At 61.6% G+C, this 56,151-nt stretch carries 53 protein-coding genes and 3 tRNA genes (1 of these 56 only partly in view); 26 read left to right on the forward strand and 30 right to left on the reverse strand.

Annotation, left to right across the window (positions count from 1 at the left end; genetic code table 11):
- Window positions 1–97 precede the first annotated feature (97 nt).
- The 3 genes from grxD to AAC077_RS02230 are packed head-to-tail and all read right to left on the reverse strand — an operon-like array spanning window position 98 to window position 952.
- Complete coding sequence (grxD, locus tag AAC077_RS02220; RefSeq protein WP_339766313.1) at window positions 98–460, reverse strand: Grx4 family monothiol glutaredoxin; 363 nt, start codon at window positions 458–460, stop codon at window positions 98–100.
- Window positions 457–702, reverse strand: a complete 246-nt coding sequence (locus AAC077_RS02225) for a hypothetical protein (protein WP_339766314.1) — start codon at window positions 700–702, stop codon at window positions 457–459. The genes grxD and AAC077_RS02225 overlap by 4 nt, the downstream gene beginning before the upstream one ends.
- A 7-nt stretch (window positions 703–709) precedes the next feature.
- On the reverse strand, window positions 710–952 hold the full coding sequence (locus tag AAC077_RS02230) for a BolA family transcriptional regulator (protein WP_028956242.1): 243 nt from the start codon (window positions 950–952) through the stop codon (window positions 710–712).
- Window positions 953–1,113: 161 nt separating this feature from the next.
- Here AAC077_RS02230 and AAC077_RS02235 point away from each other — a divergent pair, with 161 nt between their 5' ends.
- From AAC077_RS02235 to AAC077_RS02260, 6 genes are all read left to right on the forward strand, one after another.
- On the forward strand, window positions 1,114–2,082 hold the full coding sequence (locus AAC077_RS02235) for an XdhC family protein (RefSeq protein WP_339766315.1): 969 nt from the start codon (window positions 1,114–1,116) through the stop codon (window positions 2,080–2,082).
- Window positions 2,079–3,092 (forward strand): molybdopterin-binding protein, encoded by a 1,014-nt coding sequence (locus AAC077_RS02240; RefSeq protein WP_339766316.1) that lies wholly within the window; start codon window positions 2,079–2,081, stop codon window positions 3,090–3,092. The genes AAC077_RS02235 and AAC077_RS02240 overlap by 4 nt, the downstream gene beginning before the upstream one ends.
- A gap of 105 nt (window positions 3,093–3,197) precedes the next feature.
- The gene (locus AAC077_RS02245) at window positions 3,198–3,683 is read left to right on the forward strand and encodes a (2Fe-2S)-binding protein (protein WP_339766317.1); all 486 of its coding nucleotides are present in this window, start codon (window positions 3,198–3,200) and stop codon (window positions 3,681–3,683) included.
- A 110-nt stretch (window positions 3,684–3,793) separates the two neighbouring features.
- Window positions 3,794–6,154, forward strand: coding sequence for a xanthine dehydrogenase family protein molybdopterin-binding subunit (locus AAC077_RS02250; protein WP_339766318.1), 2,361 nt, complete (start codon window positions 3,794–3,796; stop codon window positions 6,152–6,154).
- Window positions 6,155–6,256: 102 nt separating this feature from the next.
- Window positions 6,257–7,045, forward strand: a complete 789-nt coding sequence (locus AAC077_RS02255; RefSeq protein WP_339766319.1) for a xanthine dehydrogenase family protein subunit M — start codon at window positions 6,257–6,259, stop codon at window positions 7,043–7,045.
- A 193-nt stretch (window positions 7,046–7,238) separates the two neighbouring features.
- Complete coding sequence (locus tag AAC077_RS02260) at window positions 7,239–9,206, forward strand: OmpA family protein (RefSeq protein ID WP_339766320.1); 1,968 nt, start codon at window positions 7,239–7,241, stop codon at window positions 9,204–9,206.
- Window positions 9,207–9,456: 250 nt separating this feature from the next.
- On the opposite strand, the gene infC is transcribed toward AAC077_RS02260, so the two are convergent.
- Entirely contained in the window at window positions 9,457–10,011 is a 555-nt protein-coding gene (infC, locus tag AAC077_RS02265) for a translation initiation factor IF-3 (RefSeq protein ID WP_339767919.1), read from the reverse strand.
- Between the two features lie 200 nt (window positions 10,012–10,211).
- Here infC and AAC077_RS02270 point away from each other — a divergent pair, with 200 nt between their 5' ends.
- Complete coding sequence (locus tag AAC077_RS02270; RefSeq protein ID WP_339766321.1) at window positions 10,212–11,159, forward strand: hypothetical protein; 948 nt, start codon at window positions 10,212–10,214, stop codon at window positions 11,157–11,159.
- 84 nt (window positions 11,160–11,243) lie between these two features.
- Here AAC077_RS02270 and AAC077_RS02275 read toward each other — a convergent pair whose 3' ends face one another.
- From AAC077_RS02275 to cysG, 6 genes are all read right to left on the reverse strand, one after another.
- Window positions 11,244–12,101: a ferredoxin--NADP reductase gene (locus AAC077_RS02275; RefSeq protein WP_339766322.1), complete on the reverse strand. Its 858-nt coding sequence runs from the start codon at window positions 12,099–12,101 to the stop codon at window positions 11,244–11,246.
- Window positions 12,102–12,169: 68 nt separating this feature from the next.
- Window positions 12,170–12,592, reverse strand: a complete 423-nt coding sequence (locus AAC077_RS02280; RefSeq protein ID WP_339766323.1) for a DUF934 domain-containing protein — start codon at window positions 12,590–12,592, stop codon at window positions 12,170–12,172.
- Window positions 12,589–13,359, reverse strand: a complete 771-nt coding sequence (locus tag AAC077_RS02285) for a phosphoadenylyl-sulfate reductase (protein ID WP_339766324.1) — start codon at window positions 13,357–13,359, stop codon at window positions 12,589–12,591. The genes AAC077_RS02280 and AAC077_RS02285 overlap by 4 nt, the downstream gene beginning before the upstream one ends.
- A 15-nt stretch (window positions 13,360–13,374) precedes the next feature.
- Entirely contained in the window at window positions 13,375–15,042 is a 1,668-nt protein-coding gene (locus tag AAC077_RS02290) for a nitrite/sulfite reductase (RefSeq protein WP_339766325.1), read from the reverse strand.
- Window positions 15,042–15,341, reverse strand: a complete 300-nt coding sequence (locus tag AAC077_RS02295) for a DUF2849 domain-containing protein (protein WP_339766326.1) — start codon at window positions 15,339–15,341, stop codon at window positions 15,042–15,044. The genes AAC077_RS02290 and AAC077_RS02295 overlap by 1 nt, the downstream gene beginning before the upstream one ends.
- Window positions 15,341–16,735 carry a siroheme synthase CysG gene (gene cysG, locus AAC077_RS02300; protein WP_339766327.1) on the reverse strand — a complete coding sequence of 465 codons (1,395 nt, stop codon included), beginning with the start codon at window positions 16,733–16,735 and terminating at the stop codon, window positions 15,341–15,343. Before cysG ends, AAC077_RS02295 begins: the two co-directional genes overlap by 1 nt.
- A 146-nt stretch (window positions 16,736–16,881) precedes the next feature.
- Here cysG and AAC077_RS02305 point away from each other — a divergent pair, with 146 nt between their 5' ends.
- A complete protein-coding gene (locus AAC077_RS02305; protein ID WP_028956257.1) occupies window positions 16,882–17,343 on the forward strand; it encodes an Lrp/AsnC family transcriptional regulator in 462 nt (153 codons plus the stop codon).
- Here AAC077_RS02305 and AAC077_RS02310 read toward each other — a convergent pair.
- Window positions 17,338–18,504, reverse strand: coding sequence for a cytochrome P450 (locus tag AAC077_RS02310; protein WP_339766328.1), 1,167 nt, complete (start codon window positions 18,502–18,504; stop codon window positions 17,338–17,340). The genes AAC077_RS02305 and AAC077_RS02310 overlap by 6 nt on opposite strands.
- Before the next feature lie 60 nt (window positions 18,505–18,564).
- Between AAC077_RS02310 and AAC077_RS02315 the strand changes: the two genes are divergently transcribed.
- The 5 genes from AAC077_RS02315 (at window position 18,565) to AAC077_RS02335 (ending at window position 24,930) form a co-directional block, all read left to right on the forward strand.
- A complete protein-coding gene (locus AAC077_RS02315; protein ID WP_339766329.1) occupies window positions 18,565–20,298 on the forward strand; it encodes an ATP-binding protein in 1,734 nt (577 codons plus the stop codon).
- Window positions 20,295–21,524 (forward strand): sigma-54 dependent transcriptional regulator, encoded by a 1,230-nt coding sequence (locus AAC077_RS02320; protein WP_339766330.1) that lies wholly within the window; start codon window positions 20,295–20,297, stop codon window positions 21,522–21,524. The genes AAC077_RS02315 and AAC077_RS02320 overlap by 4 nt, the downstream gene beginning before the upstream one ends.
- A 249-nt stretch (window positions 21,525–21,773) precedes the next feature.
- Window positions 21,774–22,778, forward strand: coding sequence for a DctP family TRAP transporter solute-binding subunit (locus AAC077_RS02325; protein WP_339766331.1), 1,005 nt, complete (start codon window positions 21,774–21,776; stop codon window positions 22,776–22,778).
- 79 nt (window positions 22,779–22,857) lie between these two features.
- Window positions 22,858–23,547 (forward strand): TRAP transporter small permease, encoded by a 690-nt coding sequence (locus AAC077_RS02330; RefSeq protein ID WP_339766332.1) that lies wholly within the window; start codon window positions 22,858–22,860, stop codon window positions 23,545–23,547.
- Window positions 23,548–23,550: 3 nt separating this feature from the next.
- Entirely contained in the window at window positions 23,551–24,930 is a 1,380-nt protein-coding gene (locus tag AAC077_RS02335) for a TRAP transporter large permease (protein WP_339766333.1), read from the forward strand.
- A 131-nt stretch (window positions 24,931–25,061) separates the two neighbouring features.
- Here AAC077_RS02335 and AAC077_RS02340 read toward each other — a convergent pair whose 3' ends face one another.
- On the reverse strand, window positions 25,062–25,979 hold the full coding sequence (locus AAC077_RS02340) for a 2-oxoglutarate and iron-dependent oxygenase domain-containing protein (protein WP_339766334.1): 918 nt from the start codon (window positions 25,977–25,979) through the stop codon (window positions 25,062–25,064).
- Between the two features lie 121 nt (window positions 25,980–26,100).
- Here AAC077_RS02340 and tpiA point away from each other — a divergent pair, with 121 nt between their 5' ends.
- Window positions 26,101–26,853 (forward strand): triose-phosphate isomerase, encoded by a 753-nt coding sequence (tpiA, locus tag AAC077_RS02345; protein ID WP_339766335.1) that lies wholly within the window; start codon window positions 26,101–26,103, stop codon window positions 26,851–26,853.
- A gap of 32 nt (window positions 26,854–26,885) precedes the next feature.
- On the opposite strand, the gene AAC077_RS02350 is transcribed toward tpiA, so the two are convergent.
- The 6 genes from AAC077_RS02350 to AAC077_RS02375 all read right to left on the reverse strand — a co-directional run bounded on the left by AAC077_RS02350 (window position 26,886) and on the right by AAC077_RS02375 (window position 30,866).
- Entirely contained in the window at window positions 26,886–27,209 is a 324-nt protein-coding gene (locus AAC077_RS02350; protein WP_339766336.1) for a TfoX/Sxy family protein, read from the reverse strand.
- A 6-nt stretch (window positions 27,210–27,215) separates the two neighbouring features.
- Window positions 27,216–27,596, reverse strand: coding sequence for an iron-sulfur cluster assembly accessory protein (locus AAC077_RS02355; protein WP_089419963.1), 381 nt, complete (start codon window positions 27,594–27,596; stop codon window positions 27,216–27,218).
- A gap of 54 nt (window positions 27,597–27,650) precedes the next feature.
- Window positions 27,651–28,310, reverse strand: a complete 660-nt coding sequence (locus AAC077_RS02360) for a DUF3307 domain-containing protein (RefSeq protein WP_339766337.1) — start codon at window positions 28,308–28,310, stop codon at window positions 27,651–27,653.
- 69 nt (window positions 28,311–28,379) lie between these two features.
- Entirely contained in the window at window positions 28,380–28,985 is a 606-nt protein-coding gene (locus AAC077_RS02365; protein ID WP_339766338.1) for a hypothetical protein, read from the reverse strand.
- A gap of 85 nt (window positions 28,986–29,070) precedes the next feature.
- Entirely contained in the window at window positions 29,071–29,514 is a 444-nt protein-coding gene (locus AAC077_RS02370; protein WP_339766339.1) for an RES family NAD+ phosphorylase, read from the reverse strand.
- 140 nt (window positions 29,515–29,654) lie between these two features.
- Window positions 29,655–30,866, reverse strand: coding sequence for a glycerophosphodiester phosphodiesterase family protein (locus AAC077_RS02375; protein WP_339766340.1), 1,212 nt, complete (start codon window positions 30,864–30,866; stop codon window positions 29,655–29,657).
- Window positions 30,867–31,107: 241 nt separating this feature from the next.
- Between AAC077_RS02375 and AAC077_RS02380 the strand changes: the two genes are divergently transcribed.
- A complete protein-coding gene (locus tag AAC077_RS02380) occupies window positions 31,108–32,622 on the forward strand; it encodes a catalase (protein WP_339766341.1) in 1,515 nt (504 codons plus the stop codon).
- 94 nt (window positions 32,623–32,716) lie between these two features.
- Here the strand turns inward: AAC077_RS02380 and AAC077_RS02385 are convergent, their stop codons facing one another.
- The 5 genes from AAC077_RS02385 to AAC077_RS02405 all read right to left on the reverse strand — a co-directional run bounded on the left by AAC077_RS02385 (window position 32,717) and on the right by AAC077_RS02405 (window position 38,442).
- Window positions 32,717–33,079, reverse strand: coding sequence for an SUF system Fe-S cluster assembly protein (locus AAC077_RS02385; protein ID WP_339766342.1), 363 nt, complete (start codon window positions 33,077–33,079; stop codon window positions 32,717–32,719).
- Between the two features lie 75 nt (window positions 33,080–33,154).
- Window positions 33,155–34,492 (reverse strand): calcium-binding protein, encoded by a 1,338-nt coding sequence (locus AAC077_RS02390; protein WP_339766343.1) that lies wholly within the window; start codon window positions 34,490–34,492, stop codon window positions 33,155–33,157.
- A gap of 220 nt (window positions 34,493–34,712) precedes the next feature.
- Entirely contained in the window at window positions 34,713–36,062 is a 1,350-nt protein-coding gene (locus tag AAC077_RS02395; protein ID WP_339766344.1) for a hypothetical protein, read from the reverse strand.
- Window positions 36,063–36,205: 143 nt separating this feature from the next.
- The gene (gene rimK / locus AAC077_RS02400) at window positions 36,206–37,585 is read right to left on the reverse strand and encodes a 30S ribosomal protein S6--L-glutamate ligase (RefSeq protein ID WP_339766345.1); all 1,380 of its coding nucleotides are present in this window, start codon (window positions 37,583–37,585) and stop codon (window positions 36,206–36,208) included.
- A 74-nt stretch (window positions 37,586–37,659) separates the two neighbouring features.
- The gene (locus AAC077_RS02405) at window positions 37,660–38,442 is read right to left on the reverse strand and encodes an enoyl-CoA hydratase-related protein (RefSeq protein ID WP_339766346.1); all 783 of its coding nucleotides are present in this window, start codon (window positions 38,440–38,442) and stop codon (window positions 37,660–37,662) included.
- Window positions 38,443–38,680: 238 nt separating this feature from the next.
- Here AAC077_RS02405 and AAC077_RS02410 point away from each other — a divergent pair, with 238 nt between their 5' ends.
- Window positions 38,681–39,751: an immunity 22 family protein gene (locus AAC077_RS02410; protein WP_339766347.1), complete on the forward strand. Its 1,071-nt coding sequence runs from the start codon at window positions 38,681–38,683 to the stop codon at window positions 39,749–39,751.
- A 533-nt stretch (window positions 39,752–40,284) separates the two neighbouring features.
- Here AAC077_RS02410 and AAC077_RS02415 read toward each other — a convergent pair.
- The 3 genes from AAC077_RS02415 to AAC077_RS02425 form a co-directional block, all read right to left on the reverse strand.
- Window positions 40,285–40,563 carry a hypothetical protein gene (locus tag AAC077_RS02415; protein ID WP_339766348.1) on the reverse strand — a complete coding sequence of 93 codons (279 nt, stop codon included), beginning with the start codon at window positions 40,561–40,563 and terminating at the stop codon, window positions 40,285–40,287.
- Complete coding sequence (locus AAC077_RS02420; protein ID WP_339767921.1) at window positions 40,563–41,441, reverse strand: SPFH domain-containing protein; 879 nt, start codon at window positions 41,439–41,441, stop codon at window positions 40,563–40,565. Before AAC077_RS02420 ends, AAC077_RS02415 begins: the two co-directional genes overlap by 1 nt.
- 93 nt (window positions 41,442–41,534) lie before the next feature.
- Window positions 41,535–43,241 carry a mechanosensitive ion channel domain-containing protein gene (locus tag AAC077_RS02425; RefSeq protein ID WP_339766349.1) on the reverse strand — a complete coding sequence of 569 codons (1,707 nt, stop codon included), beginning with the start codon at window positions 43,239–43,241 and terminating at the stop codon, window positions 41,535–41,537.
- 111 nt (window positions 43,242–43,352) lie between these two features.
- On the opposite strand from AAC077_RS02425, the gene tgt reads away from it, so the two are divergent.
- Entirely contained in the window at window positions 43,353–44,480 is a 1,128-nt protein-coding gene (gene tgt, locus AAC077_RS02430; RefSeq protein ID WP_339766350.1) for a tRNA guanosine(34) transglycosylase Tgt, read from the forward strand.
- On the opposite strand, the gene AAC077_RS02435 is transcribed toward tgt, so the two are convergent.
- Together AAC077_RS02435 and AAC077_RS02440 are read right to left on the reverse strand one after the other, a co-directional pair.
- A complete protein-coding gene (locus AAC077_RS02435; protein WP_339766351.1) occupies window positions 44,477–44,908 on the reverse strand; it encodes a hypothetical protein in 432 nt (143 codons plus the stop codon). The two genes, tgt and AAC077_RS02435, sit on opposite strands and share 4 nt — an antisense overlap.
- On the reverse strand, window positions 44,908–45,435 hold the full coding sequence (locus tag AAC077_RS02440; RefSeq protein ID WP_339766352.1) for a hypothetical protein: 528 nt from the start codon (window positions 45,433–45,435) through the stop codon (window positions 44,908–44,910). Before AAC077_RS02440 ends, AAC077_RS02435 begins: the two co-directional genes overlap by 1 nt.
- A gap of 475 nt (window positions 45,436–45,910) precedes the next feature.
- On the opposite strand from AAC077_RS02440, the gene lon reads away from it, so the two are divergent.
- The 3 genes from lon (at window position 45,911) to AAC077_RS02455 (ending at window position 49,133) form a co-directional block, all read left to right on the forward strand.
- Entirely contained in the window at window positions 45,911–48,319 is a 2,409-nt protein-coding gene (gene lon / locus AAC077_RS02445; RefSeq protein ID WP_339766353.1) for an endopeptidase La, read from the forward strand.
- A gap of 220 nt (window positions 48,320–48,539) precedes the next feature.
- Entirely contained in the window at window positions 48,540–48,983 is a 444-nt protein-coding gene (locus tag AAC077_RS02450; RefSeq protein WP_339766354.1) for an HU family DNA-binding protein, read from the forward strand.
- 75 nt (window positions 48,984–49,058) lie between these two features.
- Window positions 49,059–49,133 (forward strand) — tRNA-Val (locus tag AAC077_RS02455).
- Between the two features lie 373 nt (window positions 49,134–49,506).
- On the opposite strand, the gene proB is transcribed toward AAC077_RS02455, so the two are convergent.
- Entirely contained in the window at window positions 49,507–50,667 is a 1,161-nt protein-coding gene (proB, locus tag AAC077_RS02460; RefSeq protein ID WP_339766355.1) for a glutamate 5-kinase, read from the reverse strand.
- Between the two features lie 272 nt (window positions 50,668–50,939).
- Here proB and proC point away from each other — a divergent pair, with 272 nt between their 5' ends.
- The 6 genes from proC to AAC077_RS02490 all read left to right on the forward strand — a co-directional run bounded on the left by proC (window position 50,940) and on the right by AAC077_RS02490 (window position 55,505).
- The gene (gene proC, locus AAC077_RS02465; RefSeq protein WP_339766356.1) at window positions 50,940–51,719 is read left to right on the forward strand and encodes a pyrroline-5-carboxylate reductase; all 780 of its coding nucleotides are present in this window, start codon (window positions 50,940–50,942) and stop codon (window positions 51,717–51,719) included.
- 13 nt (window positions 51,720–51,732) lie between these two features.
- Entirely contained in the window at window positions 51,733–53,010 is a 1,278-nt protein-coding gene (locus tag AAC077_RS02470; protein WP_339766357.1) for a glutamate-5-semialdehyde dehydrogenase, read from the forward strand.
- An 80-nt stretch (window positions 53,011–53,090) separates the two neighbouring features.
- Window positions 53,091–53,663 carry a histidine phosphatase family protein gene (locus tag AAC077_RS02475; RefSeq protein ID WP_339766358.1) on the forward strand — a complete coding sequence of 191 codons (573 nt, stop codon included), beginning with the start codon at window positions 53,091–53,093 and terminating at the stop codon, window positions 53,661–53,663.
- A gap of 44 nt (window positions 53,664–53,707) precedes the next feature.
- A tRNA-Val gene (locus tag AAC077_RS02480) sits at window positions 53,708–53,783 on the forward strand.
- A 574-nt stretch (window positions 53,784–54,357) separates the two neighbouring features.
- The gene (locus AAC077_RS02485; protein WP_339766359.1) at window positions 54,358–55,293 is read left to right on the forward strand and encodes a pirin family protein; all 936 of its coding nucleotides are present in this window, start codon (window positions 54,358–54,360) and stop codon (window positions 55,291–55,293) included.
- Between the two features lie 135 nt (window positions 55,294–55,428).
- Window positions 55,429–55,505, forward strand: a tRNA-Asp gene (locus AAC077_RS02490).
- A gap of 189 nt (window positions 55,506–55,694) precedes the next feature.
- On the opposite strand, the gene AAC077_RS02495 is transcribed toward AAC077_RS02490, so the two are convergent.
- Window positions 55,695–56,151: the 3' portion of a hypothetical protein gene (locus AAC077_RS02495; RefSeq protein WP_339766360.1), read on the reverse strand. 260 nt of this gene lie beyond the right edge of the window; the window shows 457 of its 717 coding nt (coding positions 261–717); its start codon lies off the right edge, out of view; it ends in the stop codon at window positions 55,695–55,697.

Raw genomic sequence — 56,151 nt, forward strand, 5'->3', positions numbered from 1 at the left:
AAGTTTGATCGGATCTTCAAGACCGATCTGCGGCGCCCCCAGAAACGCAAAAGGGCCAGCCCAAGGCCAGCCCCTTCAACGTCGATCCAGAACCGTCTCAGCCGTTGGCTTCGCGGATTTTCTCGGCGGCATCCTTGTCATAGGTCACGCCGTTCTGTTCAAACAATGTGTCCAGTTCGCCCGACAGGGTCATTTCGGTGATGATGTCGCAGCCGCCGACGAATTCGCCTTTGACGTACAATTGCGGGATCGTGGGCCAGTCGGAATAATCCTTGATGCCCTGACGGATGCCCTCATCGGCCAGCACGTTCACATCCGTGAACTCGACGCCCATATAGTTCAGCACACCCGCCACACGGCTGGAAAAACCGCATTGCGGCATGGATTTCGTGCCCTTCATGAACAGCACAACGTCGTTGCTGGTCACGGTGTCTTTGATTTGTGTTGTTGCATCGGTCATTTGCGTTTGTTCCTTGGTACAAAGGTTTTTGCATATTCCTGCGGGTCGCGCGGCACCTTGAAGGTATAGGAATGTCCGCCGCCGGCCCCGCCGGAGTGATAGTTTGCCTCGATCTCGTGATAGCCCGTTCCGGGATCGCAGCCGCGTTCGCTGTCTTTGTGGTGCCGGATGGACTGGGCCGCCCTGAGCACCGCGAACAGCAGCACCACGCCGCCAAGTCCGATGATCAGGGCAAAGTCCATCGCGGGGCTACTCCGGCGCTTTGGTGGTCAGGGCCAGCGCGTGCAGTTCGCCCTGGCTGCCGTCCATCTTGCCCTTGAGCGCGGCATAGACGGCGCGTTGTTGCTGCACACGGTTCTGGCCTTTGAAAGACGCATCAATCACCTCGGCGGCATAGTGGTTGCCGTCCCCCGCAAGGTCGGTGATCGTGATCTTGGCGTCAGGAAAGGACGACCGGATCAGGTCTTCGATGTCCTTGGCTTGCATGGCCATATGCGGCTCTCCAGTCTGGTCTTGGTGTTCCCACTAGATTTAGGGGCCATAGGGGCACTGTGCAAGCGACTAAGCTTGCGGCGGGTGCGCGTGCTGCTTAGCTTGAGGTCAAATGGGACGTTCGGGCGGCAGATTTGCGGCAAACGTCAGGGAGACTGCACATGGATATCTTTGAAAACGCACCCGAGTTGGCGCTGGAGTGGCACCGCGCAGGGCGCGGGGCGGCGTTGGCCACAGTGGTCGAGACATGGGGCAGCGCGCCGCGGCGCACGGGGGCCATGCTGGTGGTGTCGGGTGACGGCGAGATGATGGGCTCGGTCTCGGGCGGCTGCGTCGAGGGCGCGGTGGTGATGGAGGCGCAGGACGCGCTGGCCGATGGCGCGCCGCGTCTGCTGGAATACGGGGTCAGCGACGGCGACGCCTTTGCCGTGGGGCTGGCCTGTGGTGGCACCATCCGCATTCTGGTGGAACCTGTGGGGGCCGCGCTGAACGTGGACACGTTGAAACAGATCGTGGATGCACGGGCGGCGCGCAGGCAAGTGGCCTATGTGGTCAACACCGCCGATTGGTCGCGGTCGGTGGTGGGCGAGGGGCACGAGAGCCGTTTTGCCATGGACCGCTCGGGGGTCGAGGAGGACGGCAGCACCTTTGTGCACATCCACAACCCGCCCTTGCGTCTGATTGTGGTGGGTGCGGTGCATATCGCGCAAGCCTTGCTGCCGATGGCACGGATTGCAGGATACGACCCGGTGGTGATCGACCCGCGCGGGGCGTTTGGATCGCAAGCGCGCTTTCCCGGCGAAACCATACTGGACGACTGGCCCGACGAGGCGCTGGACAATGTCGGGTTGGACGCGCGCACGGCGCTGGTCCTGCTGACCCATGACCCGAAACTGGACGATCCGGCGCTGCACCGTGCGCTGAACTCAAAGGCGTTCTATATCGGCGCACTGGGGTCGAAACGGACCCATGCGTCGCGTGTGGCCCGTTTGCAGGAGGCAGGCTTTGACGACACGGCCATCGCACGCATCCGTGGCCCTGTTGGTCTGGACATCGGTGCCGCCAGCCCGCCCGAGATTGCCGTGTCGATCCTGGCCCAGATGGTGCAGGCGCTGAGGAAAGGCGCGTGATCTTTGGCGATGTGCCGCTGGAGCAGGCGGAAGGTGCCATTCTTGCCCATTCGATGCCTGCCCTGAAAGACGGCCGGCCGCACCGCATTGCCAAGGGCACGGTGCTGACCGCCGCGCATTTGGCAGAACTGGCTGCCGCAGGCCGTGATCACGTGGTGGTGGCGCGGCTGGGCGACGACGACATCGAGGAAAACGCGGCCGCGCTGGAACTGGCGCAGGCGCTGGTGCCCGATGCCCAGACGCAGGGCCTGCGGATCTCGGGGGCCGGTGCGGGGCGTGTGAACCTTTATGCCACGACGCCCGGCGTCGCGGTGATGGATGTGGCTGCGATCAATGCGCTGAATGCCGTGCATCCGATGATCACGCTGGCCACGGTGCCACAATACCACCGCTGCGACGCGGGTGGCATGGTGGCCACGATCAAGATCATCGCTTACGGCGTGCCGCACGCGGCGCTGGCGCAGGCGGCCACGGCGGGCCGCGCCGCGCTGCACATCGCGCCGCCCCGCTATGCCACGGCCACGCTGATCGAAAGCCAGGTGGGCGGTGCCGCCCCGTCGGCCAAGGGGCGCGATGCGATGGCGGGGCGGTTGGAGCGGTTGGCCATGACCCTGACGCCCCGCGTGATCTGCGACCATACAACCGATGCGCTGGCGTATGAAATTGCACAAGCCCCGGGCGACGTGGTGCTGGTGTTGACAGCCTCGGCCACCTCGGACCCCGAGGATGTCGCCCCGCAGGCGCTGCGCGTGGCGGGCGGGCAGGTGGCAGCCTTTGGGATGCCTGTCGATCCCGGCAATCTGCTGTTTTTCGGGTCCATCAACGACAAACCCGTGATCGGCCTGCCGGGCTGCGCCCGGTCGCCTGCGTTGAACGGGGCCGATTGGGTGCTGGAACGGCTGGTGTGCGGGCTGGCGCTGGACCAGCGCGATATTTCCACCATGGGCGTGGGCGGTTTGCTGAAGGAAATTCCCACGCGCCCGCGCCCGCGCAGCGCACCAAAGTCCTGAGACCGTTCACGCTGTTTTGTCGCGACCCTTCCGAAGATAGCAGTTTTCAAACCGCAGGTTGCGTGCTTAACTTCGGACAATGGAGACGAAATCAGGGAGATCATCATGACACAGGTCAAAATGACCGTGAACGGCAAGGCGGCGTCGGGCGACGTCGAAGGCCGGACGCTGCTGGCGCAATTCCTGCGCGATGCCCAAGGGCTGACTGGCACGCACGTCGGCTGTGACACCAGCCAGTGCGGCGCTTGTGTCGTGCATGTGGATGGCAAGGCAGTGAAATCCTGCACCATGCTGGCGCTGGAAGCCGACGGCGCCGAGGTCAGCACCATTGAAGGTCAGGCCAATGCGGACGGATCGCTGAACGTGATCCAGCAGGCGTTTCAGGACCACCACGGCCTGCAATGCGGGTTCTGCACCCCCGGCATGGTGATGAGTGCGGCGGCGCTGTTGAAGGACAACCCCAAGCCCACCGAGACCGAAGTGCGCGACTATCTGGAGGGGAATATTTGCCGCTGCACGGGATACCACAACATCGTCAAAGCGATCCTTGCGGCATCCGGTCAGGACGTCAGCGCCATCGCTGCGGAATAGACTGTAGGATTATCTGAAATCAATTGGGGGCCAGCCCCCAAACCCCCGGGATACTTTAAGCCAAAAGAACAGGGGGCGCGGGAGACGGTCGCATCTAGGGAGGAATGACTATGCCAAAAGACGGAGGCATCGGCGCCAGCTCAAAACGGCGCGAGGACATCCGGTTTCTGACGGGTGAGGGAAATTATACCGACGATATCAACCTGCACGGACAGGCCCATGTGTTTTTCCTGCGCTCGGACATTGCGCACGGAACCATCAACAAGATCGACACGTCGGCGGCTGAGGGGATGCCGGGTGTTGTGAAAGTCTTTACCGCTGCCGATTTCGAAGGTGTGGGCAGCATTCCCTGCGGTTGGCAGGTCACCGACAAACACGGCGAAGTCATGCAGGAGCCGGCGCATCCGGTTCTGGCCAGCGGCAAGGTGCGTCACGTGGGCGAGCCGATGGCCGCCGTTGTGGCCGAGACGCTGGCGCAGGCCCGCGATGCCGCCGAGGCGATTGAGGTCGACATTTCGGAACTGCCCGCCGTGGTGGATATGAAAGACGCGCTGAAGGCGGATGCGCCCAAGGTGCACGACGATCTGAAAAACAACCTGTGCTATGACTGGGGCTTTGTCGAAGAGAACAAGGCGGCGGTCGAGGAAGCGTTCCAGAAGGCGGCGCATGTCACCACGCTGGAACTGCGCAACAACCGTCTGGTGGCCAACCCGATGGAGCCACGCGTGGCAGTGGGGGATTTTGCCCGTGGCACCGGCGACCATACGCTGTACACCACCAGCCAGAACCCCCATGTCATCCGTCTGTTGATGGGCGCATTCGTGCTGGGCATTCCCGAACACAAGCTGCGGGTCGTGGCCCCGGACGTGGGCGGCGGCTTTGGCACCAAGATCTTCCATTACCAGGAAGAGGCGTTTGTGACCTTTGCGGCCAAGGCGTGCAACCGTCCGGTCAAATGGACGTCCAGCCGGTCCGAGGCGTTCATGTCGGACGCCCATGGCCGCGATCACGTGACCACGATCCAGCTTGCACTGGACGCGGACAACAACTTTACCGCGCTGCGCACGGACACACACGCCAACATGGGCGCGTATCTTAGTACCTTTGCGCCGTCGGTGCCCACGTGGCTGCATGGCACGCTGATGGCGGGGAACTACAAGACGCCGCTGATCTATGTAAACGTCAAGGCGGTGTTCACCAACACCGTGCCGGTTGATGCCTATCGCGGCGCCGGACGGCCCGAGGCGACGTTCCAGCTGGAACGCGTCATCGACAAGGCGGCGATCGAACTGGGCGTGGATGCGATCGAACTGCGCCGCCAGAACTTTATCACCGAGTTCCCCTATGCCACCCCTGTGGCGGTGGAATATGACACCGGCGATTATTTTGCGACGATGGACAAGCTGACCGAGATTGCCGATCTCGCCGGTTTTGAAGCCCGCCGCAAGGAAAGCGAAGCGCGCGGCAAGCTGCGCGGCCTTGGCGTGAACTGCTATATCGAGGCCTGCGGCATCGCGCCCAGCAACCTTGTCGGGCAGTTGGGCGCACGGGCCGGTCTGTTCGAAAGTGCCACGGTGCGGGTCAATGCCACCGGCGGGCTGGTCGTGATGACCGGCAGCCACAGCCACGGGCAAGGCCACGAGACGGCGTTCCCGCAGGTGATCGCGGAAATGATCGGCATTGACGAAAGCATGATCGAGATCGTGCATGGCGACACCGCCAACACGCCGATGGGCATGGGCACCTATGGCTCGCGCTCGATCGCGGTGGGCGGGTCGGCCATGGTGCGCGCGACCGAAAAGATCATCGCCAAGGCCAAGAAGATCGCCAGCCACCTGCTGGAAGCCTCGGAAAGTGACATCGAGTTGAAGGACGGCGCGTTCAGCGTGGCGGGCACCGACAAATCGGTGGCCTGGGGCGACGTGACACTGGCCGCCTATGTGCCGCACAACTATCCGCTGGAGGACATCGAGCCGGGGCTGGAAGAGACGGCGTTTTACGATCCGTCGAACTTTACCTATCCATCCGGCGCCTATGCCTGCGAGGTCGAAGTGGACCGCGACACGGGACAGGTGACCATTGAGCGGTTCGCAGCAGCAGACGACTTTGGCAATATCATCAACCCGATGATCGTGTCGGGTCAGGTGCATGGCGGCATCGCCCAGGGGATCGGGCAGGCGCTGCTGGAAAACTGTGCCTATGACGAAAACGGCCAGTTGCTGAGCGCGTCCTATATGGATTACGCGATGCCGCGCGCCTATGACATGCCGTTCTTCTCGGTCGATCATTCGTGTCAGACGCCCTGCACGCACAACCCGTTGGGCGTGAAGGGCTGCGGCGAGGCGGGGGCCATCGGATCGCCGCCCGCCGTGGTCGGTGCCGTGGTGGATGCGCTGCGGTCGGCTGGTAAGGACGTGACACACGTTGATATGCCGCTGTCGCCCAGCCGTGTCTGGGCCGCGATGCAATAAGCGGTTGGGGCGTTCGGGGGCGCGGCCCCCGGACCCCCGGGATATTTTTGGCCAAAAGAAGCGGCAAGGCCGGTTCATTGGCCGCAGGGAAAGGATGCAAAGATGTACAACTTTGATTTTGTGAAGCCCGCGACGGTGGACGAGGCCGTCAAGGCGCTGGCCGATGACGAGGCGCAGGCGCTGGGGGGTGGTCAGACGCTGATCCCGACGCTGAAACAGCGTTTGGCCAGCCCGTCGAAGCTGGTCAGTCTGACCGGCATTGCCGACATGAAGGGTGTGTCGAAAAGCGGCGACAGTGTTGTGATCGGCGGCGGCACCACGCACCGCACGGTCGCGGAAGAGGCGGCGGGCGCTTATCCCGGGCTGGCCGATCTGGCGGGGCGCATTGGTGATCCTGCGGTGCGCAACCGTGGCACCATCGGCGGGTCGCTGGCCAACAATGACCCGTCCGCCTGCTATCCGGCGGCGGCACTTGGGTCTGGGGCGACGATTGTCACCAACAGCCGCGAGATCGCGGCGGACGACTATTTTCAGGGGATGTTCACGACCGCGCTGGACGAGGGTGAAATCATCACCCAGGTGCGCTTTCCGATCCCGCAAAAATCGGCTTATGCCAAGATCGCTCAGCCTGCGTCGCGGTTCCCGCTGGTCGCTGTGTTTGTGGCCAAATACGCCGATGGTGTGCGTGTGGCGGTGACGGGGGCGTCGAACAACGGCGTGTTCCGCTGGTCCGAGGCCGAGGCGGCGCTGGCGGACAACTTTGCCGCTGATGCGCTGGACGGTTTGTCCGTGCCCAGCGACGACATGATCGGCGACCTGCATGGCACGGCGGCCTATCGTGCCCATTTGGTGGGCGTCATGACAAAGCGCGCCGTGGCTGCGGCCAGCTAACAACCCTTGGGTGAACATAAGCGGGCCCTCGCCGATGGCGGGGGCCTTAGTTGTTTGAAAACCCCCGTTTTTTCCCTCTGATATTGAATAACAATGGCCGACGGCCCCAGCTTTGTCGGGAACGCACAACTGCGGTCCCGCGTTGGAACCGCAGAGCGTGGAATGTTCGAGCGCACAAAGAAAGGTCGAAACAATGAAATCTATTCTGAAACGTACGACAGCTATGGTGTTGTGTACTGCTTTGGTGGTGCCGGTGCCCAGCTATGCCCAGGTCGCTGGACAAGGTGACGCGACGGTCAAGCTGGATGAGAACGGCTTGGCAATTGATGCAGACGCCACGGCGGACGCGGCTGACGAGATTCAGGCCACGGATGACGCGGCGACCAAGGCCGAGAAGAAGGCCCGCAAAGCCGAGCGTAAGGCTGCCAAGGCCGCCGCCGCTGCGGAAGCCGCCACAGCCGAGTCCGAGGCCAAGTTGAAAGCCGAAGCGGATGCCGATGCGGCTGATGCAGAGGCAGCGGTCGCTGCGGCGGATGCCGACGCGAAGGCCAAGGAAGAGCGCGCCGCCCGCAAGGAACAGCAACGTGCCGAGAAGGCCGCGCAAGCCGAAGCAGACGCAAAGGCTGAGGCAGACGCAAAGGCTGAGGCAGATGCCAAGGCAGAAGCGGACGCCAAGGCCGATGCCGATGCCAGGGCTGCAATTCAGGCGCAGGCCGATGCCGACGCCAAGGCCGGAACGGACACTCAATCCGACACGCAAGCAACCCCTGAGCCGGTGATCGAAACCCAAGGCACCGCTGCCACCGATGCCGATCCTGACGAAGTGGCCAAGGCTGAGCGCGCAGCGCGCAAAGCCGAGCAACGCGCCGAGAAGAAAGCCGCAGCCGAAGCTGCTGCGGAGGCCGCGACTGCTGACACGGCAACCGACACAGACACGGCAACCGGCACAAACGCAGACGCCGATCTGGACGCCGAAGCCCTGGCCAAGGCCAAGGAAGAGCGCGCGGCCCGTAAAAAGGCCCAGCGTGAGGCCAAAGCAGCCGAAGAACAGCAGGCTGCGATGACCGAAGAAGAAAAGGCCAAGGAGGCGAGGATTGAAGAACGCCGCGCCGCCCGTCAGGAAGAGCGTCAGGCCGCCCGCAAAGAGGCCCGTGCCGCGCAGCGGGACGCAGAGGCCGAAGAGGTTGAAACCGAAACCGTGACCGAAAACAACAGCCGGTCCAGCGACGAGGATTTCGACACCAAGGCCAACGCGGAAGCCAATATCGAACAAGGTGAAAGCGGTCTGAGCAAGTTTGAAAAAGCTTTGCTGGTCGGACTTGGCGCCGTGGTTGTCGGCAAAGTGCTGAGCAACGGTGACGAGGTTGTGTCGAACTCGGGCGACCGTGTGGTCGTGCGCCGTGACGGTGACCTGCGCGTTCTGAAAAGCGACAACGAACTGCTGCGCCAGCCCGGCTCGGACGTGCGGACAGAACGCTTTAATGACGGCTCGACCCGCACCACGGTCACCCGTCAGGATGGCAGCGAAGTCGTGACGATCTCGTCCGCTGACGGTACGGTCGTCGAACGCTTCCTGCGTCGCACCGACGGGTCCGAGATCACGCTGATCGACGACACCCGCGATGTCGATCCGGTGGCCGTGTCGTTCCTGGAAACCCGCACTGACCGTACCACCAACGTGGCAGATGCCACCGACGTGGCGGCGCTGCGCTCGGCATTGTCGTCGGGGCAGGGCAACACGTCCGGTCGGACATTCTCGCTAAGCCAGGTGCGCGAAATTCGCGCCGTGCGTGAACTGGTGCCGACGATCGAGCTGAACAGTGTTACCTTTGACACCGGTTCAGCCGCCATTCGCGCCTCGCAGGCCGAACAGTTGGCCGATGTGGGTGGCGCCATCGTGGACGCCATCGAAACGGACCCAAGTGCCATTTTCCTGATCGAAGGTCACACGGATGCCGTGGGCAACGATGCCTATAACCTGGCGCTGTCGGACCGTCGTGCGGAAACCGTGGCGCTGGCGCTGACCGAGTATTTCGACGTGCCGCCGGAAAACCTGATCACCCAGGGCTATGGTGAAAGTGCGTTGAAGATCCGCACACAATCGGCCGAGCGGATCAACCGCCGCGCCGCCGTGCGCAATGTGACATCGTTGCTGCGCTAAGCGCGGTCCGATTGAAAACGAAAAAGGGCGCTGCGTAATTGCAGCGCCCTTTTGCATGGAAAGTTCGGGGGTATCAGCCTTTGGAAGCGACAGGGCCGATCAGCATGACCGCTTTATGTTGCAGAGGCTGGTTGGCCTTAGCCCTTGGAGGCAACAGGGCCAGTCAGCATGACCATCTGGCGGCCTTCTCAGAGTCCGGCGCAGCCGGGCGCGTCAGAAGGCCGCTTTATGTTGCAGAGGCTGGTTGGCCTTAGCCCTTGGAAGCGACAGGGCCAATCAGCATGACCATCTGGCGGCCTTCCATCTTCGGAAAGTTTTCGATCTTGCCCACGTCTTTGGTATCTTCGGCAACACGTTCCAGCAGCTCGCGGCCCAGGTTCTGGTGGGCCATCTCGCGGCCACGGAAGCGCAGGGTGATCTTCACCTTGTCGCCATTTTCCAGAAACTTGAACACATTGCGCATCTTGACTTCATAGTCATTGGTATCCGTGTTGGGACGGAACTTGACCTCTTTGATCTCGATGATCTTTTGTTTCTTGCGCGCTTCGCTCTCGCGTTTTTGCTGTTCGTATTTGAACTTGCCGAAATCCATGATCTTGCACACGGGCGGCACAGCATTGGGCGAAATCTCGACCAGATCCAATCCGGCCTCTTCGGCCATGGCCATCGCGCGGGCCGGTGTCACGACACCGACATTCTCGCCCTCGGCGCCGATCAGGCGGATTTCGTTAGAGCGGATTTTTTCGTTGATGCGCGGGCCGGTGTCACGTTGCGGCGGCGCGTTATGTGGTCTGCGAGCGATGATGAACGTCCTTTGATCATTGCAATGTTTTCAAGGTGTCAAACTAGACCCAGCCCTGCCTGCATTCAAGGCGCAAAACGGTCATGAGGGCGGGAAATGACCGAATTTCCCCTTGCGCGGCTGTCAAACAGTGCGCATCTGAGGGTCGAGGGAACCGTGCGGTGAAAGATCGCCGTCGGCAACACTGTTAAGGGGACTGAGTTATGAAAAATCTATTGTGGATCCTTGTGGCCGCTGCCGTGGCACTTGGCGCGTATTTGCTGTGGTCGGGCCGCAGCATTCAAGAGGTGGCAACAGAAGCCGCCGATTCCGTGAATGCACCCGCCGCGCTGGACAGCGCATCCGATGCTGCGGGCACCGCAGCCGAGGTGACCGAAGGTGCCGTTGCTGATGCCGTCGAAGCCGCAAGCGAAGCAGGCGCCGCCGCTGCCGATGCCGCCAAGGACGCGTCCGAAGCCATTGCCGACACCGCATCCGCAGCGGGCGAGGCCGTGGCAGATGCCGTTGAGACCGTATCCGAGGGTGCCAAGGCGACCGCTGACGAGGCCGCACAAGCGACAAGCGACGCCGCCGAGGCGACCGAAGACATGGCATCGGAAACCGCGACCGCAGCCGAGGAAGTTGTGACAGAAACACCTGCGGCCACCGCAGAGACGTCGACCGAAGCAACTGCTGACACCTCGACCGAGGCAGCCGCAACTGCTGACACCTCGACCGAAGCAGCCGCGACTGCTGACACCTCGACCGAGGCAGCCGCGACGGAGGAAACCTCGACCGAGGCAACTGCGGAAACCTCGACCGAAACAACTGCTGACACCTCGACCACAACCGAGGCACCTGCCGACACAACTGCAACCGATGCCAATGACACCACAGCAGCGGTTGCCGCAGGAACAGAAGGCGCGTCTGCATCGGTTGACATGAGCACCGAAGCCGAAACAACAGCCGACGTTCCCGCCGACCCCGCGTCGATGGCCGAACTGCTGACCGTCGATGGTTTCGACTATGATAAGGTCACCGCGATGGTGGAACAGTCCGACCTGGGCGCCGTGCAGAAAAAACTGCTGACCAGCGGTCTGGAAAAGGCCCGCGACAACCCCGAAGCGTTGAAGCTGATGCTGACGCAAATCCGCGAGGCGATGGGCCTGTAAGCTCTGCCTTCAACGGGTGAAACAAGAAAACCGCGCCCTGTTCGGGGCGCGGTTTTTTCATTTCCGGCAATGGGTTAGGGTGGCTTATACGCCGTCGCCCACGAACGCTTTTTCGATCACGTAGTGACCCGGTTCGCTGTTGGCGCCTTCTTTCAGGCCATAGCCTTCCATCAGCGCCTGGATGTCCTTGTTGAACGCCAGCGACCCGCAGACCATCGCGCGGTCTGTCTCGGGCGAGATTGCGGGCACGCCCAGATCGGCAAATACGGTGCGGTCTTCCAGCAGCGTGGTGATGCGGCCCATCTTGGGGCTTTGTTCACGCGTGGTGGTGGGGTAATAGCGGATCTTGGCCAGGTTCTCGGGGCCGATCAGTTCCTGCATCAGCTCATCCGCTTTCAGGTCTTCGATCAGCTTGGCACCATAGGTCAGCTCGGCCACATCACGGCAGGTGTGGGTGATGATGACCTCGTCGTAATCCTCATAGGTTTGCGGTTCGCGCAGCAGCGACGCAAAGGGCGCAAAGCCGGTGCCGGTCGAGAAGAACCACAGCCGTTTGCCGGGAAGCAGCGCGTCATGCACCAGCGTGCCGACCGGTTTGGGGCGCAGGATGATCTCGTCACCGACCTTGATGTGTTGCAGCTTGGATGTCAGCGGGCCGTCCTGCACTTTGATCGAATAAAACTCCAGCTCGTCATCCCAGGCGGGGGACGCGATGGAATAGGCGCGCAACAGCGGTTTTTGCTTGCCGGTTTCGGGGTGCGGGTCGCCCATCAGGCCGATCATCACGAATTCACCCGACCGGAACCGCAGCGACGCGGGCCGCGTCACGCGGAACGAAAACAGACGGTCGGTCCAGTGGGTCACCGATGTGACGGTCTGGGCGTCGGGCAGAGTGGGGGCCTTGACGGCGGCGGCTTGGTTCACGGGTGTTTGCTCGGTCATTTGTTCACATTCACGCACGGATACGCGCGCGCCTTCGTATAACGGGAGGGAGGATCGGGCGAAAGGCGTCAGATGGCCGCGTTGGTCTGGCCGCGCAGACGGGCCTGATAGTCGTGGGCCTGCCAGTCGGCGCGGAACTGCCATTGGTCTTCGGGTTGGCGCGCGGCCAGCGTCTGGCTGATCTCGATCTCGTCGAAACCACAGCGGCGCGCCATCGCGTATTGGTCCGCGATCACATGGCCCCGCGCCCGCAACCGGCCCGTATAGCCGCGCAGACGCAGCAGCCGCGCAATGGTGAACCCGCGCCCGTCATGCGACGACGGAAAATCGACGCGCACCATTTTCAGGCTGGATGACAGCGGGATGTCGGCGGGATTGATGTCGCTGGGCACATCCAGCGCGGTCACGTCATTGGTGGCCTCGCCAAAGGCGGTATAGCCTTGTTCCCATGTGTCGGGGCCAAAGCCTGCGTCGGTCACGATAATGCTCATTGTTGTGCTCCTGTGCGAACCATTTTGCCGTCGACAAAGTGAATGCCGCATTCGTCCTTTTGTGAATTCCGCCACCGTCCGGCGCGGGGGTCTTCGCCTTCGGCCACGGGCGATGTGCACGGCGCACAGCCAATGGACGGATAACCTTGGGCCACCAGCGGGTGACGGGGCAGGCGGTTTTCGGTCATGTATTCGCGCACGTCTTCCGGCGTCCAGCGGGCCAGCGGATTGACCTTGATGCGCGGCCCTGTCGCGGCCTCTTCGACCTCGAAGAAATCCAGTTGGGCGCGCTGGCCCGACTGATAGCGTTTGCGCCCGGTGATCCAGCCGCCGTGTCCGGCCAATGCCTTTTGCAGGGGTCGCGTTTTGCGCAGCGCACAGCAGGCGTCGGTGTCGAACTGGTGCAGGGTGCCATCGGGGTCTTCGATGTGCAGTTCGTGGTCGTCGGCGCGGATGATGCGCAGGTCTTTCAGGCGCAGCCGCTCGGCGACCTCTTGCTGGTAGACCAGCGTTTCGGTGAACAGCATTTCGGTGTCGATGAACAGCACCGGCACCGACGGGTCCACCATCGCCAGCAGGTGCAGCAGCACCACCGATTCCGCGCCAAAGGACGATACAAGGGCCAGGCCCTCGATCTCGTTCACTGCCGCGCGCAGAACATCGGTTGCGCCGTGGTGGCGCAGCCGGTCGTTCAGCTCTGCCGCCTGAAGGTGCAGGTCAGCAGAGACCGGCCCTTCGGGGAGAGTTTCCTTGGCAAGATGAAGCATGGGTTTCACTTTTGCTTACTCGGCCGCGACGGCTTTGGCTTCGGGATAGAGGGCGGCCTTGAAAGGGGCCATGCCAAGGCGGCGATAGGTTTGCAGGAAGGTCTCGGATTTCTCGGTGCGGTGTTCCAGATAGGCATCGACCAGCCGTTCGATGGCGGGCACGATGGCATCGGCAGAGAAGCCGGGGCCAGCGCGTTCGCCAATGGCGGCGGTCTGCGTGTGGTCGCCGCCCAGCGTGATCTGATAGTTTTCCACGCCCGCACGGTCCAGACCCAGAATGCCGATGTGACCGACATGGTGGTGGCCACAGGCGTTGATGCAGCCCGAGATCTTGATCTTCAGCTCGCCGATGTCGTGTTCCAGCTTGATGTCGTCAAAGCGGGTGGCGATTTCCTGTGCGATCGGGATCGAACGGGCGGTGGCCAGCGCGCAATAGTCCATGCCGGGGCAGGCGATGATGTCCGAGATCAGGTTGATGTTGGCCGTGGCCAGCCCGTGCTCTTTCAGCTTGGCGTGGATCGCAGGCAGGTCGGCGCGGTGCACATGCGGCAGGATCACGTTCTGCTCGTGGCTGATGCGCAGCTCGTCATGGCCATACTGGCGGGCCAGATCGGCCATCACGCGCATCTGCTCGGCTGTGGCGTCGCCGGGGGTCGCTCCGTGCGCTTTGAGCGAGATCGACACGATGGAATACCCTTCGGCGCGGTGCGCGGTCAGGTTGGTGTCGGCCCAGGCGCGGAACACCGGATCGTCGTTATAGGCCTGATTGAACGGACCCACGGATTTTTCCACGAAATCAGGGGCTTCGAACTGGGCCTTGATGCGGGCAAAGTGGTCCTGATCGACGCCGGTGAACAGCGGTTTGACCAGCGCGAAACGCTCTTCCACCAGACGGCGGATTTCGTCCAGGCCGACCTCGTGCACGGTGATCTTGATGCGGGCCTTGTATTTGTTGTCGCGGCGGCCGATCTGGTTCCAGACGCTGACGACGCTTTCCAGATAGGGCAGCAGGTCTTCTTCGGGCAGGAAGTCGTGGATGACCTTGCCGATCATCGGCGTGCGGCCCAGACCGCCACCGACCAGAACCTCGTAGCCGATCACACCGTCGCGTTCGACGATGCGCAGGCCGATGTCATGGGCGCGGATCACGGCGCGGTCGTTTTCGGCGCCGGTCACGGCCACCTTGAACTTGCGCGGCATCGACTGGAATTCTGGGTGATCGGTGGACCACTGGCGCACCAGTTCGGCCACGGGGCGCGGGTCGGCAACCTCGTCGGCGGCGGCACCGGCGAAATGGTCTGCGGTCACGTTGCGGATGGTGTTGCCCGAGGTCTGAATCGCGTGCATCTGCACTTCGCCCAGGGCGTCCAGCATATCCGGCACATCCCGCAGTTCGGGCCAGTTGTACTGAATATTCTGGCGTGTGGTGAAGTGGCCGTAACCCTTGTCCCATTTCTCGGCCAGATAGGCCAATTGATCCATCTGGCGGCTGGAGAGCGTGCCATAGGGGATCGCCACGCGCAGCATGTAGGCGTGCAATTGCAGGTACAGCCCGTTCATCAGGCGCAGCGGCTTGAATTCGTCCTCGGTCAGGCTGCCGTCGATACGGCGTTCAACCTGCGCGCGGAACTGGCGGTTGCGCTCGGCGACGAAGGCGGCGTCGAAATCGGTATAGGTATACATCAGTTCAGCTCCGTTTGTTTGCCGTGGGCATAGTTCGAGGGGCCTTTGGCGCGGAAGGCTTCGCGGAAGTGGGCCGGTGCCGGCGCATCGCCCGAGGTGTCCACATCGGCCAGATAGGCCCCGACCACTTCGCCGGTTTGCTGCGCCGCTTCGATCAGGCGCAGGTCGGCGTGCGCCTCGTCGGTCAGCACTTCGGCGTCAACCAACTGGCGGGACCAGCCGTCACGGGTTTGGTAGATCACGTCGCCCGCCAGAAGGTGGTTGGCGGTCACGACTTTGGGGGTGTACGGTTTGGGCATCACAGGGCCTCTTGCAGAATTTGAGCAATGGGTTGGGCGGCAGCCGCGCGCGGGGCGAGGCCATAGAACATCAGGGCGGGGCCGGTCATGTCGGCATCGGTCAGGGTTTGCGGCAGATCGGCCAGCGTGGTGCCGATGATCCGCTGTTCGGGGCGCGATGCGTTTTCGATCACGGTCACGGGCGTGGCGCGGTCGGCGCCGTGCATCATCAGGCGGCCCTGAATGAAGCGCGCGGATTTCTTGCCCATATAGATCGCGGCAACCTCGCCGGGGCGCGCCAGTGCGGCCCAGTCGTGATCGGCAAAGCCTTTCATGTCGTGGCCGGTCAGGAACCGCACCGACGAATTGCGGTTGCGCTTGGTCAGGCTTTGACCGATGGCGGCCACGGCGGCAGAGGCGGATGTGATCCCCGGCACGATGTGCCAGCCGATCTGCGCCTCGGTCACCGCGTCAATCTCTTCGTCCAGACGGCCAAAGACAGTCGCGTCGCCCGATTTCAAACGCACGACCTGCGCACCGGTGCGGGCATGTTCGACGATCAGTGCGTTGATGTCCTCTTGGGTCATCGAGGGGCCAAAGCCCTCTTTGCCGGCGTCCACCATCACCGCCTCGCGGCGGGCCAGTTCCAGAATTTCGGGGCTGATCAGCCGGTCGTGAATCACCACGTCAGCCTCGTCCAGCGCGCGGCGGGCTTTCAGCGTCAGCAGTTCCGGGTCACCGGGGCCTGCGCCGACGAAAGCCACATGGCCTTCGCGGGCATTGCGGGCCAGATGGCTGTGCAGCAGATCATCCAGCGCAGGGCGCACGGCATCCTCACCCGCAGCAATCGCGCGCGGGCCGGAGGTAAAGTAATAGTCACGCCAGAAATCACGACGCGGGCGGCCAAAGGGCAGGGCGTCGGCAGCACCGCGAAACGCCTTGCCGATGCGCGCCAATGTGCCCAGCGTGGTGGGCAGGCGTTCCTCAAGATCGGCCTTGATCGCGCGGGCCAGCACGGGCGCAGCCCCTTCGGTGCCGATGGCCACGGTGACGGGATCGCGGTCGACGATTGCGGGGGTGATGAATTCGCTGTCGTGCAGGTTGTCGACGATGTTGACCAGCGCGCCGTCCGCCTTGGCGATGGCGGCGGTGCGGGCATCCTCGGCCTCGTCCTCGTCGGCTGCGTAAAACAGCGCGGCACCGGCGGTGTCACCGGCGCGCAGGGCGCGGTCGACCAATGTCAGCTTGCCTTGGGTGGCCCATGTCTTGATCTGCGCATCTGCGTCCGCCGCAAAGACAGTGATCGCAGCCTGGGATTTCATCAGCAGGCGCAGCTTGGCCAATGCGGCCTCGCCACCGCCCGAAAGGACGATGCTGCGGCCTGCGGTGGCCAGAAAGATCGGAAAATGGTTCATGGCGCTGCGATCCCGTGCTTCGTTGACTTGACCTTGTATATAGGAAATATTCCCCCTATTGCGCCATATGCCCGCGCAGATAAGGACATACGTTCTATGCCGCAGTGCAGATAGAACGCTCGTACCAAGATGAGAGGAATGCGCGAATGACTGTTCGCATCGACGACACAGACCGGAAGATTTTGGCGGAACTGCAACGCGATGCCAGCCAGTCGCTGGACGATATCGCCAAAGCGGTGGGCAGTTCCAAAACCCCTGTCTGGAACCGGATTCGCAAGCTGCGCGACGGCGGGGTGATCGGCCAGCACACGGTGTTTCTGGACGCCGACGCGCTGGGGTTCGAGGCCTGTTTCTTCGTGCTGATCCGCACGTCAGAGCATGACGCCGACTGGCAGGCCAAGTTTCTCAAGGCGCTGAAGGATCGCGCCGAGGTGCAGGAAGCGCACCGGCTGGCGGGCGACATCGACTATATCCTGAAGGTGCGGGTGAAGAACGCGCGCGCCTATGACGTCTTCTATCAGGCGCTGATTTCCGAGGTGAAGGTGCACAACGTCACCGCGCTGCTGTCGATGGAAGAGATCAAATCGACCACCATGCTGCCGCTATAGGCGCACCATCAGCCGCTCAAGCTTGTGAAAATGAAAGCTGTCGGCATAGCGCGGCGCCTGTGCCTCGTGCAGGTCGGGGCAGGCGTCGAACAGCGCGCTCAGCGCCACCTGCATTTCCAGCCGCGCCAGCGGGGCGCCCACGCAAAAATGCATCCCGCCGCCAAAGGCCAGATGCGGCGTGGTCTTGCGGTCGGGGTCGAACCGTTCGGGGGTCGCATAGACCGCCGGATCGCGTCCCGCAGCACCCAGCATCAACGCCACCTGATCGCCGGGGTACAGCGTCTGGTCGCCCACCTGCACCTGCGCGTAGGCATAGCGCGTGAACATATGCAGCGGCGGGTCATAGCGCAGGACTTCCTCGACCACTTGCGGGGTGATCGCGGGCACGGTGTTTTGCAGCAGGCAGTGCACGGCGTTGCCCAGCGAATGCACCGTCGCCTCGTGGCCCGCGTTCAGCAGCAGCACACAGGTGCCGATCAGGCTGTCGGTGCTCAGCTTCTGGCCGTCTTCCTCGGCGGCGATCAGTTGGGTGATCAGATCGTCGCGCGGATCGTTGCGGCGGGCGTCGATATAGCCGCGCAGGAAATCCGAAAATTCGCGGGCGGCGGTGTTGGCCGCATCCTCGATCGCACGGTCGCGGCCCGCCTGATACATCGCCACCATCGCACCGGACCAGCGCAGCAGGTCGGGGCCCATGTCCTCGGGGACACCCAGCAGGCGGGCGATGACGCGCACCGGCACCTCGGTGCAATAGGCGGGGATCAGGTCAAATTCGGCATCGCGGGGGAATTGGGCGATCAGGTCGGCGCAAATTTCTTCGATGTCGCCTTGCAGCCCCGCAATCCGGCGCGAGGTGAACGCGCGCAGCACCAGCCCGCGCAATTCGGTGTGGCGGGGCGGTTCGTGTTCCAGCATCGAATGCTGCTCGACCGCGTAGAAATCCGTCAGATGGTCGGGCACCGGCATCCGCAAATCGTCCGGTATCTCGCGCCCCAGCCGCTTGTCGCGCAGCAGGCTGTGCACCGTGGCATGGTCAAAGGCGGCCAGCATACCGTAGTCGGACCAGTACAGCACCGGACCCGTGGCACGGGCCGTGTCGTAAAAGCTGTAGGGGTCTTGCACAAAGGCGGGATCAAGCGGGGATTGGTCAAGTGTTATCATAGCGCCAAATGATAGCGTGGCTCTGGTCTTTGCAAGGCTGACGTTGGTAAACTTCGGCGCATGAACACTGATATCCGCAAACGCAACCTGATCGTGCTGGGGTTTGTCGCCGTGGTGGCGCTGGCCGCACTGGGGCTGTGGCGGTCTGGTTATGTGCAGGCGCTGGACCGGTTGCAGCGTCAGGGCGAATCCGATCTGGCGCTGGCGTCGGACCGGTTGACGGCGCAATTGCAGCGCTACCGCGAGCTGGCGGTGTTCATGGCCGAGCATCCTGCCACGCGTGCGGTGCTGGAAGGCGGCGGTGCCGATCCGGCGATGGCGTTGTTTCAGGACGTGGCCGACAAGACCTCGGCACTGGATGTGATGCTGGTGGATTATTCAGGCCGCGTGCGAGCGTCGGCGCACGGGGCCGAGGGGATGGACCTGGGCAACTGGCCCTATGTGCGTCGCGCGATGCAGGGGGCATTGGGCACGGGGCACGGCGTGGGCACCCCGCTTGCGGGGCGGGCCTATTACCACGCGGCGCCGATTTTTGGCAAAACCACGGGGCGGGTGATCGGGGCGGTGATCGTCGCCGCCGACGTCAACGCATTGGAAGCCGACTGGCGCGGCTCGAACCCGGCGGTGTTTCTGACGGATCCGCAGGGCGTGGTCTTTGTCTCCAACCGCTCGGAACTGCTGTTCTGGCAACACGGCGGGCAGCCGACACCGGGCGGACCTGTGTTCACGTACAAGCGCGCCGCAGGCTATGACATCTGGCGCCAGACATGGGACCCGTACTTGCCGCGCATCGGGCTGCACATCCAGCGCCCCCTGCCGGTGATCGGCTTCCAGGGCAATGCGCTGATCGACGTGGCCCCGGCGCAGCGCATCGCGGTGTTGCAGGCGGCGGCTTTTGCCGCGCTGTGTCTGGCTTTTGGTGCGCTGCTGCTGGTGGCGACGGAACGGCGACGCACGCTGTCGCAGGCCAATGCGCTGCTTGAGGCGCGGGTGGCGGAACGCACCGCGGCCCTTGTCGGCACCAACGCGCAACTGCTGCGCGAGGCCGCCGAGCGCGAAGAGGCACAGGCCGCATTGGCCCGTGCGCAGGCCGATCTGGTACAGGCGGGCAAGCTTAGCGCGCTGGGTCAGCTGAGCGCGGGCATCAGCCACGAGCTGAACCAGCCGTTGATGGCGATCGGGTCCTTTGCCGAAAACGGTCTGACCTTCATGGACAAGAATCGCCCCGACCGCGCCCGCGAAAACCTGTCGCGGATCGGTGACATGGCACAGCGCATGGCGCGGATCATCAGCAACCTGCGGGCCTTCGCGCGTCAGGAAAGCTCGCCTTCGGTGCGGGTCGATGTCTGTGCGGTGCTGCGCAGTGCGGTCGAAATCACCGGCCCGCGTCTGCGCGAGGCGAATGTGACGGTGACACTGGACGCGGCCGATACGCCTGTCTGGGTGCGCGGCGGTGACGTGCGGCTGGGCCAGGTGTTTGTAAACCTGATCACCAACGCGGTCGACGCGATGGAGGGCCGCCCCGTGCGTGCCTTGCACATCACCGTGCAGGATGGCGCGCAGCCATCGGTGACCGTGCGCGACACAGGTCCGGGCATTGACGTGCCCGATCAGGTGTTCGATCCGTTCTACACCACCAAAAGCCTGGGGCGCGCCGAGGGCATGGGGCTGGGGCTGTCGATTTCCTATGGCATCGTGCAAAGCTTTGGCGGAGAGATACGCGGCGAAAACACCGGCGAGGGCGCGGCATTCACCGTGCAACTGGTTCCCTGGGAAGAAAGCGAGGCAGCATGAGCAAACGCGTTCTGGTCGTGGATGACGACGCCGCCGTGCGCGATGCGGTGGCGCAGACGCTGGAGTTGGCGGACCTTGATCCGCTGGCCGCCAGTTCCTTTGTCGCGGCCAAGGATCACATCACCGCTGATTTCGACGGGGTGATCCTGTCGGATATGCGGATGCCGGGGCGCGACGGGTTCCATCTGTTGCATTACGCGCTGGCGCAAGATCCCGATTTGCCGGTGATCCTGCTGACCGGGCAGGGCGATATTCCCACGGCAGTAGATGCGATGGCGCAGGGCGCATTCGGTTTTCTGGAAAAACCCTGCGCCCCTGCCGATCTGCTGGCGACTGTGGAACGCGGGCTGAAAACCCGCGCACTGGTGCTGGAAAACCGTCGCCTGCGCGCGCTGGTCCACAGTGGCGATGCGGCCGAGCGGATGCTGTTCGGCCAGTCCGAACTGGCCCACACCCTGCGCGCCCGCGTGCGGCAACTGGCGGCGGTCGAAACGCAGGTGCTGGTGCAGGGCGCGCCGGGCACGGGCGTGTCAAAGGTCGCGGAAGTGGTGCATTTGTGCTCGCCCCGGTCGAAATCGCCCTTTGTGAAACGCGCCAGCGCGGGGCTTGAGCCGGACGCGCTGCGCGAGGCGCTGAACGAGGCCAAGGCCGGCAGCCTGTTCATTGACGAAATCGGCCAATTGCCCGCAGCAACCCAGATGACGCTGGCCAGCGCGCTTGAGGGCGGGCTGGCGTGCCGGTTGATCGCGGGCAGCACGCAGGATTTGCAGGCCGCGGTCGAGGGTGGACTGCTGAACGCCGACCTTTATTACGGGATTGCGATGATGCCTGTGCGCATTCCTTCGCTGTCAGAGCGGCCCGAGGATATTCCGGTGCTGTTCCGCCATTACGTCGAACAAGCCGCCGAGCAGGCGGGGCTGGGCGTGCCGGAAATCAGCTCGGATCATCTGGCGGCGCTGATGGCTCAGGACTGGCCGGGCAACGCCCGGTCGCTGATGAGTGCGGCGATGCGGTTTGTACTGGGGATGCCCGAGGATGTGGCCGAGGCCACCGAACTGGGGCTGAGCGAACAGCTTGCCAGGGTCGAGCGCGCCTTGCTGATCGCGGCACTGGGGCGGCAGAACGGCCACGCCAGCGCTGCGGCCTCGGCGCTGAAGCTGCCGCGCAAGACCTTCTACGACAAGCTGGCCCGCTACGGGATTCGGGCCGAGGATTACCGCCGCTAACTGTGTGCGGTTTTCCGCACAACACGGGTTGGCGGGTGTGCGGATTATCGCACGTCGCTTGAGGATCGGGTTAATCCAATGCTTCAATATATGACTGCAAATATCTGATATTAATAAAATTTATTTGTTCTTTTCTCCAGATCCCTGACAAAGTTGCGGCCCGTCCATCACTGCTGTTCACTCTGTCGTGACGCGCCCCTTGGGAGAGGGTCGTGCAGAAATGCAAAAGCAAACTCTGGGAGGAGTATCATGAAGTTCTTTACAGCCGCAGCCGTGGCCCTGAGCCTGTCCGTTTCCGCCGGTGCCGTACAGGCCGCCTGTGACGACGGCGAAATCGTGATCAAGTTCAGCCACGTCACAAACACCGACAAACACCCCAAAGGCATCGCCGCCTCGCTGCTGGAACAGCGCGTCAACGACGAGATGAACGGCAAGGTGTGCATGGAAGTGTTCCCGAACTCGACGCTTTACAACGACAACCAGGTGCTTGAAGCGATGCTGCAAGGCGACGTGCAGATGGCGGCCCCGTCGCTGTCGAAATTCGAGCAATTCACCAAGCAATTCCGCATCTTCGATTTGCCGTTCATGTTCACCAACATCGACGCGGTTGACCAGTTCCAGAACTCGGAAACCGGTGTGGCGATGAAAGAATCGATGACACGCCGCGGCCTGCTGGGCCTGGGTTTCTGGCACAACGGCATGAAACAGATGTCGGCCAATGTTCCGCTGATCTCGCCCGACGATGCAAACGGCCTGAAATTCCGCGTGCAGAACTCGGACGTGCTCAAGGCGCAGATGGCCGCGATGGGGGCCTCGCCCCAGCCGATGGCGTTTTCCGAAGTTTACGGCGCGCTGCAAACCGGCGTTGTGGACGGTCAGGAGAACAGCTGGTCGAACATCTACGGTCAGAAATTCTTTGAGGTGCAGGACGGTGTGACAGAAACCAACCACGGTGTTCTGGACTACATGGTCGTCACCTCGACCGACTTCTGGGACAGCCTGGACGATGACACGCGCACACAACTGGCGACCATCATCGACGAGGTCACGTCGACGCGGAACGCAGAATCCACCCGTGTGAACGCCGAAGCCAAAGAGGCGATCATCGCGGCCGGTGGCGTGGTGCGCGAACTGACACCGGAACAGCGTCAGGTCTGGGTCGACAAAATGAAACCCGTCTGGGACGAGTTCAAAGCCGACGTGGGCCAAGAGAACATCGACGCAGCGCAGGCGATCAACGCCACAATCAACTAAGCCCGCGCGGGCTTGCGCGCCCGGCCATTCACAGAAAATGGCCGGGCGCAATCTTTCACACATCAGGGGAGGGGCGGGCATGGCACAAAGCTATGAACCCAAAACCACGCTGGGCCGCATCGTCAACGAGCTCGAAGAGACCGTGATCGCGCTGCTGCTGGCGGCTATGACCATCATCACCTTCATCAACGTGGTCTTGCGCTACGGGTTTAACACCGGCCTGATCTGGGGTTTGGAGATGGTGACCTTTCTCTTTGCCTGGCTGGTCCTGTTCGGGGTCAGCTACGCGGTCAAAACCACCTCTCATCTGGGTGTGGACGCAGTGATCAACCTGTTTCCGGTGCCGGTACGGCGTATGATTGCGCTGGTGGCCGCAGCGATCTGCATCTTTTACGCGGTGCTGTTGCTGAAAGGGTCGTGGGACTACTGGGCGAACTTCGCCAACCTGCCGCAAACCACAGGCAGCGTGCTGCCCACCGGTTTCGAAGAGATGAAACGCTCGTCCTATCGCGGCTGGTACGAGGTCATCGACATCCCGTTCCCCGAATGGCTGCGCTGGATCGAGCCGATCATGAACGAGGGCGAGCATTACGAGAAAATACCGCGCTTTATCCCCTATGCGATCCTGCCCTTCGGCATGGCATTGCTGTTGTTCCGGTTCATTCAGGCAGGCGTGCGCATCTGGACCGGTGCAGCTGACAGCCTGATCGTCAGCCACGAGGCCGAAGACGATGTAGAAGCGGTCGCCCACATGAACCGCGAGGATTAAGTCATGGAAGTTGTTGTTCTTTTCGTCATGGTCATCGGCCTGATGCTGATCGGTGTGCCGATTGCCGTGTCGCTGGGCATGTCGTCGATTGTGTTCCTGCTGGTGCTGTCCGACACGTCGCTGGCATCCGTGGCCCAATCGCTGTTTCAGGCGATGGCGGGGCACTATACGTTGCTGGCGATCCCGTTCTTTATCCTGGCCTCGATCTTCATGTCGACGGGCGGCGTGGCCCAGCGGATCATCCGCTTTTCCATCGCCATCGTCGGGCATTTTCCGGGCGGTCTGGCGATTGCGGGTGTCTTTGCCTGCATGATGTTCGCGGCGCTGTCCGGGTCCAGCCCCGCGACGGTTGTGGCCATCGGGTCCATCGTGATCGCAGGGATGCGTCAGGTGGGCTATACCAAGGAATTCGCCGCCGGTGTCATCGCCAACGCGGGCACGCTGGGCATTCTGATCCCGCCCAGCATCGTGATGGTGGTTTACGCCAGCGCCACGGATGTGTCGGTGGGACGGATGTTCCTGGCCGGTGTCGTCCCGGGCCTGATGGCGGGCACCATGCTGATGATCACCATCTACGCCATGGCCGTGGTCAAGAAGCTGCCAAAGGGCGAATGGCAAGGCTGGGGCGAAGTGGTCAGCTCGGGCGTGAACGCATCGGGCGGCTTGTTCCTGATCGTCATCATTCTGGGCGGCATCTACGGCGGTATCTTCACCCCGACCGAAGCAGCGGCTGTTGCGGCGATCTATGCTTTCTTTGTCGCCAACTTCTTTTATCGGGACATGGGGCCGCTGCACACCAAGGAAGAGGGGGTGGCGAACCACAGTCTATTTGCCAAACCCTGGGCGTTGCTGACGGTCCTGTGGCACCGCGACACCCGTGATGCGTTCTTTGAGGCGGGCAAGCTGACCGTGACGCTGATGTTCATCATCGCCAACGCGCTGATCCTGAAACACGTGCTGACGGATGAGCAGATCCCGCAACAGATCGCGGGGGCAATGCTGGATGCGGGGTTCAACTGGGTGGTGTTCCTGATCATCGTCAACGTGATCCTGCTGATCGGCGGGCAGTTCATGGAGCCGTCGGGCCTGTTGGTGATCGTGGCACCGCTGGTGTTCCCGATTGCCATCGAGCTGGGCATTGATCCGATCCATCTGGGCATCATCATGGTGGTGAACATGGAAATCGGGATGATCACGCCGCCAGTGGGTCTGAACCTGTTCGTGACCTCGGGCGTGGCAGGGATGCCGATGATGGCCGTGGTGCGCGCGGCACTGCCGTTCCTGGCCGTGCTGTTCGTGTTCCTGATAATGGTGACCTATATCCCGGCGATCTCGACGTGGCTGCCCACGATGATGATGGGACCGGAGATTATCATCAAATAGGTTTGTAATGAGTGTTGGGCCACGTTGTGACCCTATGTGTAACGCCCCCGCAGGAAACTGCGGGGGTTGTTTCGTTTGACCACTGCGAACGCCAGAACGGTGGTGGAACCGAAAAAGCCACATGGCTGTGTCTATGGCGCAGCGGGCCGCGTTTGCAGATGCACGTAAGTCTCGGAAAACCGCTTTTCCAAGTGATCGCCCGCGCGGATCACTTCGCCTGACCCGATAGGGGCCACATTCGTGTCAAAGGCCGGATTGAAAAACAGCGGCACCGAAATGCGCTCGGCGTCGGTGCCCACCACGCGATGCGGCGTGGCCTGAACGCGGCCCTTGGTCCACATCTCCATCATCTCGCCAAAGTTGATGATGAACGCGCCCGGTTGCGCCTGAACCGGACTCCAGCCACCGCCGCGCTTGCGCACCTCAAGCCCGGGCGTGCCGTCCGTGGCCAGCAGGGTCAGACAGCCATAGTCGGTGTGCGTGGCAATGCCGAAATCCTGCGCCGTCGCCCATGCGGGCCGCTGCGGATAATAATTGCCGCGCAGCAGCGCCATCGGCTTGTCAAAGGCGGCGTCGAAATAGTCGCGGGGCGCGTCGATCGCCTCGGCTATTCCGCGCAGGACGGTCATGGCGACCGCACAGGCGTCGCTGTAATAGGCCGCGATCACCTGCTGGAACCGGGCAGGCTGCGCAGGCCAGCGGTTCGGCGCATAGACTGACAGCGCCGCCAGCGGATCATCGGCAGGCAGAGTAAAGCCTGCGTCAAAGAATTGTTTGTAATCGGGGTTGGCGTCGGGATCGACCTGTTCCGATCCGGCAGCCCCCCAGCCTCGGTTCGATCCGGTGCGCGCCATGTCCACGTCGCGCTTTTGCGTCTCGGGCAGGTGGAAGAACGCGCGGTAGGTTTCTATCACCTCGCGCACGCGCGGCTCTGTCAACGCGGTGTTGTGGACGGTGGCAAACCCCGTGCCCTGCGCCGCCTGCGCCAGGGCTGCGATGGTGTCTGCGTCGCGCGCCGCGATCAGTGCCGCGTCCAGTCTGGGGATCATGCCGTGGTGTCCTTGTGTTGGTTTCGGGCGCTGGGGGGCTGCCCAGCCAAAGCCTACATTGCCCGCCCTGCGCTGCAATGCTAAATCAGGGCAAAGCAATCCAAGAACAGGCGGGATGACGATGCGGCGCAAGATGGCAGCAGGCAACTGGAAGATGAACGGCAGCAGTGCGGCCCTCAGCGTGATCTCGGATCTGGCGGCGGCCCATGCCGACAACACCGACACCGACATCGTGATCTGCCCGCCGGCGCCGCTGTTGTTCCGCGCCAGCGAAATCGCGCGGGCCAGTGCGGTGACCATCGGTGCGCAGGACTGTCACAGCGAAACCGCCGGTGCATTTACCGGTGACATTGCCGCCCCGATGATCGCGGACGCGGGGGCCACCCATGTGATCGTCGGCCATTCGGAACGCCGCGACGCCTGCCACGAAACCAACAGCGACGTGCGCGCCAAGGCCAAGGCCGCATGGGACGCCGGTCTGGTCGCGATCCTGTGCATCGGAGAAAGCGCCGAAGACCGCGAGGCCGACAACACGCTGGACATCATTGCGGGGCAGTTGTCCGGCTCGGTGCCGAACGGATCGACAGGCGACAATCTGGTCGTCGCATACGAACCCGTCTGGGCCATCGGCACCGGTGCGGTCGCCACCACGGCGCAGATCGACGAAGTGCATGATTTCATCCGCGCACGTCTGGTGCAGCGGCTGGGCGATCAGGTCGGCAATGCGATCCGGCTGCTGTACGGCGGCTCGGTCAAACCGGGCAACGCGGCCGAGATTTTCCAATGCGACAACGTGGACGGTGCGCTGGTGGGCGGGGCCAGCCTGAAGGCGCAGGATTTCACGCCTATTATCAAGGCTTTGATTGCCAGCTAGGGCAGACGGGTCGCGCGGCGCAAGAGCAGCAATTACAGATGGCCAATCGCCCGCCGCGCCAGCTCCGTCGCCTCGTCGGGGTCGTCCAGCGCGCTGTCAGGCAGTTCCCAATAGGGCATCGCTGCGGGTTTCTGACCGGGGCGTTGATAGGTCCAGCGGACCATGCCCAAGGCGTCAAACTGTGCCTGCATGTCGCCCGCACCTTTCAGCATCAGGCGACCGTCTGACATCAGCAGCGCGAATATCTGACCGTCGGTGTAAAACCCCATGCCGCCGAACATGCGCCGCGTTGACACGGGGCCGACGTCGCTGAGCAGGTCCAGCGCCATTTCGACCGCTTCGTCGGAAACGGCCACGGGCGCTTAGCCTTTGACCAGATGTTCGGCCATTTCGGCGGGGTCGGCGAATTTGATCGATTCGCCACAGCCGCAGGCTTCGGTCACGTTGGGGTTGTTGAACTTGAAGCTCGATTCCAGCAACGAGGTTTCATAGTCGATCTCGGTGCCGAACAGGAACATCTGCGCCATCGGCGCGATCAGCACCCGCGCGCCGTCCTGTTCTACGGCTTCGTCGTTGGGGTCCTGTTCGTCCACATACTCCATGGTGTATTCCATGCCTGCACAGCCGCCTTTCTTGACGCCGATGCGCAGTCCCTTGTGGCCGTCCGCTGCCATAAGCTTGGCAATCTGGGCGGCGGCGCGGGGGGTGATGGTGACGGCCTGCTTGCCGGGGATGGAAAACATAAACAGAACTCCTTTGACCCCAATGTAGGGGGCGTGCGTCGCAATCTCAAGCAGTCACAGCGCTGCAATCAGGCTTTGCGCGGCAAAGCCCCACGCCAGCGCCCAGCCAAAGGAGGCCAAAGTGCCGATAATCACGTATTCGCTGGCCTTTTGATCGCGCGAGGCGGTTTCGAACCGCAGGATGGATTTGGCCGCGATCAGAAAACCGATGCCGGTGGGCTCGCCAATCATGACCATCAGGTAGATCAGCGCGCGTTCCATCAGCCCGATGATGCGGCCTGCGTTGTCCAGCCCTTCGATCTGCGCGGCGGCGCGCCACGGGGCCATCAGCAGACCCACCGCAGGGCCGCCCATCAGGGTCGCGGCAATCACACCCCCCAAAAGGATCGCAAGGGGGTGCAGTGTGGCAGCATAGGCGGCCCACAGGCCATGGGCAAAGGCGTCGGGCATCCAGACGACCACAGCCGCGATCACCACGATATGGGCGGCCTGGGTACTTAGATAGGACCACAGATGCAGCGGCACCCGCCTGGCGATCAACGCCACCGCCACATGCCCCAGCGCCGCAGCGGCGGTCACATGGGCCGCACCACCCAATGCCGCCCAGCCCAGCGCAAAGACCACGACAATGCGCACCGGCAGCGGCACACGGGGCGGCAGCAGGTGAAAGGCCAGCAACCACGCCAGCGTCAGGGCCAGTGCGGCGTCGATCATGATGTATAAAAGCAGCCGTTTATGGCTGCTATCATGAATTGCAGTCGAATATGGCTGCTTTGTGCAATATCAGCCATGTTCCAGCATCTCGCAAACCTCGATCAATGCGCGGATGCCTGCGGCCTCTTGCAGGCTGTGAACGGTCTGGCGGCTGACCTCGAACCGTTCGGCCAATGCGTCCTGTGTGGGGGCAGGCACCGCCAGCGACGCCAGCGCGATCTGCGCCTGACGCACGGTCCAGCGGCTGCTGATATGATCGGCAAGGGGCAGGGCGGCTTGCAACGCAAGCGGGGCACTGTCGGTGGCCAGCCGCGCGGTGCGCGCCATGTCGTCCAGCGCCCGCCCCGACGCGACAAAGGCCGCACCATCGGCGTCAGCCAGATCCGCGCCGGTGACCGTGCCATCGCCGGTGCCAAGGCCGATACGGGTGTCGTGTGCCTTGCCCGTCATCCGCACACCTGCGCGAAACGCCAGTGCTGCGCGAAAGGCAAAAGGTGCGGCACAAACCGCCTGCCAACTGTCACCGCGCGCACGGGTCAGACGGGGGATCACGTCCTGCCATTCCGCCAGAGCCGTCGCCGCAGCCTCAAGACCCGCAAAGATCTGCGCCAGCCCGCCCTCGGGCAAGGCGGATGATTTCACGATGTCTCCGGTCAGAACGGCCAGTTGCGGCATGGGGTGTCCTCTTTGCCCACCAGTTGTGCGGGCAAATCCGCGGCCTTGCAACTGTCGGGCGGGCGTGCGGGCGGAAAAAGGTATCTTAGGGAATAAACGGTGCCGCTGGACCAACCACACGCAGGCAGGCAGGGTCAAACACCACCACATGCGACAGGTCGGGGCGCGAGCGCGAGGAATACAGCATCGCCACAGCGCCCGTGGCCCGCGCGGCATCCGAAATGGCCCATGTCGGCGACGGCTGCCCGCCGGCATGAATGTCCTGCCAGACGACCGAGGCATCCCGGTTGCCGCGTTCATCGACCACCTGCGACGCTGTCAGCCACATCGGAACCAGCACGCGCGACACGCCGTTGTTCAGGTAACGCTGGATCGCCACCCGCGCACCTTCGGCGCTGAGCGAGGCATAGGCGGCAATCTGGCCGGAATGGTGGAACCGGCCCGCTGGGGCCCGTGCCGGTGTGTCAGGGGGCAGGTCCTTGGGCAGGATGCGCCAGACGGCAATATCAAGGGGGATCAGCTGGGACATAAGGGCGGTTATAGCGGCGAAGACAGCAGACGCCAGCCTGCCATCAAGGTGTTGCGACGCGACAGGGGCACGCGACAGAGCAAAGAAAAAGGGCCGCCCCCCGGAAGGGACGGCCCGATCACTGCGCGGGTTGGGGGTACTTAAAGACCCATGCAGTTCGCGTAATAGGTCACAGTCGCGGGCCAGTCCGAGAACACGCCTTCGACGCCGATGTCTTGCGCGATCACGTCCAGCGCCACCAGATAGTCGCTGTCGTCCTTGACCACGTCACCAACCGACTGGAAGTACCAGCCGCCACCCGAGGCCAGCGGGCCCGAGCGTTCCAGTGTCCATGCGATCAGCTTCAGACCGGCCTCTTTGGCGGCCAGCGCATAGGCCGACGCGGCAATCGCGCCGTTGTCGTTTGTCAGCAGCATGTTCAGCGAAGGTGCCAGATATTGCACGCCTTGCTCTTTCAGCGCAGCGAAATCTTCGTTCCATGTTGCTTTGTCCTGTTCGTCAAAACCATCGGACCATTCCACCAGATACACGGCCTGTTTGCCGAATTCGGGTTCGTTGTTCACCCAGTACAGAACGTCGTCCAGGTTGAACGACTGCGCCCAGACGTCGGACGCGGGAATGCCCGCGGCCTTGTATTCGTCGATCATCTTCTGCGCATAGTCTTCCTGGCTGAAACCGTCATGGGGCATCTCGACCGACGGGCTTTTCAGCTCGGGCGTGAACTTGGCGCCCATCGACTTGATCAGTTCGATCGATTCCGCGTGGGTCATAACGCTGGCCTTGTCTGTGTACAGCGTGGTGCGGAAGCCCGCGACGCCACCCTGATAGGCCTCGGCGGTGGTGGCGGTGGTGTCGGCGCTGTCCATTTTCGGCGTCAGCGTGCGGAACTGTTCCAGCGTCAGGTCCGATGTGCGGCATTCGGCGCTGGCTTTGGTGTCGCCCGATGCGGGGGTAAAGCCGGTGGTGCAGGCATCGGCCAGATCGCTGACCAGGATGTCGGTGGTGGTGTGCAGGTCGTTCTGCGCGTGGCGGCAGACCAGTTCGTGATCCTTGGTAAAGGTCACGTCGCATTCCACGATACCTGCACCCTGACGCGCACCGGCGATATAGGATTGGTCGGTATGCTCGGGGAACATCAGCGCGGCACCACGGTGACCGATGGAAAAGGCGGTCGCTTCCGGGGTCTGGGCCATGCAGCTGGCCAGTTTTTCCTTCAGCGGACCCTCGGGCAGCTTGTCGACCAGATAGGCAGGGCGCGCGCCATAGGACACGGCTGTCGACTGTGCGTGACCCTCGGCAAAGGCCACGACGGGCAGGGCGGCAAGGGTGGCCGCGATCAACGTGATACGCATGAAAAACTCCAGTTGTCAGAATGTTATCTCAGGGCCTTCTGGCGGCTCTGTGTAACAGATCTGTGATCAATTTGCGAAGGTCGCGTAAAATCAACGTTCTATCTGGGCGGGAATCTGCTGGTGCGCGGGGGCTGGGTTGGAATGCCTGTCAGTCCACGCTGGTGCGGATCACGCAGCGGGCGGAACTTTACCTCGTGCCATCCGTTTCCTTGTGACGCACCCAGACATCGGAGAAATGGCCATGGCAGATCCCAAAGACACCCCCCACACCACAACAGACGCAGGCATTCGCGTGCAAAGCGACGAACATTCGCTGACCGTTGGCCCCGATGGCCCGATTGTTCTGAACGACCACTACCTGCTTGAGCAGATGGCCAACTTTAACCGCGAGCGCATCCCCGAGCGTCAACCACACGCCAAGGGGTCGGGCGCTTTTGGCACCTTCGAGACGACGCAGGATATGTCCAAATACACCATGGCCGGTATCTTCCAGAAAGGTGCAAGCTGTGACGTGGTCATGCGCTTTTCCACCGTGGCCGGCGAACGCGGCAGCCCCGACACATGGCGCGACCCTCGTGGCTTCTCGATCAAGATGTACACCGACGCGGGCAATTTCGACATGGTGGGCAACAACACGCCCGTCTTTTTCATCCGCGACCCGCTGAAGTTCCAGCATTTCATTCGCAGCCAGAAACGCCGCGCCGACAACAACATGCGCGATCACGACATGCAGTGGGATTTCTGGACACTGTCCCCCGAAAGCGCGCATCAGGTGGCCTATCTGATGGGCGACCGCGGCATTCCGAAATCCTGGCGCGAGATGAACGGCTATTCCAGCCACACCTATTCCTTGGTCAACGCCGAGGGCGAAAAGTTCTGGGTCAAGTTTCACTATATGACCGATCAGGGCGACGGGAATGCCTATCTGTCGCAGGACGAGGCCGACAAGCTGGCGGGCACGGATGGGGATTACCACCGCCGGGACCTGTTCAACGCGATCCGCGACGGCAACCACCCAAGTTGGACGCTGAAATGGCAGATCATGCCGTTCGAGGATGCCAAGACCTATCGCATCAACCCCTTTGATCTGACCAAGGTCTGGCCACATGCCGACTATCCGCTGATCGAAGTGGGCAAGCTGACCCTGAACCGCAACCCGACCGATTTCCACACCCAGATCGAGCAGGCCGCGTTCGAGCCGAACAACATGGTGCCGGGTGTCGGCCTGTCGCCTGACAAGATGCTGCTGGCGCGCGGCTTTGCCTATGCCGACGCGCACCGCGCGCGGCTGGGCGTGAACTACAAACAGATCCCGGTGAACGGTGCCAAGTCCGAGGTGAACAGCTATTCCAAGGACGGGGCAGGGCGCACGCAGAACGTGGCCGACCCGGTCTATGCGCCGAATTCCTATGGCGGACCGTCGGCGCAGCCTGCGGCACAGGAGGCGGGGCTGTGGTACACCGACGGTGACATGGTGCGCCAGGCCTATACGCTGCGCGAGGATGACGACGACTGGAGCCAGGCGGGCGCGCTGGTGCGCGACGTGATGGATGATGCGGCGCGCGACCGGCTGGTGTCGAACGTGGCGGGCCACCTGTGCGACGGCGTCAGCGAAAAGGTTCTGGTGCGCGCGTTCGAGTATTGGCGGAACATCGACTCCGATGTGGGTGACAAAATCGAAGCGAAAGTGCGCGAGAAGCTGGGCGGAAAGTCCACGGCCCCCGGCATGGCGTCAGCGGAGAGTATCAGCGGGTAAGTAAAATAAAAAAGCGGGGCCTTTGGTCCCGCTTTTGTTCTAATTGCGCAACGCGCTTTTGGGGGATGTGCAGGGGTGCGTCACACGCCAGCCCCTACATGAACCCCAGTTCCAGCCGCGCCTCGTCGGACATCATTTCCATGCCCCAGGGCGGCTCCCACGTCAGCTCGACATCAACGGTTTTCACGCCAGGCAGCGGTTCGACCGCATCGGCGACCCAGCCGGGCATTTCACCGGCCACAGGGCAACCCGGTGCCGTCAGCGACATGATCACGCGCACCGTACCATCGTCGGCGATGTCGATGGTGTAGATCAGGCCCAGCTCATAGATATTCACAGGAATTTCAGGATCATAAACCGTACGACACGCATCGACGACCGCGTCGTACAGCGGGTGGTCGGTCGAGGACGGCGCAATCAGCGGCGTCCCCTCTAGCATTTCTTTGGACTGGTCCATGGGGCCTCACTCTGGTTCCTGACTGATTATATAGGGATAACCGGCCCAAGCGTCCAGAGGGGCAGGGTGCCACAGTCAGATGATGTCTCCGAGAATGAAATCGGCCTCGGTCAGCAGGTGGTTTTTGCGCATGTCGATCTCAAGGTCCGAAAATCCGTCACCATCCACATCGACCAGAACGTATTTGCTGACCGCAATAATCTCGCCTGCCGTGCCCGAAAAGCTGTCCGCATCGCTGAAAAAGGCGTCTTCGATGCGCGACATGTCGATCATGTCCCCCTGGGGTCTGCGGAAATCACGGATCTGGTCGCGCGCCGACGGATCGCTGTCGCCTGCGACGAACACGAACACATCCGCACCCTTGCCACCGACGATGATGTCGCGTCCTGCTCCGCCCGAGATAGTGTCGTTGCCACCGCTGCCCAAAATGGTCTCGTCGCCCGAACCGCCCAAGAACACGTCGTCGCCGTTGCCCAATGTGACCCGCACGTCCTTGGACTTGCTCAGGCTCATGTCTACGATGTCATCGCCTTTGCCGCCCGTGATGTTGCCGATATAGCTGCCGGTCAGCACCAGCGTGTCCGCACCACCGCCCAAAGCGATGTCACCGTTTACGGCACCGTTCAGCGTGACACTGTCAAAGCCGCTGCCCATGTCGATCCTGCCTGTGATTGAAAGCGTGGTGTTGTCGGTGATGGTGTTTGCGGTGTTGTCGCCCTGAACGGTCAGGGCCGTCGCATCATTGGTCGCGTTGGTGACAGTGCTGGTTCCAAAGCGGTTGACCCATGCGTCCGCGCCATTCAGCAAGATCTGTCCTTTGAGATAAAACGCACCCGTCAGCAAGCCGCCGTTCACCGTCAGCGTGTGCCCGCCAATCACCGAAGAATAGATCATATCAAGCTGTGAATATTCATCGGTCATGACGTCGGCGTAAACGGATGATGAACTGATACTGATCGAACGGTCCACGGCATCGGATTGCATAAAGCTCAGAAACAGCGGTGTTTCTTCAAGGCCGGCGAACTCATCGTTGTCAAATTCGATGGATGAGAAGCGCACCAAACCGTCAAAGTTGATCGTCCCTGTGCTGCCGAAAGCCCCGTAGCTGAAAAAGATCCGGTCGTCGTTGCCATTTCCGACCACGCCACCATCGGCGACGTGATACAGATCGCCGCGGCTGTCACCCGTGAGATACTGAGCCCCATTGCTGGTGATGTTGTTGATCACGACATTGTTGAAAACCTGATTGGCCTGAAGCGTTACGCTGGGCGGGGCGTCCAGGATGATGTCGACAGTCTGACCGACGAAATCGTCCATCGAGACCAGGGTGTCTGTTTCGTCAAACCAGGCGTCCGAAGTTTCCAGGATCGTACCCTCGAAAGAGGCGTCCAGGCGAAGGGTGGTAATGGGCATGTGCAGTCTCTTTCAATCAAAAGTAGAAAAAAGTCACATAAAATTCAATGCGATGGGCAGCACGTCAAGAAATGTGGCGATTGTGTGGCAAGGATTTTTTTCCTTGTTCCCAAATTGCGGCCGCGACCGTGCCCCTTCGACACGGCCTTTTGCCCCCGGCACACGGTTGTGTGGGGGGCAAAAGCCGGATGGTATCGCAGGGGGGGGCTTGGTCTGAACCTCAGACCATTTCAAAGCCGAAGGTCAGGATGAAATCATCCGCCGTCAGGCCAAGATCGCTGCGCATGTCGATTTCAATATCGGCCACGCGGTCGCCGTCGATGTCGACCTGAACCAACCGGCCCACCGCGATCACTTCGCCGGATGCCCCGGTAAAGCTGTTGCCGTCGTGGAAATGGTTCGCGGTAAAGGTCAGGTCGATCTTGTCACCATCGGCCTTTGAGAAATCGCGGATCATATCGCGCGCCTCGGGCGTGCTGTCGTCGGCGGCAAACACGAACACATCGGCCCCCGAGCGCCCAACCAGAATGTCACGGCCCGCGCCGCCCGAAATCGTGTCGTTGCCGCCGTCGCCGACGATCACCTCGTTGCCGGACGAGCCATAGATCAGGTCGTCGCCATTGCCGCCGTGAATGCTGATGCCGGCGTTGGTGGCGTCAAACAGGTTTATGGTATCCGCGCCCCGTCCGCCGAAAATCTTGGTGGTAACCGTGCCCGTCAGCGTCAGCGTGTCGCTGCCATTGCCCAATATGATGCGCCCGTTCACGTCGCCGGTCAGGTCGACACTGTCGCTGCCGTCGCCCATGTCGATGCGCCCGGTGACGTCAAATGCGCCCTCCAGCCGGTTTTCGGCGCGATCGCCCAGCACAACCAGCGACCCCGCGCGCCCATCGGCCGAGATCAGTTCCGAGGTAAGATAGGCGCTGAACGCGTCGGTCCCGTTCAGGCGCAGCAGCCCCGACAGCTCCGAATTGTCAAACTGACCGCCGCCGCCCACGGTAAGGGTGCCCCCGATATAGCTGTTGTCGATGTCCAGCCCGGTGAACCTGTCCGTGGTGGCGGTCCCGTCCAGATCGACATTGTGCCATGTCGCTGTGCGATGGGTCTTGTCGGACTGTTCAAAAACCACGTTCACGGCGCGGTTGATGGTTCCACCAGAACTTGAGGCGCCAAAGGCGTTCAGGTCAAAAACATAGTTGTTGAAGAAAACGTTGCGCAACGCGGTTTCGCCGTCAAAGGTCACGGTGCCGACGGTGGCAATCGTGCCGCCATCAAGGGTGAACAGATCACGATCCGCACTGCCCACCCGCGCGTCCTCGGCAAAGTTCAACTGGCTGCCGTTGGCTTGGGTCAGCGTAAAAGCGTCTTCCGATGTCATCCCCGCCAGCAACACACCGTTGAACAGATATTCGGCGTTCAGCGCGGTGTCGTAGCCCAGATAAATCTGGACGGTGCTGCGCTGAAAGTCCTGCATCGACACAAGGTTATAGCTGGTGTCGCGCCAACCGTCGGTGCTGTCGGTGTAGGTGCCTGAAATCAGGTCAAGAATAATCGTTGGCGTGGCTGGCATATTGCTGTCCCTCAAAATCCGCATCGGCTGGTTTTGAGGGACAAAAATGGTCAGTTCATGGCGCGGTCGGGGCATTGTCTGGCACCGGGGGACAATGGTCGCACGGCATGCAAATTACGGGATCAGCATGCGTGCGCGCCGTATCACCCCTTGCGCTTGCGCACCGGTTGCGGTTTCACCCGTGCCTCGATCATGTCGTAGAGCATACCCACGATGTCCTTGCCAGTGGCCTTTTCGATGCCCTCGAACCCGGGCGACGAATTGACCTCGAGCACCTTCGGCCCCGTTTCCGACCGCAACAGGTCAACGCCCGCCTTGCCCAAGCCAAAGGCCCGCGCGGCGCGCAAGGCGGTTTCGCGTTCTTCCTTGGTGATGCGCACGGTTTTGGCCGAGCCGCCCCGGTGCAGGTTCGAGCGGAAATCGCCCTCGGCCCCGGTGCGTTTCATGGATGCGACCACCTTGCCGTCGATCACCAGACAACGGATGTCCTCGCCTGCGGCTTCCTTGACGAACTGCTGCACCAGAAAGTTGGCGCGCAGGCCGCGAAAGGCGTCGATGACGCTTTCGGCGGCTTTCTTGGTTTCTGCCAGCACGACGCCCTTGCCTTGGGTCGATTCCAGCAGTTTCACGATCAGCGGCGCGGTGCCCACCAGACCGATCAGGTTGCCGGTGTCCTTGGGCGATGCGGCGAACGCAGTGGTCGGCATACCGATGCGCTTGCTGGCCAGCACCTGATGCGCGTGCAGCTTGTCGCGGCTGGCGGTGATGCCGGCGCTGCCGTTGACGCAATAGGTGCCGATGGTTTCGAACTGGCGGATCACGGCGGTGCCGTAGGGCGTGATCGACGCACCGATGCGCGGCACAATCGCGTCATAGCGGGGCAGGCGCTTGCCGTCGTAATGCACCTCGGGGGCCATGGTGTTGATCGCCATGTAGCAGCGCGTGGTGTCGATCACCTCGACCGTGTGGCCGCGCGCCTCGCCGACCTCGACCAGACGGCGCGTGGAATAGTTGTCCTCGCGGCTCAGCACGGCGATGCGCAGGGCGCGTTGGGGGGCGGCACGTCGCACGGCGGCGGAATGGTAGACATCATAGCTGAGGTCCGGTTGCAGCCGCTTTTCCGTGGCGGTGATCGAAATGTGGTCTTGCAACGCCTGGCGGCCCAGCAACATGCGGCTGGTCATGCCCGAGCGGTCGGTCAGGGTCACTTCGATGGGCCACGACTGACCTGCGACCTCCAGCGTGGTTTCGATCACATAGCGCAGCTCGGATTCGCCGTTGGACGATGTCACCTCGCGGCGGTCCTTGATCTCGGCCGAGCAGGTCATCTGCACCTGCGTCTGCCCCGAGACAGGGTAGACGTTGAACCGCACCTTAGGCTTGGCGGCGGGGCCGAACACTTCGATGTCGTGGGCGTGCAGCGCCGAGGTGCGCGCGCCGGTGTCGATCTTGGCTTTCAGGGCGGGCAGGCCCAGTTCGGGCAATCCGATCCATTCTTCCCAGCCAAAGTGTAGACTGTCCATTGGGTACTCCTGTCAAAGGCGGGCGGCGCCAGTGTGGCGCGGCATGTGTGTCAAAGATGTAAAGAAGGTGCCGATCAGGCCTTGGGCGCTTTCGCGGCCTCTGATGCCAGGCGGCCCGGGTCCATAAAGTGGTCGATCATCACCGGCGTCGCCAGCGCATAGGCGTCGCGCAGCGGCAGATCGCGGTGGGCTTGCAACGCCGTCTTGCCCTTGGAAATAGGGCCGGGGTTGCGGGTGGCAAGGGCGGTGGCAAAGGTTCGGGTTTCCGCCGTCAGCGTATCGCCCGGACAGATCCGGTTGAACAGCCCCGCCGCCTGCGCCCAGTCCGCCGTCATCGGCGTGCCGGTCAGCGTCAGTTCCATCAGGTGTTTCGGCCCCACGTTGCGCGACACGGCGACCGCAGGCGTGGTGCAAAAGCCGCCGTTCGTCACACCGGGCAGGCAAACCGTGGCGCGCGGGCTGGCGAATGCCAGATCACAGGACGCCACCAGTTGCAGCCCCGCCGCCATGGCGATGCCGTCCACCATGGCAAGGGTCGGCTTGGGCAATGTGGCCAGCGCGATCATCATCCCGGCGCAGGCTTCGAACAATTCGGTCAGGTAGGCGTGCCCCTGATCGTCATCCGCACGGTGACGGGCGATTTCCTTCAGGTCGTGACCCGCGCAAAAGATGTGTCCCGGGCCGGATAGCACCACGACGCGCACCGTATCATCTGCGGCCAGATCATCCAGCGTTGCGTGCAGGGTCCTGATCATGCCCAGCGAAAGCGCATGAGCCACCCCGCCGCCAAGGGCCAGCGTCGCCACGCCTTCGGTCACATCACAGGTGACAAGATCGGGGGTCTGCATCTGGTTCATCGCGGCTCCTTTGGCTCAGTATGCCATGGCGCGGCTGTGAAGCGCAACATCGTCGGGCAGGAAGGCGGGCAGACTGCGAGATAGTTTCACCGAATGGGAACTGTGTGCAGTGAATTGCGACAGCCGTTCAACAATCGGTGGTTTTCGGGAGGTAGTGAAAGTTCGCTACAAATTATACTTAAGGAGAATCGTATGTGCTGAAATCTGAACTCGATGATTGCTATAAGAGGACTTAATCATGCCGTTTTGGCCATTTCGTAGAGGGAAAAGGGCAGAGGTTCCGCGCAAGCAGGAAGCGAAAGATTCACCGTTGCCAAAGGGGCCAGAGACTTCCCCGCGCCTCCCTTTAAGAACCCAAATCTGGCTGGGGCAGTTCCAGTCAAAAACGCAGTTGTCGGATTTTGTAAGCGAAGATCCTGACTACTATAAACTGGAAGATCACGCCGATGGTGTATTATCCAAATTTGCAAAGAGCCAAGGCGAAAAATTCATTGACCACGATTTTCTGGAAGTATCCTTTGATGACCAAGATAACTTGGCAACAAAGCGTTTTAAGAACCACTCCTATGCGGACTTCTGGCGTGACCGCGTTGAAGAGGAATGTCAAAGTCGCGCTTTGGGTCCGGTCAATTCATGCATCACGCTTCAGGTTGATATTCCCTTCGCAGGCGTACCCAGGCCACAGGTTTCCGCACCGCTTGATGTAAGGGAGAGCGGCTTTTGGCTGGTCTACTTGGGTGAGTTTGAGCACGGCGATGGCACTGATTGCAGTAGCATAAATGATTTGATCAGTGCCGCCGAGAACGGCGACGCGGACGCCCAGGCAACTCTCGGTGGACTGTATATTCTGCCGCCACCCAAACTTTCCCACATGGTCAATTCAGAGAAGGCTGAATACTGGCTTTTGAAGGCCGCCGAGGCGGGAAAGCAAAAGACATATAATCGGCTGTATCACCTGTATGCGGGCCGTTACGGGCCAGCACAGCCTGATAAAGCGTTCTACTGGATTGAAAAATCTGCCCAAGGCGGCTCGGCGGCAGACCTGGTTTATCTCGCTGAAGCCTATAGGTCCGGAACGGGCACAGAAGAGGACTTCGTGCTGGCTCTTAAATATGCGTTTCTGGGATGCTGCATCTACAAAGAGAATTTGTATGACGGTTGGCTGCCAGAACTTGTCGCGCAGATGCCTAAGGAGGATGTAGATAAGGCTGAGCAGCTTGCATTGGACTGGATCGACACAACCGGTAAATCTGCGCCTCATTTCCAAGGTTTCATTCGCAACCCTATTCGTCAGGTCTTGAATGGCTGAGTGAGTTACGCGCAGGTTCCAAAAAACCAAAGCGAACGGTTGCGACCAAGCTGATGATTGTCTGTTTTATGGCCTCGTGCGCGGATCTTAAGCGACTTCGTGCCCCAAGGAAAAGCTCGCCGCGTAAGCGGCGTAGCGTCCCGGGAACAGTTCTTCATAGAGCTGGTGATGCATACCCAAGACATCAACATACAGTTCCACTTCATCGGGAAGTTCATACTCAAACAACACCACATCATAGCACTCGATTTGAACGCCTTCGACAGTCGTGACAGTCAGTCCTATCCAACGGTTCGTGCAATCATCATACTCCCCTTTTTCTCAGCCGGAACGGTGGCTCGAAAGATTTTAAATTCATCACACGGAATGAAGTTACCTTCTGCGCAGCCCATTGGGGGATCACCTTTCTCTAAGGCAGAAAAGCCAAGCAGTTTTCCGTCAAAGTAGAACTGAAACACTTCTTAATCTCCGCTTTCAGATGCGGGGGATAGACCAGTGCTTGCCAAATCTCCGAGGAACACGCCCCAGACCACCTAGCCGTCGTTGATGTCGTGCAAAACCCGCCGTGCGCCCGAGCTTTGGCGGCGGAATGCCAGCCGCAGCACGATCCACGCCAGCAGCGACAGGCCCGCAAACAGCGCCATTGCCGGGGCCACGCCAATTGTCGGGACCACAAGGCCCACGATGCCCGCCATCACCAGCGCCCCCAGGGCAAAGCCCAGAAAGATGAAACCGGGCAGCAGCACTTCGACCACGCCCAAAGCGATGGCAAAGGCCAGCCAGACCCACCAGATGCCGACCAGACCCGCCATCAACCGCGACCCTTCAGCAGTTTGAACGCATCACCAAAGGCTTCGAGGGCTGCGGCTGGCACAACGATGGTTTGCTTGCCCGTGCCGTTGCCCAACGCGTTCAGTGCCTCGACCTGTTTCAGGGCCACCTGATATTGCGCGGCCTCGATCCCGTGTTCGGCAATGGCCTTGGCCACGACCTCGGTGGCATAGGCCTCGGCGTCGGCCAGAACGCGGCGGGCCTTGGCGGATTGTTCCGATGCATAAAGCTCGGCATCGGCCCCCAGTTCGACGGCGCGTTTCTTGCCCTCGGCCTCGGTCACCTGCGCGCGGCGGGCGCGTTCGGCGTTCAGCTGCTGCATCATCGCGGCACGGGTCGCGGCGTCCAGGTTCACGTCCAGAATCTCGGCGCGGGTCACTTCGATGCCCCAGTTGTCCACCGCGTCCTCGACGTTGGCCTTGATCGTGGTGATCAGCGACGACCGGTTGGCCTGAACCTCGTCCAGGTCCATCTTGCCGATCTCGGCGCGCACGATGCCTGCCACGGTGGTCGAAATGGCCCCGTCCACGTCACGGATGCGGTACACGGTCTTTTCCGGCTCGATGATGCGGTAGAACACCGATGTGTCCACCTGCACCAGCACGTTGTCGCGGGTGATCGCGTCCTGGCTGGCGGTGGGCAACTGCCGTTCCAGAATGGAAATCCTGTGCGCCACATGGTCGATGAACGGCACGATCATGTTGATCCCCGGCCCAAGCACGGCCCGCAACCGGCCAAAGCGTTGCACCACGTGCTGTTCGGATTGCGGTACGATCTTGACCGATTTGAAAACCAGTACCACCAGCAAAACGGCGGCCAGAAGATAGACCAGATTGTTCTGCAACAGGTCCAGCAGCATTTGTTCGACATCCACGTGTGTCACCCCTCGGCCAGAACACTGTTTCTGTTCTGGCCCCTGGCAGGGGATAAAGCAAGCGTGACAGACGGGGCGTCAGGACTGTTGCGCAAAGTCCGAGGTTTCGGGGGCGGGCAGTTCGCGGGGCGCGTCACTGGGCAGCATGCGCTGGCCGGTTTCGTGCTCGATCTGCCGTGCCGCGCGGATGAGTTGTTCGCGTATCTTGCACTGCATCGCCCATGCTGTGGTGGGGTTGGGCGTGGGCAGCTCGAACCACACATGCTGACCAAAGACATTCTGATCGTTCACACGCACCGCAGCCATATCCACAGGTCCGGTGTCATCGCCGTCCTCCTGTTCAACGATGTCCAGAAACACCTTGCGCAGGCGTTCGATGTCAGCGCCATGCGCCAGCGTCAGTTCGATCACACGGGTCATCTTGGTGTCTTCGATAGACCAGTTTTCAAAGGCATCCTTCACAAAATAGCTGACCGGAACGATGTAGCGGTTTCCGGTCCAGATCAGCAATTGGACATAGGTAAAGTTGATCCGCTCGACCGTGCAATAGCGCCCCTCGAAGATCACCATGTCGCCGATCCGCGCCGACCGGTTCAGCGCGATCTGCACAGAGGCCAGAATATTGCCCAGAACCTCGCGCGCGGCAAAGCCCAGGATGATGGTCAGCGCACCGGCCGAGGCCAGAAGCGACAGGCCGATGGACTGAAACGCATTGGCCGAGGACAGCACAATGCCGGACGCCACAAGCAGCGCGATGACAATGACGCCCTTGCGCGCGGCCGAGATCATCGTGGCCATGCTGCGCATATGGGCATTGCCCGGGTCGGCAAGCTCGTCAGGAGTGTTAAAGCTGATGCGGTCGAAAATCTCGTCAATGACGAACACCACCGCCAGCGTGGCCGCCGTGACGAAGCCGATGATTGTCATCGGACTGATCAGGCTGTCCAATACGCCTGAAACCACCAGCACCCGCGTCGTCGATACACCCACGACCGTGGTTGTCACCGCAATCGTCGCAGGCCAGCGCAGCGCGCGCACGATGGCATGGCTAAGCGCGGTGTTCATCTTGCGGCCAAATAGGGTGACAGAGCGATAGGTCAGCCAGCCCAACGCGAAGGCCACCCACAGCATAAGCGGGACAAAGATGACCTCCCAGACGTACATGCCCAGGAACGCGTCGCCGCGGGCCCAGAGCGGCAATGCCTGTTCCAGCGCTGTCGGCCCGTAAATTGCATACAGATCCGGGATGCGGCTGACGCTTTCCCGCGAGATCACCCAGACCGGCGTGCCGTCCGGCGGCATAACGCGGTTCAGCCGCAGCGCCACATCGTGACGTCCCAGCTCAAGCCAGTCGATGACGATGGACCGGCGCACGCGGCCGGTGTGATCGGATTCGGTTGATCCGCTCAGCCAGCCGTCGGGGCGGTCCGAAAGCGATCGCCACGGCACCACGACCTTGCGGTCCATCAGCACGAAAAGCTGCTCTGCCAGTTCGGCGGCGCGCGCACCTTGCGCGTCGCGGGGCAGGTTGGTCAGGTCAAGCACCTGGGCGGCGTCCTTGAACTGTCCTGCTTCGGCCAATTCGAAAAAGCTGTCCATCGCGCTCATCGGGGTCGCCCGGTCCAGGCCTTCCGGGGCGGCGGGCAGACCTGGGTTCAGCGCATCGACTTCGAAAAATTCAATCTCGGCCTGTGCATGGGCGAAAGAGGCAAGGAAAACCAACGCCAGCAGGGTGCCCAGGCCTTGGCGCAGGGCAGACGCGAGCGGGTGCAGCAAACGTGTCATGCGGCGGGTTTCCTTTTTCAGGTTTTCAGTTTCATGGCGATATAGCGCAATGTCCGGTCGGGGAAACCGCGCAACATTGCGTGCGCCGCCGCAAGCGCCTATAGCGCGCACATGACACGTTTTTCATTCGATTTGGCAGCCACTGACGGGCGCGCGCGCACCGGCACCATCCACACGCCGCGTGGCGACATTCGCACGCCGGCCTTCATGCCGGTCGGCACGGCGGCCACGGTCAAGGCGATGCTGCCCGAAAGCGTGGCGGCGACGGGGGCCGACATTCTGCTGGGCAACACCTATCACCTGATGCTGCGCCCCACGGCGGAACGCATTGACCGGCTGGGTGGGCTGCACCAGTTCATGAACTGGGACAAGCCGATCCTCACGGATTCAGGCGGCTTTCAGGTGATGAGCCTTGCCGCCTTGCGCAAGCTGACCGAAAAGGGTGTGACCTTCAAAAGCCACATCGACGGATCGCGTCACGAGATCACGCCGGAACGGTCGATGGAAATTCAAAAGCTGCTGGGCTCGGACATCGTGATGTGTTTCGACGAATGCCCCGCGCTGCCCGCCGACAAGGCGCGGATTGCGGAAAGCATGCGCCTGTCGATGCGGTGGGCGCAGCGGTCGCGCGATGCGTTCGGGGACCGTCCGGGCCATGCGCTGTTTGGCATCCAGCAGGGCGGGCTGGAAGAAGACCTGCGCGCCGAAAGCGCCGAGGCGCTGACGCAGATCGGCTTTGACGGCTATGCCGTCGGCGGTCTGGCCGTGGGCGAGGGGCAGGAGGCGATGTTCGGCTGTCTGGACTTTGCGCCCGACCAGTTGCCACAGGACAAGCCGCGTTACCTGATGGGCGTGGGCAAGCCCGACGACATCGTCGGTGCCGTGGCCCGCGGCATCGACATGATGGATTGCGTGCTGCCGTCCCGGTCGGGACGCACGGGGCAGGTGTTCACCCGTCACGGTGTCTTGAACATCAAGAACGCCCGCCATCAGGACGACCCGCGCCCGATTGACGACGCCTGCACATGCCCGGCTTGCACGAACTATTCGCGCGCCTACCTGCATCATGTGTTCCGCAGTCAGGAAATGATCAGCTCGATGCTGCTGACATGGCACAACCTGCATTATTTCCAGCAGATCATGGGCGAAATGCGCGCCGCGATTGCGGCGGGCACCTTCGCCCAGTGGCAGGCGGCATTCCACGCAAACCGTGCGGACGGGGATATAGAACGGCTTTAGCTTTCAGAGGTAAACAGTGCGCCGCCCATTTTCGCATAGGTGCGGCCGCTTTCTGCCGCTGAGGGTTTTTCAGCGTCTAACGGGCGGATAATACCAGTTGTCTGCATTTGCGTGGCCCCCAAAGAGGCGCTGCACGTCACCTTGAAGGTTTGCGGCAAGCCCGGAAATACCGGCACGTTTAGATTGGCCGGCACTTGTAGATCACGCAATGTGACCACGTTCTTGCCCGAGATTGTGCAACGGGCACCGGGCAACTCTGTCCGCGCACCTTCATGAAAGTAAATAGCGCGCAGAGCAACCGGTTCGTACCGCAAGGGCTTGCCCGAGGTGGCAGCCAGCGTCTTGCCCTGCATCTCGGTCACGTCTGTCAAAGGCGTGCAGGCCGAAACCAGACCCAGAGTGAAAATGCCGGCCAGCAGTCGCCCCATCATTCTGCGGGTGCCTGTGTTTCAAAGGGCACGACCATCTTGCTGTGATAGGCATAAACGTCGTTGGCTGGATTGCGTGCGGCCTTGATGGCTGCGGTTGCGACCGCCGTAACCAGAACAGCGGCAAGTCCGCCAGTTGTGACTGTCGCCTGACGCGAGGTGGTTTCGTTGTAAGGCTCAAAGGTTTTTGTCGCGGTCTGGCCATTGGCTTTGCACGTTATGGTGACCGGATCGGTGCGCCCTTTGTAGGTAGGCAGGTTGACCTTTGCAGGAGTCGTGATCTGGGCAGTGTAACCGGTGCCTTTGATCGCGCAGGCGGCGCCTGTGATCTCGGCCCTTTTCTTGGAGCCATTGACGATCTGAATCGATTGTGTGCGCACCTCGATCGGTTTTTGCGAATATATATTACTGCGCGCGGCGTCGGTAGAAAAGGAAACCTGTTGTGGCGGCGTGTTTATAGCAACGCCTGTCGCGCAGGCTGCAAGAACAGATAGGCAAAGGGCGGCGGGGATTATTCTGTAAGTCATGCTAGTCCATAATTTTTCATATTCCCTCAAAGAGTGCATTTTTCGCTTTAGGGGCCAACCAATGAAATCAAATGTTTGTGAACTTTTCGGTAGCCTGTAACGCGGGTGACACTTGTGTTTGCGTGGGGCGGCAATGCGCGCCTGTTTTGATATTCATACCGGAGTTTCAGGCGATTCCCGTATCATTTTACCGCGACGCTCTTTGTGACGGCCAATCGTCGGCCACAATCCCAAACGCACAATCGGAAACCCACAACGAAACGTGAATCTGGAGCTGTTTTCGCGCAAAACGCATCTGTTTCCGCCGAAAAAAAACCATCACTTTGCAAGGTCCCATTGCACAGCCCCGAACACCCCGTCATTGTGAAGCCTTGAAACAGGCAGTGGTCAAACACAGTTTACTACTCTGAAACCAGGAGACGACGAAGGTTGCCGCAAACAGGGACCGGTCGTCTTGCTAGATAAGGAAAAGAGCATGCAAGAGCCCCTTAACGCTTCGTACCCGGTCCTGCCGCTGCGCGACATTGTGGTGTTTCCGCATATGATCGTGCCGCTGTTCGTCGGCCGTGACAAATCCGTACGTGCGCTCGAGGAAGTGATGGCCGACGACAAGCAGATCCTGCTGTCCAGCCAGATCGACCCCTCTGAGGACGATCCCGAAGCGACAGGCATCTACAAGGCCGGCGTGCTGGCCAATGTGCTGCAACTGCTGAAACTGCCCGACGGCACCGTCAAGGTGCTGGTCGAAGGTCAGGCGCGGGTGCGCATCACCGAATATCTTGAAAACGATAACTTTTTCGAGGCACGCGCCGAGTATCTGACCGAGATGCCGGGCGACGTCACCACCACCGAGGCGCTGCTGCGCACCGTGGCGGACGAGTTCGAGCGCTATGCCAAGGTGCGCAAGAACGTCCCCGAAGAGGCGCTGACCGCCGTCGGCGAAACGGTCGAGCCTGCGAAACTGGCGGATCTTGTGGCGGGGCATCTGGGCATTGAAGTGAACCAGAAGCAGGAACTGCTGGAAACGCTCAGCATTTCCGAGCGGCTTGAGAAGGTTTACGGCCTGATGCAGGGCGAAATGTCCGTCCTTCAGGTCGAGAAAAAGATCAAGACACGCGTGAAATCCCAGATGGAGCGGACCCAGCGCGAATATTATCTGAACGAACAGATGAAGGCGATCCAGCAAGAGCTGGGCGATGGCGAGGACGGCAAGAACGAAGTTGCCGAGCTGGAAGCCAAGATTGCCGCCACCAAGCTGAGCAAGGAAGCCCGTGAAAAGGCTGACAGCGAGATCAAAAAGCTCAAGAACATGAGCCCGATGAGCGCTGAAGCCACCGTTGTGCGCAACTATCTGGACTGGATGCTGTCGATCCCGTGGGGCGTGAAATCGCGCGTCAAAAAGGATCTGGGCCGCGCCCAGAAGGTGCTGGATGACGACCATTACGGCCTTGAGAAGGTCAAGGAACGGATCGTCGAATATCTGGCCGTGCAACAGCGCAGCAAAAAGATGAAAGGCCCGATCATGTGCCTCGTCGGCCCTCCGGGCGTCGGCAAGACATCCTTGGGCAAATCGGTTGCCAAGGCGACGGGCCGCGAATTCATCCGCATTTCGCTGGGCGGTGTGCGGGACGAATCCGAAATCCGTGGTCACCGCCGGACCTATATCGGGTCGATGCCCGGTAAGATCATCCAGGCGCTGAAAAAGGCGAAAACCACCAACCCGCTGATCCTGCTCGATGAAATCGACAAGATGGGGCAGGATTTCCGTGGCGACCCCGCGTCGGCCATGCTTGAGGTGCTGGACCCGGAACAAAACGGGACGTTCGTCGATCACTATCTCGAGGTCGAATATGACCTGTCGAACGTGATGTTCCTGACCACGTCGAACAGCTACAACATGCCCGGACCGCTTCTGGACCGGATGGAGATCATCCCGCTGGCCGGCTACACCGAGGACGAAAAGCGCGAGATCGCCAAGCATCACCTGCTGGCCAAGCAGATCAAGAACCACGGCCTGAAAAAGTCCGAGTTTGAGCTGACCGATGAAGGGCTGACCGACATCATCCGCTACTATACCCGCGAGGCGGGGGTGCGGAACCTGGAACGCGAGATCGCCAAGGTGGCGCGCAAGGCGTTGACCAAGATCGTCAAGAAAGAGGTCGAGAGCATTTCCGTGACCTCGGACAACATCGACGAATTCCTGGGCGTGCGCAAACACCGCTATGGTCTGGCCGAGCTTGAGGACCAGATCGGCGTTGTCACCGGGCTGGCCTATACCTCTGTCGGCGGCGAGCTGTTGCAGATCGAAGCGTTGCGCCTGCCGGGCAAGGGCCGGATGAAGACCACCGGCAAGCTGGGCGACGTGATGAAAGAAAGCATCGACGCAGCCTCCAGCTATGTGCGGTCGATCAGCCCGAAAATCGGGGTGAAGCCGACGCAGTTCGACAAGCTGGACATTCACGTGCACGTGCCCGACGGTGCCACGCCCAAGGACGGCCCCTCGGCCGGTCTGGCCATGGTCACGTCCATCGTGTCGGTTCTGACCCAGATCCCCGTGCGCAAGGACATTGCGATGACGGGCGAGGTCAGCCTGCGCGGCAACGCGATGCCCATCGGGGGGCTGAAGGAAAAACTGCTTGCGGCCCTGCGTGGCGGCATCAAAACGGTGCTGATCCCGCAGGAAAACGAAAAGGACATGGCCGAAATCCCTGACAACGTGAAGGAAGGGATGACCATCATTCCGGTCAGCCACGTGTCCGAGGTGCTGAAACACGCGCTGGTGCGTGAACCCGAGGCGATCGAATGGGACGAGGCCGCGGAAGAAGCCGCCGCCGCCGCCGCTGCCGCATCGAAAGCGACCGCCACAGGCGCCACCGCCCACTGATCGCAGTTTGATCCACGCAGACAGACGCCCCGCAGGATACTGCGGGGCGTTTTGCGTTTCAGGCCCGCTGATGCGGCAATGCGGCGCTGCGCCGCCGATATTCGTGGCGAAATTGGCTCAAACCCTCAGACGCGCGGGCCGGATTACACAGTTCGGTAGAAATGTGCGCAGAATATGATAAGACTTTGGTCAAACTGCACACGTGACCAAAGGCATAAGCATGGCAACGTCCAAAACCCCCCGCACCAAAAGCGCCGCAGCCACCGCTGCCGCCGCAACCAAAGCCGCAACAGCCACCACAGCGGCCCGCACGTCGAAAGCCCCGAAAGCAGCGGTCGCCGCTGGCGGAACAGGCGGCGCTGAAGAGGTCGTTTTGGGGCCGATGATGCGCAAGAAAGAACTGATCGACGCTGTGGTCGCCGCGTCCGGCGCCAAGAAGAAAGACGCCAAGCCGGTGGTCGAGGCCATGCTGAAGGTCATGGGCAACGCCCTGCGCGATGGCCGCGAGCTGAACCTGCATCCCTTTGGCAGCGTCAAGGTGCGCCGCGCCAAGGATATGGTCAAAGCCCGCGTGCTGACCACCAAGATCCGCCAGCGCAAACCCGAAGCGATCGAAGCCGCCAACGCCGCCGCCGCAGAGGCATCGGACAGCAGCACAGAATAACTTCTGCGCAAACTGTCCAGATTTTTGATGCGGCCTCTTGCAAGGGGGGCCGCATTTTTGTATCTGCCCCTGCAAGGGTGATTAGCTCAGTGGTAGAGCGCTTCGTTCACATCGAAGATGTCAGGAGTTCAAATCTCTTATCACCCACCATTTTCCTCGTATCGCGTGATCTTACCTTGCGGCCTTCTGAGGGCCTGACCGACGCGCGCCCTTCGGGCACTCTGGGTCAGGAGTTCAAATCTCTTATCACCCACCATTTTCCTCGTATCGCGTGATCTTACCTTGCGGCCTTCTGAGGGCCTGACCGACGCGCGCCCTTCGGGCACGCTGGGTCATGAGATCAAATCTCTTATCACCCACCATTTTTCCACCTATATCCGACGGCGACAAAATACGCGGGCCAATAGCCTGATCATCGCGCGCATAATGCGCGGTTGGCCTGCTCGGGCGTACGCTCCAAGGATTTGGCTTAATTCTGAAAAGGTTAGGGCAGGGCGCGCGAATGCACCCCGCCCCTGATCTCTTAGACCGGCACAACCAGCTTCTGGTCGTCTTCCGGTGCGTCCAGCAACAGGTGGTTGTCGTCCAGCACCAGGATGTTCTCGGCCCCGATCACGTCGCTCTTGGTTTTATAGCCGATCACGGCCTCGACCGGCATGTCCAGGTTCCGCGCCAGCAACATGATTTCCTCGGATGAGAAATTGGTCAGCCCGCGCGCCACTTCGACGCCGTCTTCGTTGTACATGTGCAGCACGTCGCCCTTGGTGAACTCGCCCTGAATCGAGATCACATCGCTGCGGCTGATGCCGCAATCGCCGGCCGCCACGGCGTCGGCCAGCGCGTTCGACACGACCAGCGTGCCGGACACCTGCAACCGGTTGCTCAGCCAGATTTTCAGCGGCGATGCGGTTTCGCCGGTGACCAGACAGCGGGTGTAGCGGCGTTCTTCCTCCAGCAGGGACGAGATCGGGCGTTCGATGATACCTTCGGCGATGATGGTTTCGACACCGGCGTTCTGGGCCATGTTCGCGGCCAGCATCTTGGTCAGCATACCGCCGCTGCCCAGATCGCTGATGCTGGTGGTGGATTCCAGATGTTCGGACACGTCTTCGACCTCGGAAATGAAGGTCGCCTCGGGGTCGGACGGGTCGCGGTCGTACAGGCCGTCGACGCTGGTCAGGATGATCAGCACATCGGCCTGGATCATCTGCGCCACCTTGGCCGACAGACGGTCGTTGTCGCCCACGCGCAGGTCGCGTGTGGCAACCGAGTCATTCTCGTTGATGATCGGCAGGATGTCGTTTTCGAACAACTTCATCATGGTGTTCTTGATGTTCAGAAACCGGCGGCGGTCTTCCATGTCCTCGACCGTGACCAGCATCTGCGCCACGTCCAGTTCATATTCGGACGCGACCTGACGATAGGCGTTCATCAGCAGCGGCTGGCCACAGGCGGCGGCGGCCTGCTTGTCCAGAATGCCCGCATCTTCGGGTCGTTTTCCGACCATGTTCAGCCCCAGGGCAACCGACCCCGAGGACGTCAGGATGATGTCGTGGCCGTCTTTTTGCAGCTTGGCCAGATCGCTCATCAAACCGTTCATGAAGGCATAGCGCAGGGTCAGATTGTCTTCGTTTGCCAGCAGGCTGGACCCGATTTTAACGACGATCTTTTTCTTCTTGGACATATTCTGCTCCGGTATCTTATTGGTTTCAAACGCAATTGCCAGGCCGATTTGCCAATTGTGGCGCTGACCTGTAGCACTGGGCGCTCAAATGATTCGCCGCTGTATAACACGTACCCCGTACGTGAATGCAAACGGGCCGCCTTGAAGTGCTGCATTGCAGCATCACATACTGCCCTGCGGCGACGCAAAATAAAATCCGGACGATCTGGCATATTTGCGACACAGCCCCATGTGTCCAAGAGCGGGACGTTTCGGACCAACCGGAGATGAAAATGAACATACTTTTGATCGGATGTGGCAAGATGGGCGGCGCGATGTTGCGCCAGTGGGTCAAGGATGACGGCAACAGCTTTACGGTTGCCGATCCGGTCAAACCCGATCTGCCCGCAAGCGTGCGTCATGTGTCAAAAGCGACATCTTTGACCGAAGGCGAATTTGACGTGATCCTGATCGCGATCAAACCGCAGATGATTGCCGACGTGCTGCCAGACTATAGCTTTGCGCTGAAGCCGGACGGCTGTTTCGTGTCGATTGCGGCGGGGTGCAGTGTGGACAGCATTCGCAAGATCGTCGGCGACCGCGCGATTGTGCGCGTCATGCCGAACATGGCGGCGATGGTGGGGCTGGGTGTGTCCGGCCTTTATGCCAACGACGCCTGCACCGAGCAGCAAAAGACGGATGTGGCCGCGTGGATCGACCAGACGGGCACCTGCGTGCCGGTGGACAGCGAGGACCGCATTGACCGTCTGACCGCCGTCAGCGGCAGCGGGCCGGGCTATGTGTTCGAGATGTTGCGCAGCTATGTGGCGGCGGCGATGGACCTGGGCTTTGACGAGAAAACAGCGCGGGCGCTGGTGTTCGACACCATCACCGGCACCGTCGAGACCGCGCGCCAGTCGGATGAAACGTTGGAGGATCTGCGCAAGTCGGTCACCAGCAAGAACGGCACCACGCAGGCGGGGCTAGAACAGTTGATGCGCGACGGCCAGTTGCACAGCCTGCTGCACGACACCGTGAATGCCGCGTACACGCGCGCCGTTGAATTGAAATAAAGGAGTGAGCGATATGAACACCGAGACTCTGGAGAGAACGACAGACATTAACACGCTTGTGGCCGATCTGAGCACCCGCGCCAAGACGGCGGCACAGGGGCTGGCGATGGCCTCGGGTGAACAGCGCAATCTGGCGCTGACCAAGGCCGCCGAGGCGCTGCGGCGCCATATGGCCGATCTGCTGCGCGCCAATGCGGGCGATCTGGACGCGATCAAGGACAGCGGCAAGGATGCCGCTTTCGTCGACCGTCTGACGTTAAACGCGGAACGGGTGGGTGGCATGGCCGACGCGCTGGACGCTATCGCGGCACAGGACGATCCGCTGGGGCGCACGCTGGCCACCTTTGACCGGCCCAACGGGCTGAAGATCGAGCGGGTCAGCGTGCCCATCGGCGTGATCGCCATGATCTATGAATCGCGCCCCAACGTCGGATCGGACGCCGGTGCGCTGTGCATCAAGTCGGGCAATGCGGTGATCCTGCGCGGCGGCTCGGAAAGCTTGCAGTCGTCGCGGGTGATCGTGGACTGCATGAAACAGGGGCTGCGCGCCGCCGGTCTGCCCGAGGATGTGGTGCAATTGGTCGACACCCGCGACCGCGAGGCGGTCAAGCTGCTGCTGCACAGCACCGAAACCGTCGATCTGGTGATCCCGCGCGGCGGGCGTGGTCTGGTGTCGCTTGTGCAGAAAGAGGCGCGGGTGCCGACGCTGCTGCATCTGGATGGCAACAACCACACCTATCTGCACAGCAGTGCCGACATCGAAAAGGCCATGGGCATCGTCCAGAACGCCAAGATGCGCCGCACCGGCGTTTGTGGCGCGACCGAATGCGTGGTGATCGACGCGGCGATTGCCGAAAACGCGCTGCCGTTGCTGGCCGATGCGCTGCACGATTGCGAACTGCGCGGCGATGCGGCGGCGCGCAAGTTCCTGCCCGATATGATCGCGGCCAAGGATGAAGACTGGGATACCGAATATCTCAGCAACATCATGTCGGTGCGTGTCGTGGATGGCCTGGACGACGCCATCGGCTTTGTGCAGGCGCATTCGTCGGGGCACACCGATGCGATTGTTGCCGAAGACAGGGATGCCGCCCGGCAGTTCATGAACGCGATTGATTCCGCCGTGGTCATGCACAATGCCTCGACCCAGTTTTCCGACGGGGGCGAATTTGGCATGGGCGCCGAGATCGGCATTGCCACTGGCAAGATGCATGCGCGCGGACCTGTCGGGGCCGAGCAGTTGACCAGCTTCAAGTATTTCGTGCACGGGGACGGCCAGAAGCGCCCCTGATCCCAACAGCCGGCCTGACCGATCCGTCGGGCCGGCGTCTGCACTTGCACGGGCGCGCGCCGCACCGTAGCAAAACAGTCATGAGCGATTATCCCGACATCCTGATCCTGCGCCACGGCGAAACCGAATGGAACCTGTCGGGCCGGATGCAGGGCGACCAGGACAGCCCGCTGACCGACACGGGCCGCGCACAGGCGCGCCGCCAGGGGGCTTTGCTGGCCGCAATCGGCTGTGACGGCTATCACTGGTTTTCCTCGCCACAGGGGCGGGCGTGGCAGACAGCGACGCTGGCCAATCTGCGCGGCGCGCCGATCACCCCAGACGCCCGTCTGGCCGAGATCACCACCGGCGACTGGACCGGCCTGCACTTTGACGACATCCGCGCGCAGGTGCCGCATTTGTTTGACATGGACGACAGCCTAAGCTGGTACGACCACGCGCCCGGCGGCGAAGGGCTGGCCGCGGTCGCCGCGCGCACCCGTGCGTTTCTGGACGATCTGACCGGTCCTGCCGTGATCGTGACCCACGGCATCACCAGCCGCATCCTGCGCTGTCATCTGCTGGGCCAGTCGTGGGAGGCCTTTGACACGCTGGAAGGCGGGCAGGGGGTGATTTACCGCGTCAGCAAAAGACAGCAAGAAAGACTGTCATAAGGGCTTGAACGCCCCGCGCGATTTGCGCTAGAGAGCGGAACGGCGGGTTGTTAGCTCAGTTGGTAGAGCGCTTCGTTTACACCGAAGATGTCGGCGGTTCGAGCCCGTCACGACCCACCATTTTTCCCCGTTTCATACAGTACGCAGGTTTCTCTTTACGGAGAGGCCGACCGACGCGCGGCTCTCACAGCGGTTTCGTTTGGTGTACTGGTTCCGCACGCCAGCGGTCCCGACCGCTAGCAAATGACCGAAAGTATCAGCCACCACAAAAACACGCTGATCACCAGCGACGGCAGCAACCACCAGCCACTGGTCATCCGCGGTGTTTGGTGTCCCGAGATACGACGGTTCCGCACAAACATGGATTGTCTGTGCGTGGCGTCAATTTTAGCAGAATCGTACATACACAATTACTCCCATCGGGTAGGGCATCGGATAGTGTTCGAATGCCTCTCCGGTTGGTCGGTGAATTCGTCGAGTCGCTATAATCCAATCATAGTTGCAAAGTTGTTTACAGCAACGCAAATTCGTAACTTTATTTCGCGCACTCTTTTTGGCATGGCCGTATGGCATTTCTGTGACGGGTCGTCGGATACACTTCTGCGCGAATTTGCACATTACATGAAATTTTATTCATATTGCGTGCAAAATCGCTTCGCCGCATCCTGTTCTCAACCTTCATAGGAGAGCACAGATGAGCTGGAACCCCGCACTCGATCCCGAAATTCCCATCGGCGACGCCGTGGATGCCATTGAAACCGTGATCGTGCCCCGTGCGCGCGATCTGGGCGGTTTCGAGGTGCGGCGCGCCTTGCCTGCGCCCAAGCGGCAGATGGTCGGCCCCTTTATCTTCTTCGATCAGATGGGGCCGGCCGAATTTCTGACCGGGCAGGGCATCGACGTGCGCCCGCATCCGCACATCGGGTTGGCGACAGTGACATATCTGTACAAGGGCAAGATACACCACCGCGACAGCCTGGGCACCGATCAGTGGATTGAACCCGGTGCGGTCAACTGGATGGTGGCGGGCCATGGCATCACCCATTCGGAACGCGCCGATGGTGATATGCGCAGCACACCGCACAGCCTGCTGGGGCTGCAAACTTGGGTGGCCCTGCCCGAAAAGGACGAGGACGCTGGCGCCAGCTTTGAACATGCCGCCAAAGACGCGCTGCCGCTGCTTGAGGGCGAGGGCAAACAGGTGCGGCTGATTCTGGGCGATGCCTACGGCGAGACTGCACCCGTCAAAACCTTTTCCGAAACCTTCTATGCCGATGCGCTGCTCGAGGCGGGGGCGTCGATCCCCATGCCGGACAACCACGAGGATCGGGGTCTGTATATCCTGATGGGGGATGTCACCGTGTCGGGGCAGACGTTCCAGGCGGGGCAGATGCTGGTGTTTCGCCCCGGCGACCGGATCAGCGCCCGTGCGGGCGACGCGGGCGCGCGAGTGATGTTGCTGGGCGGGGCCACCATGGACGGGCCGCGGCATATCTGGTGGAATTTTGTGGCCTCGTCCAAGGACAAGATTGATGCGGCCAAGGAAGCGTGGCGCGCAGGCGATTGGGCGCATGGCCGATTCAAGCTGCCACCAAACGACGACGGCGAGTTTATTCCCGCCCCGGCCTGAGAGGCGCGGGGGGCGACCCCCCGAAATCAGGGGAAAAACCGGGGCTTGTGACATTTTTTTAAAATAATTGCCGCAAACCGAAAAACCCCGCTTGACGCTCTGCGCTGTGGGCCATAATACCCCCATACGCAGCGGGCGGTTGTAGCTCAGTTGGTTAGAGTACCGGCCTGTCACGCCGGGGGTCGCGGGTTCGAGCCCCGTCAACCGCGCCACTGCTGCGTAAACAAAGACCCGCCAGAAATGGCGGGTCTTTTGTGTTTCAGGGGACATGATAGGGCGGCGTGTGCTGCGGCGGCGTCCATAGCACTTTCGAAAAAACCTGAATCACTTAACGCTGCCTGAAATCATAGATTTCAACGCGTTAAGTGATGATCTGTGCATCATGATTTCCGAGAAGTGCTTCAGTCGTAGGTGTAGCCCAGGGCCGCCTCTTGCGCCAAATCCAGATGCTTGCGCATGAACTTCACCCCGAAGGCGCCCATTTTCCTGGGCGTGGCAGGGCGACCTTCGACTGCTGGTTTAAATTTCGACCCCAAGCGTTTGAGAACCGGTGCAAAATCCGATTCCCGTGGAGGCAGACCCAGACCGGCGCGCAGGGCGTCCAGTGTCATTTCGGGCGCGTTTTGCGCGTCTTCCATGCGCAGCAGGATCACCGTGCAATCGCGTTGCAGATAACTTAGCAATCCGGTCAGCTTGGCGCGGCGCAGCGCGAACAGGTTGGCAAACCGCGCACCGGTCAGCGGGTCGCGGTCGTGTTGCAGCGGCTGGCCGATGGTGTCCAGCGGCGCGGTTTTCTCGAAATAGCGCGGGCGGTCCACCACGGTGTCCCATTCGGCGCGGATGAATTCGCCAAACTCC

Origin of the sequence: uncultured Pseudosulfitobacter sp. (assembly GCF_963976325.1) — a bacterium.
Lineage (GTDB): Bacteria > Pseudomonadota > Alphaproteobacteria > Rhodobacterales > Rhodobacteraceae > Pseudosulfitobacter.

Excerpts from the sequence above, each read along its gene's own strand:
- grxD (WP_339766313.1), bottom strand. The coding sequence starts at position 460 with ATGACCGATGCAACAACACAAATCAAAGACACCGTGACCAGCAACGAC.
- AAC077_RS02225 (WP_339766314.1), bottom strand. The coding sequence starts at position 702 with ATGGACTTTGCCCTGATCATCGGACTTGGCGGCGTGGTGCTGCTGTTC.
- AAC077_RS02230 (WP_028956242.1), bottom strand. The coding sequence starts at position 952 with ATGGCCATGCAAGCCAAGGACATCGAAGACCTGATCCGGTCGTCCTTT.
- AAC077_RS02235 (WP_339766315.1), top strand. The coding sequence starts at position 1,114 with ATGGATATCTTTGAAAACGCACCCGAGTTGGCGCTGGAGTGGCACCGC.
- AAC077_RS02245 (WP_339766317.1), top strand. The coding sequence starts at position 3,198 with ATGACACAGGTCAAAATGACCGTGAACGGCAAGGCGGCGTCGGGCGAC.
- AAC077_RS02250 (WP_339766318.1), top strand. The coding sequence starts at position 3,794 with ATGCCAAAAGACGGAGGCATCGGCGCCAGCTCAAAACGGCGCGAGGAC.
- AAC077_RS02255 (WP_339766319.1), top strand. The coding sequence starts at position 6,257 with ATGTACAACTTTGATTTTGTGAAGCCCGCGACGGTGGACGAGGCCGTC.
- AAC077_RS02260 (WP_339766320.1), top strand. The coding sequence starts at position 7,239 with ATGAAATCTATTCTGAAACGTACGACAGCTATGGTGTTGTGTACTGCT.
- AAC077_RS02270 (WP_339766321.1), top strand. The coding sequence starts at position 10,212 with ATGAAAAATCTATTGTGGATCCTTGTGGCCGCTGCCGTGGCACTTGGC.
- AAC077_RS02275 (WP_339766322.1), bottom strand. The coding sequence starts at position 12,101 with ATGACCGAGCAAACACCCGTGAACCAAGCCGCCGCCGTCAAGGCCCCC.
- AAC077_RS02280 (WP_339766323.1), bottom strand. The coding sequence starts at position 12,592 with ATGAGCATTATCGTGACCGACGCAGGCTTTGGCCCCGACACATGGGAA.
- AAC077_RS02285 (WP_339766324.1), bottom strand. The coding sequence starts at position 13,359 with ATGCTTCATCTTGCCAAGGAAACTCTCCCCGAAGGGCCGGTCTCTGCT.
- AAC077_RS02290 (WP_339766325.1), bottom strand. The coding sequence starts at position 15,042 with ATGTATACCTATACCGATTTCGACGCCGCCTTCGTCGCCGAGCGCAAC.
- AAC077_RS02295 (WP_339766326.1), bottom strand. The coding sequence starts at position 15,341 with ATGCCCAAACCGTACACCCCCAAAGTCGTGACCGCCAACCACCTTCTG.
- cysG (WP_339766327.1), bottom strand. The coding sequence starts at position 16,735 with ATGAACCATTTTCCGATCTTTCTGGCCACCGCAGGCCGCAGCATCGTC.
- AAC077_RS02305 (WP_028956257.1), top strand. The coding sequence starts at position 16,882 with ATGACTGTTCGCATCGACGACACAGACCGGAAGATTTTGGCGGAACTG.
- AAC077_RS02310 (WP_339766328.1), bottom strand. The coding sequence starts at position 18,504 with ATGATAACACTTGACCAATCCCCGCTTGATCCCGCCTTTGTGCAAGAC.
- AAC077_RS02315 (WP_339766329.1), top strand. The coding sequence starts at position 18,565 with ATGAACACTGATATCCGCAAACGCAACCTGATCGTGCTGGGGTTTGTC.
- AAC077_RS02320 (WP_339766330.1), top strand. The coding sequence starts at position 20,295 with ATGAGCAAACGCGTTCTGGTCGTGGATGACGACGCCGCCGTGCGCGAT.
- AAC077_RS02325 (WP_339766331.1), top strand. The coding sequence starts at position 21,774 with ATGAAGTTCTTTACAGCCGCAGCCGTGGCCCTGAGCCTGTCCGTTTCC.
- AAC077_RS02330 (WP_339766332.1), top strand. The coding sequence starts at position 22,858 with ATGGCACAAAGCTATGAACCCAAAACCACGCTGGGCCGCATCGTCAAC.
- AAC077_RS02335 (WP_339766333.1), top strand. The coding sequence starts at position 23,551 with ATGGAAGTTGTTGTTCTTTTCGTCATGGTCATCGGCCTGATGCTGATC.
- AAC077_RS02340 (WP_339766334.1), bottom strand. The coding sequence starts at position 25,979 with ATGATCCCCAGACTGGACGCGGCACTGATCGCGGCGCGCGACGCAGAC.
- tpiA (WP_339766335.1), top strand. The coding sequence starts at position 26,101 with ATGCGGCGCAAGATGGCAGCAGGCAACTGGAAGATGAACGGCAGCAGT.
- AAC077_RS02355 (WP_089419963.1), bottom strand. The coding sequence starts at position 27,596 with ATGTTTTCCATCCCCGGCAAGCAGGCCGTCACCATCACCCCCCGCGCC.
- AAC077_RS02360 (WP_339766337.1), bottom strand. The coding sequence starts at position 28,310 with ATGATCGACGCCGCACTGGCCCTGACGCTGGCGTGGTTGCTGGCCTTT.
- AAC077_RS02365 (WP_339766338.1), bottom strand. The coding sequence starts at position 28,985 with ATGCCGCAACTGGCCGTTCTGACCGGAGACATCGTGAAATCATCCGCC.
- AAC077_RS02370 (WP_339766339.1), bottom strand. The coding sequence starts at position 29,514 with ATGTCCCAGCTGATCCCCCTTGATATTGCCGTCTGGCGCATCCTGCCC.
- AAC077_RS02375 (WP_339766340.1), bottom strand. The coding sequence starts at position 30,866 with ATGCGTATCACGTTGATCGCGGCCACCCTTGCCGCCCTGCCCGTCGTG.
- AAC077_RS02380 (WP_339766341.1), top strand. The coding sequence starts at position 31,108 with ATGGCAGATCCCAAAGACACCCCCCACACCACAACAGACGCAGGCATT.
- AAC077_RS02385 (WP_339766342.1), bottom strand. The coding sequence starts at position 33,079 with ATGGACCAGTCCAAAGAAATGCTAGAGGGGACGCCGCTGATTGCGCCG.
- AAC077_RS02390 (WP_339766343.1), bottom strand. The coding sequence starts at position 34,492 with ATGCCCATTACCACCCTTCGCCTGGACGCCTCTTTCGAGGGTACGATC.
- AAC077_RS02395 (WP_339766344.1), bottom strand. The coding sequence starts at position 36,062 with ATGCCAGCCACGCCAACGATTATTCTTGACCTGATTTCAGGCACCTAC.
- rimK (WP_339766345.1), bottom strand. The coding sequence starts at position 37,585 with ATGGACAGTCTACACTTTGGCTGGGAAGAATGGATCGGATTGCCCGAA.
- AAC077_RS02405 (WP_339766346.1), bottom strand. The coding sequence starts at position 38,442 with ATGAACCAGATGCAGACCCCCGATCTTGTCACCTGTGATGTGACCGAA.
- AAC077_RS02410 (WP_339766347.1), top strand. The coding sequence starts at position 38,681 with ATGCCGTTTTGGCCATTTCGTAGAGGGAAAAGGGCAGAGGTTCCGCGC.
- AAC077_RS02415 (WP_339766348.1), bottom strand. The coding sequence starts at position 40,563 with ATGGCGGGTCTGGTCGGCATCTGGTGGGTCTGGCTGGCCTTTGCCATC.
- AAC077_RS02420 (WP_339767921.1), bottom strand. The coding sequence starts at position 41,441 with ATGCTGCTGGACCTGTTGCAGAACAATCTGGTCTATCTTCTGGCCGCC.
- AAC077_RS02425 (WP_339766349.1), bottom strand. The coding sequence starts at position 43,241 with ATGACACGTTTGCTGCACCCGCTCGCGTCTGCCCTGCGCCAAGGCCTG.
- tgt (WP_339766350.1), top strand. The coding sequence starts at position 43,353 with ATGACACGTTTTTCATTCGATTTGGCAGCCACTGACGGGCGCGCGCGC.
- AAC077_RS02435 (WP_339766351.1), bottom strand. The coding sequence starts at position 44,908 with ATGGGGCGACTGCTGGCCGGCATTTTCACTCTGGGTCTGGTTTCGGCC.
- AAC077_RS02440 (WP_339766352.1), bottom strand. The coding sequence starts at position 45,435 with ATGACTTACAGAATAATCCCCGCCGCCCTTTGCCTATCTGTTCTTGCA.
- lon (WP_339766353.1), top strand. The coding sequence starts at position 45,911 with ATGCAAGAGCCCCTTAACGCTTCGTACCCGGTCCTGCCGCTGCGCGAC.
- AAC077_RS02450 (WP_339766354.1), top strand. The coding sequence starts at position 48,540 with ATGGCAACGTCCAAAACCCCCCGCACCAAAAGCGCCGCAGCCACCGCT.
- proB (WP_339766355.1), bottom strand. The coding sequence starts at position 50,667 with ATGTCCAAGAAGAAAAAGATCGTCGTTAAAATCGGGTCCAGCCTGCTG.
- proC (WP_339766356.1), top strand. The coding sequence starts at position 50,940 with ATGAACATACTTTTGATCGGATGTGGCAAGATGGGCGGCGCGATGTTG.
- AAC077_RS02470 (WP_339766357.1), top strand. The coding sequence starts at position 51,733 with ATGAACACCGAGACTCTGGAGAGAACGACAGACATTAACACGCTTGTG.
- AAC077_RS02475 (WP_339766358.1), top strand. The coding sequence starts at position 53,091 with ATGAGCGATTATCCCGACATCCTGATCCTGCGCCACGGCGAAACCGAA.
- AAC077_RS02485 (WP_339766359.1), top strand. The coding sequence starts at position 54,358 with ATGAGCTGGAACCCCGCACTCGATCCCGAAATTCCCATCGGCGACGCC.